The 57,671-nt window shown below is 37.4% G+C and carries 57 protein-coding genes, 1 tRNA gene and 1 rRNA gene (1 of these 59 running past the window's edge); 36 read left to right on the plus strand and 23 right to left on the minus strand.

From position 1 onward, the window contains the following. The 9 genes from ACFSTH_RS17595 to dnaA all read right to left on the minus strand — a co-directional run. Nucleotides 1-94: ribosomal RNA gene (locus ACFSTH_RS17595) — 16S ribosomal RNA — on the minus strand; the annotation flags it as partial. Nucleotides 95-429: 335 nt separating this feature from the next. After that, nucleotides 430-1,515, minus strand: a complete 1,086-nt coding sequence (locus tag ACFSTH_RS17600; RefSeq protein ID WP_377774517.1) for an HD-GYP domain-containing protein — start codon at nucleotides 1,513-1,515, stop codon at nucleotides 430-432. Between the two features lie 13 nt (nucleotides 1,516-1,528). After that, nucleotides 1,529-4,051, minus strand: coding sequence for a DNA gyrase subunit A (gene gyrA, locus ACFSTH_RS17605; protein ID WP_377774519.1), 2,523 nt, complete (start codon nucleotides 4,049-4,051; stop codon nucleotides 1,529-1,531). 33 nt (nucleotides 4,052-4,084) lie between these two features. Further along, the gene (gyrB, locus tag ACFSTH_RS17610; protein ID WP_377774521.1) at nucleotides 4,085-5,998 is read right to left on the minus strand and encodes a DNA topoisomerase (ATP-hydrolyzing) subunit B; all 1,914 of its coding nucleotides are present in this window, start codon (nucleotides 5,996-5,998) and stop codon (nucleotides 4,085-4,087) included. Between the two features lie 49 nt (nucleotides 5,999-6,047). Next, the gene (gene remB, locus ACFSTH_RS17615; protein ID WP_377774523.1) at nucleotides 6,048-6,299 is read right to left on the minus strand and encodes an extracellular matrix regulator RemB; all 252 of its coding nucleotides are present in this window, start codon (nucleotides 6,297-6,299) and stop codon (nucleotides 6,048-6,050) included. 28 nt (nucleotides 6,300-6,327) lie between these two features. Further along, on the minus strand, nucleotides 6,328-7,437 hold the full coding sequence (gene recF, locus ACFSTH_RS17620) for a DNA replication/repair protein RecF (protein WP_377774525.1): 1,110 nt from the start codon (nucleotides 7,435-7,437) through the stop codon (nucleotides 6,328-6,330). Between the two features lie 25 nt (nucleotides 7,438-7,462). Next, nucleotides 7,463-7,678 carry a S4 domain-containing protein YaaA gene (gene yaaA / locus ACFSTH_RS17625; RefSeq protein ID WP_377774527.1) on the minus strand — a complete coding sequence of 72 codons (216 nt, stop codon included), beginning with the start codon at nucleotides 7,676-7,678 and terminating at the stop codon, nucleotides 7,463-7,465. Nucleotides 7,679-7,733: 55 nt separating this feature from the next. Further along, nucleotides 7,734-8,876, minus strand: coding sequence for a DNA polymerase III subunit beta (gene dnaN, locus ACFSTH_RS17630; protein ID WP_377774529.1), 1,143 nt, complete (start codon nucleotides 8,874-8,876; stop codon nucleotides 7,734-7,736). A 225-nt stretch (nucleotides 8,877-9,101) separates the two neighbouring features. Next, nucleotides 9,102-10,454 (minus strand): chromosomal replication initiator protein DnaA, encoded by a 1,353-nt coding sequence (dnaA, locus tag ACFSTH_RS17635; RefSeq protein WP_377774531.1) that lies wholly within the window; start codon nucleotides 10,452-10,454, stop codon nucleotides 9,102-9,104. A gap of 639 nt (nucleotides 10,455-11,093) precedes the next feature. Here dnaA and rpmH point away from each other — a divergent pair. The 12 genes from rpmH (at nucleotide 11,094) to ACFSTH_RS17695 (ending at nucleotide 22,084) form a co-directional block, all read left to right on the plus strand. Further along, a complete protein-coding gene (gene rpmH / locus ACFSTH_RS17640) occupies nucleotides 11,094-11,228 on the plus strand; it encodes a 50S ribosomal protein L34 (protein ID WP_377774533.1) in 135 nt (44 codons plus the stop codon). 247 nt (nucleotides 11,229-11,475) lie between these two features. Further along, the gene (rnpA, locus tag ACFSTH_RS17645) at nucleotides 11,476-11,820 is read left to right on the plus strand and encodes a ribonuclease P protein component (protein WP_377774535.1); all 345 of its coding nucleotides are present in this window, start codon (nucleotides 11,476-11,478) and stop codon (nucleotides 11,818-11,820) included. Between the two features lie 109 nt (nucleotides 11,821-11,929). Then, the gene (locus ACFSTH_RS17650) at nucleotides 11,930-12,718 is read left to right on the plus strand and encodes a YidC/Oxa1 family membrane protein insertase (RefSeq protein WP_377774537.1); all 789 of its coding nucleotides are present in this window, start codon (nucleotides 11,930-11,932) and stop codon (nucleotides 12,716-12,718) included. Then, the gene (gene jag / locus ACFSTH_RS17655; RefSeq protein ID WP_377774539.1) at nucleotides 12,715-13,335 is read left to right on the plus strand and encodes an RNA-binding cell elongation regulator Jag/EloR; all 621 of its coding nucleotides are present in this window, start codon (nucleotides 12,715-12,717) and stop codon (nucleotides 13,333-13,335) included. The genes ACFSTH_RS17650 and jag overlap by 4 nt, the downstream gene beginning before the upstream one ends. Nucleotides 13,336-13,428: 93 nt before the next feature. Beyond that, nucleotides 13,429-14,820 carry a tRNA uridine-5-carboxymethylaminomethyl(34) synthesis GTPase MnmE gene (mnmE, locus tag ACFSTH_RS17660; protein ID WP_377774541.1) on the plus strand — a complete coding sequence of 464 codons (1,392 nt, stop codon included), beginning with the start codon at nucleotides 13,429-13,431 and terminating at the stop codon, nucleotides 14,818-14,820. An 11-nt stretch (nucleotides 14,821-14,831) separates the two neighbouring features. After that, entirely contained in the window at nucleotides 14,832-16,733 is a 1,902-nt protein-coding gene (gene mnmG / locus ACFSTH_RS17665; RefSeq protein WP_377774543.1) for a tRNA uridine-5-carboxymethylaminomethyl(34) synthesis enzyme MnmG, read from the plus strand. Next, complete coding sequence (rsmG, locus tag ACFSTH_RS17670) at nucleotides 16,723-17,457, plus strand: 16S rRNA (guanine(527)-N(7))-methyltransferase RsmG (RefSeq protein ID WP_377774545.1); 735 nt, start codon at nucleotides 16,723-16,725, stop codon at nucleotides 17,455-17,457. Before mnmG ends, rsmG begins: the two co-directional genes overlap by 11 nt. Nucleotides 17,458-17,637: 180 nt before the next feature. Beyond that, nucleotides 17,638-18,456 (plus strand): nucleoid occlusion protein, encoded by an 819-nt coding sequence (gene noc, locus ACFSTH_RS17675; protein WP_377774547.1) that lies wholly within the window; start codon nucleotides 17,638-17,640, stop codon nucleotides 18,454-18,456. 247 nt (nucleotides 18,457-18,703) lie between these two features. Continuing rightward, complete coding sequence (locus ACFSTH_RS17680) at nucleotides 18,704-19,477, plus strand: ParA family protein (RefSeq protein ID WP_377774549.1); 774 nt, start codon at nucleotides 18,704-18,706, stop codon at nucleotides 19,475-19,477. Then, a complete protein-coding gene (locus ACFSTH_RS17685) occupies nucleotides 19,458-20,312 on the plus strand; it encodes a ParB/RepB/Spo0J family partition protein (protein ID WP_377774551.1) in 855 nt (284 codons plus the stop codon). The genes ACFSTH_RS17680 and ACFSTH_RS17685 overlap by 20 nt, the downstream gene beginning before the upstream one ends. Before the next feature lie 105 nt (nucleotides 20,313-20,417). After that, nucleotides 20,418-21,578, plus strand: a complete 1,161-nt coding sequence (locus ACFSTH_RS17690; protein ID WP_377774553.1) for an aminotransferase class V-fold PLP-dependent enzyme — start codon at nucleotides 20,418-20,420, stop codon at nucleotides 21,576-21,578. A gap of 20 nt (nucleotides 21,579-21,598) precedes the next feature. Next, the gene (locus ACFSTH_RS17695) at nucleotides 21,599-22,084 is read left to right on the plus strand and encodes a DUF4446 family protein (RefSeq protein ID WP_377774555.1); all 486 of its coding nucleotides are present in this window, start codon (nucleotides 21,599-21,601) and stop codon (nucleotides 22,082-22,084) included. 16 nt (nucleotides 22,085-22,100) lie between these two features. Here the strand turns inward: ACFSTH_RS17695 and yyaC are convergent, their stop codons facing one another. Continuing rightward, entirely contained in the window at nucleotides 22,101-22,697 is a 597-nt protein-coding gene (yyaC, locus tag ACFSTH_RS17700) for a spore protease YyaC (RefSeq protein ID WP_377774557.1), read from the minus strand. 128 nt (nucleotides 22,698-22,825) lie between these two features. On the opposite strand from yyaC, the gene ACFSTH_RS17705 reads away from it, so the two are divergent. The 4 genes from ACFSTH_RS17705 (at nucleotide 22,826) to ACFSTH_RS17720 (ending at nucleotide 26,791) form a co-directional block, all read left to right on the plus strand. Continuing rightward, entirely contained in the window at nucleotides 22,826-23,074 is a 249-nt protein-coding gene (locus ACFSTH_RS17705; protein WP_377774559.1) for a DUF3343 domain-containing protein, read from the plus strand. A 252-nt stretch (nucleotides 23,075-23,326) separates the two neighbouring features. Beyond that, the gene (locus ACFSTH_RS17710) at nucleotides 23,327-24,259 is read left to right on the plus strand and encodes an ABC transporter permease (protein ID WP_377774561.1); all 933 of its coding nucleotides are present in this window, start codon (nucleotides 23,327-23,329) and stop codon (nucleotides 24,257-24,259) included. A 15-nt stretch (nucleotides 24,260-24,274) separates the two neighbouring features. Then, nucleotides 24,275-25,207, plus strand: a complete 933-nt coding sequence (locus ACFSTH_RS17715) for a carbohydrate ABC transporter permease (protein WP_377774563.1) — start codon at nucleotides 24,275-24,277, stop codon at nucleotides 25,205-25,207. A 93-nt stretch (nucleotides 25,208-25,300) separates the two neighbouring features. Further along, nucleotides 25,301-26,791, plus strand: a complete 1,491-nt coding sequence (locus tag ACFSTH_RS17720) for an ABC transporter substrate-binding protein (protein WP_377774787.1) — start codon at nucleotides 25,301-25,303, stop codon at nucleotides 26,789-26,791. Nucleotides 26,792-26,820: 29 nt separating this feature from the next. Here the strand turns inward: ACFSTH_RS17720 and ACFSTH_RS17725 are convergent, their stop codons facing one another. From ACFSTH_RS17725 to ACFSTH_RS17750, 6 genes are all read right to left on the minus strand, one after another. Then, complete coding sequence (locus ACFSTH_RS17725; protein ID WP_377774565.1) at nucleotides 26,821-28,341, minus strand: ABC transporter substrate-binding protein; 1,521 nt, start codon at nucleotides 28,339-28,341, stop codon at nucleotides 26,821-26,823. Nucleotides 28,342-28,371: 30 nt separating this feature from the next. Continuing rightward, complete coding sequence (locus ACFSTH_RS17730) at nucleotides 28,372-29,130, minus strand: response regulator transcription factor (protein ID WP_377774567.1); 759 nt, start codon at nucleotides 29,128-29,130, stop codon at nucleotides 28,372-28,374. Continuing rightward, a complete protein-coding gene (locus ACFSTH_RS17735) occupies nucleotides 29,105-30,865 on the minus strand; it encodes a sensor histidine kinase (protein WP_377774569.1) in 1,761 nt (586 codons plus the stop codon). The genes ACFSTH_RS17730 and ACFSTH_RS17735 overlap by 26 nt, the downstream gene beginning before the upstream one ends. Nucleotides 30,866-31,180: 315 nt before the next feature. Next, nucleotides 31,181-31,271: transfer RNA gene (locus ACFSTH_RS17740), tRNA-Ser, on the minus strand. 80 nt (nucleotides 31,272-31,351) lie between these two features. After that, nucleotides 31,352-31,555 carry a DUF951 domain-containing protein gene (locus tag ACFSTH_RS17745; protein WP_377774571.1) on the minus strand — a complete coding sequence of 68 codons (204 nt, stop codon included), beginning with the start codon at nucleotides 31,553-31,555 and terminating at the stop codon, nucleotides 31,352-31,354. 514 nt (nucleotides 31,556-32,069) lie between these two features. Continuing rightward, complete coding sequence (locus ACFSTH_RS17750) at nucleotides 32,070-32,249, minus strand: YjzC family protein (protein WP_377774573.1); 180 nt, start codon at nucleotides 32,247-32,249, stop codon at nucleotides 32,070-32,072. A 227-nt stretch (nucleotides 32,250-32,476) separates the two neighbouring features. Here ACFSTH_RS17750 and rpsF point away from each other — a divergent pair, with 227 nt between their 5' ends. The 4 genes from rpsF to ACFSTH_RS17770 all read left to right on the plus strand — a co-directional run bounded on the left by rpsF (nucleotide 32,477) and on the right by ACFSTH_RS17770 (nucleotide 34,294). Beyond that, nucleotides 32,477-32,761, plus strand: coding sequence for a 30S ribosomal protein S6 (gene rpsF / locus ACFSTH_RS17755; protein ID WP_377774575.1), 285 nt, complete (start codon nucleotides 32,477-32,479; stop codon nucleotides 32,759-32,761). Between the two features lie 43 nt (nucleotides 32,762-32,804). Next, nucleotides 32,805-33,338: a single-stranded DNA-binding protein gene (gene ssb / locus ACFSTH_RS17760; RefSeq protein ID WP_377774577.1), complete on the plus strand. Its 534-nt coding sequence runs from the start codon at nucleotides 32,805-32,807 to the stop codon at nucleotides 33,336-33,338. A gap of 21 nt (nucleotides 33,339-33,359) precedes the next feature. Then, nucleotides 33,360-33,641 carry a 30S ribosomal protein S18 gene (gene rpsR / locus ACFSTH_RS17765; RefSeq protein WP_377774579.1) on the plus strand — a complete coding sequence of 94 codons (282 nt, stop codon included), beginning with the start codon at nucleotides 33,360-33,362 and terminating at the stop codon, nucleotides 33,639-33,641. Between the two features lie 173 nt (nucleotides 33,642-33,814). Then, nucleotides 33,815-34,294 carry a hypothetical protein gene (locus ACFSTH_RS17770; protein ID WP_377774581.1) on the plus strand — a complete coding sequence of 160 codons (480 nt, stop codon included), beginning with the start codon at nucleotides 33,815-33,817 and terminating at the stop codon, nucleotides 34,292-34,294. 52 nt (nucleotides 34,295-34,346) lie between these two features. On the opposite strand, the gene ACFSTH_RS17775 is transcribed toward ACFSTH_RS17770, so the two are convergent. From ACFSTH_RS17775 to ACFSTH_RS17785, 3 genes are all read right to left on the minus strand, one after another. Continuing rightward, entirely contained in the window at nucleotides 34,347-35,699 is a 1,353-nt protein-coding gene (locus ACFSTH_RS17775) for a TrkH family potassium uptake protein (protein ID WP_449295467.1), read from the minus strand. 28 nt (nucleotides 35,700-35,727) lie between these two features. Next, on the minus strand, nucleotides 35,728-36,384 hold the full coding sequence (locus tag ACFSTH_RS17780; protein ID WP_377774585.1) for a potassium channel family protein: 657 nt from the start codon (nucleotides 36,382-36,384) through the stop codon (nucleotides 35,728-35,730). A 336-nt stretch (nucleotides 36,385-36,720) separates the two neighbouring features. Continuing rightward, complete coding sequence (locus ACFSTH_RS17785; protein WP_377774587.1) at nucleotides 36,721-37,074, minus strand: DUF4870 domain-containing protein; 354 nt, start codon at nucleotides 37,072-37,074, stop codon at nucleotides 36,721-36,723. Between the two features lie 241 nt (nucleotides 37,075-37,315). Here ACFSTH_RS17785 and ACFSTH_RS17790 point away from each other — a divergent pair, with 241 nt between their 5' ends. The 13 genes from ACFSTH_RS17790 (at nucleotide 37,316) to ACFSTH_RS17850 (ending at nucleotide 52,173) form a co-directional block, all read left to right on the plus strand. Beyond that, on the plus strand, nucleotides 37,316-38,365 hold the full coding sequence (locus ACFSTH_RS17790; RefSeq protein WP_377774589.1) for an LCP family protein: 1,050 nt from the start codon (nucleotides 37,316-37,318) through the stop codon (nucleotides 38,363-38,365). Between the two features lie 8 nt (nucleotides 38,366-38,373). Continuing rightward, on the plus strand, nucleotides 38,374-38,784 hold the full coding sequence (locus tag ACFSTH_RS17795; RefSeq protein WP_377774591.1) for a CBS domain-containing protein: 411 nt from the start codon (nucleotides 38,374-38,376) through the stop codon (nucleotides 38,782-38,784). 266 nt (nucleotides 38,785-39,050) lie between these two features. Further along, on the plus strand, nucleotides 39,051-39,953 hold the full coding sequence (locus ACFSTH_RS17800; protein WP_377774593.1) for a DUF2232 domain-containing protein: 903 nt from the start codon (nucleotides 39,051-39,053) through the stop codon (nucleotides 39,951-39,953). 18 nt (nucleotides 39,954-39,971) lie between these two features. Continuing rightward, nucleotides 39,972-41,933 carry a DHH family phosphoesterase gene (locus ACFSTH_RS17805; protein WP_377774595.1) on the plus strand — a complete coding sequence of 654 codons (1,962 nt, stop codon included), beginning with the start codon at nucleotides 39,972-39,974 and terminating at the stop codon, nucleotides 41,931-41,933. Beyond that, nucleotides 41,930-42,373 (plus strand): 50S ribosomal protein L9, encoded by a 444-nt coding sequence (gene rplI, locus ACFSTH_RS17810; RefSeq protein WP_377774597.1) that lies wholly within the window; start codon nucleotides 41,930-41,932, stop codon nucleotides 42,371-42,373. The genes ACFSTH_RS17805 and rplI overlap by 4 nt, the downstream gene beginning before the upstream one ends. 22 nt (nucleotides 42,374-42,395) lie before the next feature. Then, nucleotides 42,396-43,766, plus strand: a complete 1,371-nt coding sequence (gene dnaB, locus ACFSTH_RS17815) for a replicative DNA helicase (RefSeq protein WP_377774599.1) — start codon at nucleotides 42,396-42,398, stop codon at nucleotides 43,764-43,766. 184 nt (nucleotides 43,767-43,950) lie between these two features. Next, entirely contained in the window at nucleotides 43,951-44,595 is a 645-nt protein-coding gene (locus ACFSTH_RS17820; protein ID WP_377774601.1) for a hypothetical protein, read from the plus strand. Between the two features lie 227 nt (nucleotides 44,596-44,822). Then, on the plus strand, nucleotides 44,823-46,409 hold the full coding sequence (locus ACFSTH_RS17825) for a peptidoglycan DD-metalloendopeptidase family protein (RefSeq protein ID WP_377774603.1): 1,587 nt from the start codon (nucleotides 44,823-44,825) through the stop codon (nucleotides 46,407-46,409). Between the two features lie 192 nt (nucleotides 46,410-46,601). Next, entirely contained in the window at nucleotides 46,602-47,333 is a 732-nt protein-coding gene (gene yycF, locus ACFSTH_RS17830; RefSeq protein ID WP_377774605.1) for a response regulator YycF, read from the plus strand. 3 nt (nucleotides 47,334-47,336) lie between these two features. Then, nucleotides 47,337-49,184, plus strand: coding sequence for a cell wall metabolism sensor histidine kinase WalK (gene walK, locus ACFSTH_RS17835; RefSeq protein WP_377774788.1), 1,848 nt, complete (start codon nucleotides 47,337-47,339; stop codon nucleotides 49,182-49,184). Beyond that, nucleotides 49,181-50,524 (plus strand): YycH family regulatory protein, encoded by a 1,344-nt coding sequence (locus tag ACFSTH_RS17840; protein ID WP_377774607.1) that lies wholly within the window; start codon nucleotides 49,181-49,183, stop codon nucleotides 50,522-50,524. The genes walK and ACFSTH_RS17840 overlap by 4 nt, the downstream gene beginning before the upstream one ends. A gap of 31 nt (nucleotides 50,525-50,555) precedes the next feature. Then, nucleotides 50,556-51,314, plus strand: coding sequence for a two-component system regulatory protein YycI (yycI, locus tag ACFSTH_RS17845; RefSeq protein ID WP_377774609.1), 759 nt, complete (start codon nucleotides 50,556-50,558; stop codon nucleotides 51,312-51,314). Nucleotides 51,315-51,366: 52 nt separating this feature from the next. Beyond that, nucleotides 51,367-52,173, plus strand: coding sequence for an MBL fold metallo-hydrolase (locus ACFSTH_RS17850; RefSeq protein ID WP_377774611.1), 807 nt, complete (start codon nucleotides 51,367-51,369; stop codon nucleotides 52,171-52,173). Nucleotides 52,174-52,210: 37 nt separating this feature from the next. Here the strand turns inward: ACFSTH_RS17850 and ACFSTH_RS17855 are convergent, their stop codons facing one another. Then, entirely contained in the window at nucleotides 52,211-52,441 is a 231-nt protein-coding gene (locus ACFSTH_RS17855; RefSeq protein ID WP_377774613.1) for a hypothetical protein, read from the minus strand. 159 nt (nucleotides 52,442-52,600) lie between these two features. On the opposite strand from ACFSTH_RS17855, the gene ACFSTH_RS17860 reads away from it, so the two are divergent. Genes ACFSTH_RS17860 through rlmH form a run of 3 tightly spaced genes read left to right on the plus strand, consistent with a single transcriptional unit; the run spans nucleotide 52,601 to nucleotide 54,583 of the window. Beyond that, on the plus strand, nucleotides 52,601-53,854 hold the full coding sequence (locus ACFSTH_RS17860) for a S1C family serine protease (RefSeq protein ID WP_377774615.1): 1,254 nt from the start codon (nucleotides 52,601-52,603) through the stop codon (nucleotides 53,852-53,854). Between the two features lie 48 nt (nucleotides 53,855-53,902). Further along, nucleotides 53,903-54,070 carry a CxxH/CxxC protein gene (locus ACFSTH_RS17865; protein ID WP_377774617.1) on the plus strand — a complete coding sequence of 56 codons (168 nt, stop codon included), beginning with the start codon at nucleotides 53,903-53,905 and terminating at the stop codon, nucleotides 54,068-54,070. Nucleotides 54,071-54,103: 33 nt separating this feature from the next. After that, entirely contained in the window at nucleotides 54,104-54,583 is a 480-nt protein-coding gene (gene rlmH, locus ACFSTH_RS17870; RefSeq protein WP_377774619.1) for a 23S rRNA (pseudouridine(1915)-N(3))-methyltransferase RlmH, read from the plus strand. Between the two features lie 182 nt (nucleotides 54,584-54,765). On the opposite strand, the gene ACFSTH_RS17875 is transcribed toward rlmH, so the two are convergent. The 3 genes from ACFSTH_RS17875 to ACFSTH_RS17885 form a co-directional block, all read right to left on the minus strand. After that, nucleotides 54,766-55,422, minus strand: coding sequence for a GntR family transcriptional regulator (locus ACFSTH_RS17875; protein ID WP_377774621.1), 657 nt, complete (start codon nucleotides 55,420-55,422; stop codon nucleotides 54,766-54,768). A gap of 165 nt (nucleotides 55,423-55,587) precedes the next feature. Then, complete coding sequence (gene pdxA, locus ACFSTH_RS17880; protein ID WP_377774623.1) at nucleotides 55,588-56,583, minus strand: 4-hydroxythreonine-4-phosphate dehydrogenase PdxA; 996 nt, start codon at nucleotides 56,581-56,583, stop codon at nucleotides 55,588-55,590. Continuing rightward, nucleotides 56,580-57,671, minus strand: the 3' portion of a protein-coding gene (locus tag ACFSTH_RS17885; RefSeq protein WP_377774625.1) for a four-carbon acid sugar kinase family protein. It continues 207 nt past the right edge of the window; the window shows 1,092 of its 1,299 coding nt (coding positions 208-1,299); its start codon lies off the right edge, out of view; the stop codon is at nucleotides 56,580-56,582. Before ACFSTH_RS17885 ends, pdxA begins: the two co-directional genes overlap by 4 nt.

Genomic DNA, 57,671 nt, shown 5'->3' on the forward strand with positions numbered 1-57,671 from the left:
AAGAAAGCAAGCTTTCTTCTAAACCCCGCTCGACTTGCATGTATTAGGCACGCCGCCAGCGTTCGTCCTGAGCCAGGATCAAACTCTCCAATAAAAGTTTGTAGCTCATTTCTTGCTGACTTGCTTTTGTATTACTTCACTCGTTGTTCAGTTTTCAAAGAACAAATACTTTGTATTTTAGCTTGTTGCAAAAACGAATTATTTTTTTCGCAACGTTTATTACTATACCATGTTGCTAAACTAAAAGCAACTGTTTTTTAAAATTCTTTTTTTCGTTTCCAGCTCATTACTGGGCCGGAAATATAATATACCATATACAAATATATAGGTCAAGCTATTTGTTTGAATTCTTTTTATTAAAAAAACGTACATACTTTCACTAGTATAAGTAAGGATACTCTTATCTAGCTACTCATATATACGTTTAAACTACTTTACATCTATTATTTCTTTTATATAGAGATTTCGTTCATTAATTAAGTTAATGATCTGCCCATCTACGTTTACCCAAGGTCTAGTCGGTTGTTGGCGATCAGAAAATATAATCATGCCAACCCGATTATCACTGAGCCTTACTACTTTGCCACTATGAAATTGTGTAGCTTTTTCAATAAACAATGTTACAAGGTAAGGATCTAGTTTACCAAATGCTTCACGGTGCAATTTTTCTAGTACCAAATATGGTGAAATGGCATGACGGTAAGTATTTCTTAAAGTCATAGCGTGATACGTATCTACTATACTTATAATTTTTGCATACTGGTGAATGTTTTTATCATGAATTCCTAACGGATAGCCAGTTCCATCTGCTCGCTCATGATGTTGTAAGCTAGCTAACTTAGCACCTTCATTAAGTGCAGCTATGTTTTTTAGAAGTTGATATCCTTTAACCGTATGCTGATGTACTTCTTCTAACTCTTCGTCCGTTAGTGTTTCCGGCTTTACTAATATATTTCGATCAACTTTCACATAGCCAATATCTTTTAATAACCCGGCAAGAGCAATTTGCATCCATTCTTGTTGTTTCATATCAGACCACTGTGCAAGTTTATATGCTGTAAGTGCTGAACAAACATTATTATGAATATAGTAATCTTGCTCGGTATAGTGATCCGGTACAAATGTGAGTACATTATAGGTTGTAATATGTTGTAGCAATTGATTTAGTTGTACTCGGACATCCAGCAATGGAAATGGCTGGTCAACAGTATAGGATTGATACAGCTTTTTCAGTAATTGAAACATCTGTTTATAGGCAACTTGTAATTGTTGCTTAGGTTGCTGTTCCATACTAGCTCTTGGTGTATCACTAAGCCCAATAAAGTTTTTGTTTTCCTCTATCGGCTCCGTACCATCTTCAATCGCTACACTAGCAATGAGAAATGCTTGCAATATTTCCACAGTTCGTTCTGTTATAGTATCTCCTCTGCGCATTAAAATGCCGCCTAATGGAGTTACAACATCTTCCTGTATTTTGTCTCCCAACTGTAGTTGAGTTAGTAAGACATTACCCACATTAGTCCTCCCCTTATTCCTCCGTTGGCTGACTGTTGTCTTGCTCGTTGCTAGGATCTACTCCAGTTACTTCTACTTCTTGATCGTCATCATATTCTTCATCATCTGTCTCGGCACTCTTTGCTACTCGTGTTACCGTTGCGACTGTATCATCTTCACGTGTATGAATTAATCTAACTCCTTGCGTATTACGCCCCATCGTAGAGATGCCATCCATACTTGTTCGGATCATTGTACCAAGAGCAGTCATGATCATTAAATCCTCATCATTTTCCACTACTTTAAGTGCAACGATACAGCCATTTTTATCCGTCACATTCAACGTTTTAATTCCTTTACCGCCACGATTTTGCAAGCGATACTCGCTCATTGGCGTACGTTTTCCATATCCATTCGATGTAACGATAAGCACTTCTTTATCTTCTACTACTATATCCATATCAATAACACGATCTTCTTGATCGAGATTGATACCTTTTACACCAGTAGCGTTTCGTCCCATTGACCTTACGTCATGTTCAGAGAATCGAATAGACATACCATTCGCTGTTCCCATAATGATTTCTTGATTGCCATCTGTAAGCTTGACGCTAATCAAGTCATCATCTTCACGTAGCGTAATGGCGATTAAGCCTACTTTACGAATATTAATATAGTCATCCAGAGGTGTTTTCTTTACGACTCCTTGCTGAGTTGCAAAAAATAAATATTGATCAGCAGCAAATTCTGTTACCGGAATAACTGCATTTACCATCTCACCTTGTTCGATCTGTATCAAGTTAATGATCGGCGTACCTCTTGCTGTACGGCTCAAATCTGGAATCTCATAAGCTTTTAGTCGATACACTTTTCCTTTATTCGTAAAGAATAATAAGAAATGATGCGTATTCGTTACAAATAAATGTTCTACGAAGTCATCCTGCCGCGTATCCATACCAACTACACCACGACCGCCTCTTTTTTGACTACGATAAGTAGTAACTGGCAATCGTTTAATGTAACCAGAATGGGTAATTGAAATGATAACATCTTCTCGCGGAATTAAGTCTTCGTCCAAAATTTCTTCATCGCTAGCAGTAATTTCAGTACGACGCTCATCACCAAAACGGCTTCTTAATTCTTCTAGCTCTGTACTAATAATTTCTAGTACCAATGCTTCGTTGGCCAAAATTTCAGTGTACTCTGCGATCTTTTGTAATAATTCATTATATTCAGCCTCAATCTTGTCACGTTCCAAACCAGTTAATCGTTGTAGACGCATATCAAGGATAGCTTGGGCTTGCTCTTCACTTAACTCAAATCTCGTTATTAATTGTTGTCTCGCAATGTCTGCTGTCGCAGAACTACGAATCAATGCAATAACTTCATCCAAGTGATCTAGTGCAATTCGCAAACCTTCCAAAATATGAGCACGAGCTTGGGCTTTTTTCAAGTCAAACTCTGTACGTCTACGAATAACTTCTACCTGGTGCTCCAAATAATAGTACAACATGTCACGAAGGTTTAGTGTTCTTGGTTCCCCGTTTACGAGTGCCAACATATTAATACCAAAATTAGATTGAAGCTGTGTTTGCTTGTACAAATTATTCAATATAACGCTAGGATTAACATCACGGCGTAACTCAATGACGATTCGCATACCATTACGGTCGGACTCATCACGCAAATCCGTAATGCCTTCGATTTTCTTCTCACGAACAAGTTCAGCAATTTTTTCAATAAGACGAGCTTTATTTACTTGGTAAGGAAGTTCTGTGACAATAATCTTCGCTTTTCCTTGTTCATCTTCAATATTTGCTTTTGCGCGCATTGTAACCGATCCGCGACCAGTCAAATACGCTTGCCTGATACCATTTCGTCCCATTACATATCCAGCTGTAGGGAAGTCTGGCCCATGGATATAATCCATTAATTCAACTGGTGTTATTTCCGGATAACGAATCAGAGCCTGTACTCCATCAATAACTTCATTCAAATTATGAGGTGGAATATTAGTAGCCATACCAACAGCAATACCCGTAACACCATTTACAAGTAAGTTGGGATATCTAGCTGGAAGCACAACTGGCTCATGTTCTTCCCCGTCATAGTTTGGTATATAATCTATCGTTTCTTTATTGATATCACGCAACAATTCCATTGCAATTTTGGACAACTTAGCTTCCGTATAACGCATTGCTGCCGCCATATCACCATCGATTGAACCAAAGTTTCCATGCCCATCTACAAGCATATAGCGCATAGAAAAATCTTGCGCCATTCTTACCATAGATTCATAAACAGCAGAGTCACCATGCGGATGATACTTACCGATAACTTCTCCAACAATTCTCGCTGATTTTTTATGCGGTTTGTCAGGAGACATTCCTAGCTCTGACATTGCAAATAAAATCCGGCGATGCACTGGTTTTAGTCCATCTCTAACATCAGGTAGCGCACGACTTACTATAATACTCATGGCGTAGTCTAAAAATGATGTGCGCATCTCTGTTCCAATATCACGATCTTTTACTGAAATACGTCGTTCCTCTTCCATGCTTTACCTCCTAGCTACCTATGCTTGCGTAATTTAAACATCCAAGTTTGTGACATATTTCGCAAACTTTTGGATAAAATCACGACGTGGCTCTACATTATCACCCATCAGCGTATCAAAAATTACGTCTGCTTCCATTGCATCTTCAATCGTCACTTGTAGCATCGTTCTTGAATCTGGATTCATCGTTGTATCCCAAAGTTGAATAGCATCCATTTCTCCAAGACCTTTATAACGTTGAATTTTCACCTTTGTTCCTTCACCGAATTCATTTTTTATAATTTCATCACGTTCTTTTTCGGTTTGAGCATAACGAGCTACTTTATTTCGTTCAATCAAAAACAGTGGCGGCTGCGCAATATAGATATAGCCTGCTTCCACAATTTCTCGCATATAACGATAAAAGAATGTTAACAGTAACGTTCGAATATGCGCTCCATCAACATCGGCATCCGTCATAATAATGACTTTATGATATCTTGCTTTTGTAATATCAAAATCTTCGCTAATCCCAGTTCCTAACGCGGTAATAATAGCTCTAATTTCTGCACTGTTAAGAATTCGATCCAAACGAGCTTTTTCTACGTTCAAAATTTTTCCACGTAGTGGCAATATCGCTTGAAAGTGACGATCTCGTCCTTGCTTTGCCGATCCACCTGCGGAATCCCCTTCGACGATATACAATTCACTAATCGTTGCATCGCGCGAAGAACAGTCTGCCAATTTTCCTGGCAATGAACCTACTTCAAGTGCAGTTTTTCTTCTTGTAAGCTCACGTGCTTTGCGGGCAGCTTCTCTTGCTCTAGCAGCCTGTAAACCTTTTTCTACAATTTTTCTTGATACAGCAGGGTGCTCTTCTAAAAATTGCATCAATTTTTCACCAAAGAAAGACTCTACTATACCGCGCACTTCACTGTTACCAAGCTTAGTTTTCGTTTGACCTTCAAATTGCGGATTTGGTATTTTTACAGAGATGATAGCAGACAAGCCTTCACGAACATCATCCCCTGAAAAATTAGTATCATTTTCTTTCAGTAAATTATTTTTACGTGCGTAATCATTCACAATTCTAGTGAGCGCACTTTTAAATCCAGATTCATGCGTTCCGCCTTCATGTGTATTAATATTATTGGCGAAAGAATAAATATTTTCTGTATAGCTATCGTTATACTGTAGTGCCACTTCCACTTGAACAGTATCTTTCATACCTTCTACATAAACTGGTTCTTCATGAAGTGCTTCACGATTACGATTCAAATATGCAACAAACTCTTTAATTCCACCCTCATATTTAAAAGTATTACTTACACCATCTCGTTCATCTGTTAGCACTAATTCGATACCTTTATTCAAAAAGGCTAATTCTCGAATACGAGATTGCAAAAGTTCATACTCAAATTCTCTTGTTTCTGTAAAAATTTCTTCATCAGGAGTAAATGTTACTTTTGTTCCGGTTTCCTCTGTTTGTCCAACAATTTTTATTGGATATTGTGGTGCACCGCGTCGATACTCTTGTTGGTATACATTTCCATCACGCTTCACTTCAACGACTACCAACTCTGACAAAGCATTAACTACTGATACCCCTACTCCGTGCAAACCACCCGAAACTTTGTACCCATCTCCGCCAAACTTTCCTCCTGCATGAAGAACAGTCATGACGACTTCTAGCGTGGATATTTTCAACTTCGTATTTTCACCAACAGGGATGCCTCGTCCATTATCTATAACCGTAACACTATAATTGTCATGAATAATGATCTCGATTTTGTCACAATATCCGGCAAGTGCTTCGTCTATACTGTTATCGACAACCTCCCATACTAGATGATGAAGGCCCTTTACGCTAGTCGATCCAATATACATACCCGGTCGTTTACGGACTGCCTCAAGACCTTCTAGTACTTGTATCTGACTCTCGTCATACATTTGCTGTTCTAAAGACATGCAAGTTCACTACTCCTCTCAACTGCTTTTCCTAATTACTAGCTTACGGTTAGTTGCTTGTTCCAAACTGGTGTGCTCTTTTTTTGAGAGTTGTAGAAGATATAGGAGAATAATATATTACATTTTCTGTAACAACGATCGATTTAGCTTCGTCATCTCCAATTATTTCTACATCTTTTCGTTTTTTCGCACTAGTAATAAATTGTTTGGTCAATTTCGATGATTGTTCAATAGATATATCAAATATAGCAACAAGCTCTCTAACACGTACAATTTTTTCTCCGCCTAAATGAATGTACATCGCTTTTTCCGCCTTTCATTTAGCACACTTAAGAACTTACTTTACCATCCATTACATGATATACACCTAAATCTTTTAAACTACCTAGTTGTACACTTTCCAAACTTGTAGTTGTAATGAATGTTTGTACTTTATCTTGAAAAGTTTCTATAAGTTGTGTTTGGCGATTGTGATCCAGCTCAGATAATACATCATCTAATAATAAAATTGGATATTCACCAATCTCTTCGCGAATCAATTCAATTTCGGCTAATTTAATAGATAATGCAGTCGTCCGCTGCTGACCTTGTGATCCGAATATTTGTGCTTCTTTGTCATTAATAAAGAAACTCAAATCATCTCGATGTGGACCAACAAGAGTAACGCCTCTCCGAAATTCCCCATCTTTCACCTGTGATAACTTTATCATAAAATGCTGAAATAAAACAGTTTCTTCTACATCTAGCTCCACATCGAAGGATGGACGATAGTAAATATCTAACTGTTCTGCATGATTTGTTATACCTGCATGTATCTCTTTGGCATAGTTTTTTAGTTTTTTTATAAAGTGTTGCCTTTTTAACATAATTTTAACACCATAAGTAGCTAACTGTTCATTCCACACCATTAACATCGCTTGATCAACTGACGAATGAGCAGCACTTTTCAGAAAATTATTTCGTTGTATGAGCACTTTAGCATATTGTTGCAGAGTATAAAGATATCCCGGTTGCACTTGTCCAATCTCCATATCTAGAAAGCGACGGCGAATACCAGGCGTACCTTTAACAATTTCCAAATCTTCTGGAGCAAACATAACAACGTTCAGAGCACCGACAAAATTACTTAATTTGCGCTGCTCTAAACTATTTATTTTCGCTTTTTTTCCTTGTGAAGATAGTAAAAGTTCTAATTTTACTGTGCCATACTTTTTTTGCACCGTTCCATGAATAGTTGCATGATCACCTGACCAGCCAATCAACTCTTTGTCTTTATTCGTTCGATGTGATTTAGATAGCGCTAAAGTAAATATCGATTCTAATAAATTGGTTTTCCCTTGCGCATTCGGTCCAAGAAATACATTTACTTGATGTTTGATCGGCAGTTCCAGTTGATTATAGTTTCGATAATTTTGCAATTGTATATGATTTAAAAACACATTGGAACCTCCCGGCACCTAGTCACTATCCTTTAACAACGGTAAATTTCCCGTTATTTTCAATATCTAGTTGATCACCCACATACAATTTACGACCTCGTCGCTGATCTTGTTCACCATTGATAGAAATCGAATATTCACTCAAAAATGGTTTCGCTTGACCACCAGTTGAAATACAATCCGCTAACTTTAAAAACTGACCTAACGTAATATATTCGGTGTGAATGGCTACTTGTTTCACTCGTTATGACACCTTCTTTTAAAAAAATTTTACTGTTTTATACGTATAATAGCAATTAATTAACCGTTCGATACGGCAATATAATATAGGTGTTGTAGTCGTGATCTAACGGCTTAATAATGATTGGGCGCATCGTACCTGAAAAACCAATAAAAATTTGTTCACTATCGACTACTTTTAATACATCGATCATATATTTAGAGTTGAAAGCAATTTTTAGTGGTTCTCCTTTGTAAGATTGAACCTTTTGTTGCTCTGTTACTTTGCCTAATTCTGTCGAACTAGAGCTAATTTCAACTGTATGTTCATCGATCGTCATAAATCGAACGATATTCGTTTTTTCTTCACGAGACATTAAATAAGCCCGATCAATAGCTTCCAGTAAGCTTTTTGTATCTATAACCATCTCTGTTTCATACGTTTGTGGAATAATTTTTGACGTATCAGGATAAGTTCCATCTAAAATACGCGTATAAAATAATATATTATCTACTTTAAACAAAACTTGGTTTTCTGCTACAACTATGTCGATCATTGTATTTTGATCGGGAATTAATCGAGACAGTTCTGATAATGTTTTTGCTGCAATAACGATGTGATTAAATTGATATTGATCTGGAGCAGTTATAGCAGCTGTTCGACTAGCTAATCGATGTCGGTCCGTAGATACAAATTTTAATACATTATCTTTTAAATTCCATAATACTCCTGTTAGTACAGGTGTTTGTTCACTAGTAGATGCCGAGAATATAGTTTGACGGATCATTGTTTTTAACAAATCTCCAGGTATTTGGATAATTTCATTTTGATCGATAGCTGGTAATAATGGAAATTCTTCTGGATCAAAACCAACCATTTGAATTTCTGTTGATCCTGAACGAATAGTTGTTCGAAAATGATCTTCCACTTCTATACTAACTTGATCTGCTGGTAATTTCTTAATCATTTCTACAAATACTTTGGCAGGTAAAATAATGTTACCTGGTTCATGAATAGTAGCAACAATCATTTGATCTTGTTCTATTGGGATAAAGCTTTGAATAGATATATCTGTATCACTAGCGGTAAGTACGATTACTTGATGCGTAACGTCAATTTTAATTCCTCCAAGTATAGGCATTGCTGGTCTGGAAGATACAGCTTTACTCACTTGTTGAATAGCATCATTTAAATAATTGCGATTGATCGTTAATTTCATTATTTCACCTGTTTCATTAATATTTGGTTCTTTGTATGGAATATATCTGATAGTTTCTATTATACCGATAAATGAGTAATTTCTGCGAATTATTTATGTAGATATTTATTAAATATTTTTAGTAGTAGTAGTAGGGGCTGTGATTATGTGGATAAGTGGATAAAGGTTATATATGACAAGCCTATCCACATGTGTATAGTGTGTGCATAGGCTTGTACGGTTTGTTTATAGATTGTTTTTAATTTTTTCTATTAAATTTTGCATAATTTTATATAGTTCAGCATCATCTTTCAATTGTGTACTTATTTTTTCATGCGCATGAATAACAGTCGTATGATCTCGTCCACCAAAAGCCTCGCCTATTTTCGGCAAAGAAAAATCAGTTAGTTCTCGAGAAAGATACATAGCTATTTGTCTAGGATAGGCAATCGCTTTGGTTCGCTTCCTTGCTTTAAAATCTTCTAACTTTAACCCGTAAAATTCTCCGACTTTTGCTTGAATATCTGGAATGGTTATCATTTTAGGTCGACTTGATGGAATAATGTCTTTTAACGCTTCTGCAGCAAGGTGGGAAGTGATATCTGCATTAATAAGCGATGAATAAGCTACTACTCTAATAAGAGCTCCCTCTAATTCACGAATATTCGTATCAATCTGACTGGCGATATAGTTCATCGCTTCATTAGGAATGTCCAAGTTTTCAGCTTTTGCTTTTTTACGTAAAATAGCTATTCGAGTTTCTAAATCTGGTGGTTGTATATCGGTAATCAGTCCCCATTCAAAGCGTGAACGGAGTCTATCTTCTAGTGTGGGTATTTCTTTAGGTGGTCGATCGCTAGAAATAACAATTTGTTTACGTTCCTCATGCAAAGCGTTAAATGTATGGAAAAACTCCTCTTGCGTTTGTTCTTTTCCAGCTAAAAACTGAATATCATCAATAAGAAGTACATCTATATTGCGGTATTTTGTACGAAAGCTTTCCCCTTGACTATCGCGAATGGCGTTAATAAATTCATTGGTAAATTTCTCGGATGAAATATAGAGTACTTTCGTATTTGGATTATGTTCCATAATATAATGTCCTATTGCGTGCATTAAGTGTGTTTTTCCTAGTCCAACGCCTCCATACAAAAATAATGGATTGTACGCTTTAGCGGGTGCTTCCGCAACAGCTAGTGAAGCGGCATGTGCAAACCGATTATTGGCGCCGATAACAAATGTGTCAAAGGTATACTTTGGATTCAACATATGAACGGCAGGTTCATCTAGTGCTATTTTTGCCATTGGTTGTTTTGGTGGGGCAACAAAATTTTGATCATGCGGCATCGGCTCTTCAATTGTAAACCGGATATCAATTTGTTCACCGATATATTCATAAAGTGTATTGCGAATTAATTTTGTATAGCGTCCTTCTAGCCACTCTGCTGCAAACGCTGTGGGAGCGATAATTTCTAGTAAAGATTCATTGACAAAAGCAGCTCTAGTAGCTTTAAACCATGTATCAAAACTCGGTTTGCTTAATTTTGTTTGAATAATGGAAAGTATTTGCTGCCATAAATCAGATGTACGACTGTCCAAAAAATGTCACTCCTTTAAAATGATAACCATCGTTTGCTGAGGACAAGAAGAAACGTCTTGCGCAATTGTTGGCAAAAGACGTAGATAATTGTAGGGTAATTGAAATATTTTATATGTTTATCCGGTTAATATTTAAAATGATATTGTCGAATACACGAATAAAGAGTAGTATTATCCACATTATAAAGAATTACAAGCATAGAAGTTATAAACGGTGGACAAGGTTGTTCACAATATTATCCACAGGTTGTTAATAACTTTACACGAAGATTTAGTCATCCACAAGGAAAACATAATAATCATAGCAAAAATTCCTTGATAATTCAACGGTATTTAGATATTTATCCACAATCTCAATAACTTGTGTATAAAAGTTATCTACAACACAAGATATTGTTTATAAATTGTTAAAAGTTCGACATTTTTTTTGCGACCTATAAAATACTATCCACATGTTATTATCTGTTTTTGTAGAAATTTAGATATTTATAGTGGATAATGATAAATGAGCGAAGAAAGTTATGAACAGTGATAAACTGGAGTAGTAATAAAACTGCGGTAGATTGAGACATTGACTTTTTGCGTTGTAAATGGTTTAATTATAAAAGCATTTTTGTGTAAAACGGGAGGTGCAGCGAAGTGGGTCCAACATTTAAGCCTAATTTGAATAAAAGAGCTAAAAATCATGGTTTTCGTAAACGTATGAGTACGAAAAACGGTCGTAAGATATTAGCGGCTCGTCGTCAAAGAGGAAGAAAAGTAATCAGCGCTTAATTAAAGAAGCAGTAGTTGCTTTTTTAGAAGCAGATGGTTTCTTGAAAAAATATAAGCTTTTGTAGGAGTATCAATTTATAAAATCCTTATATTTTAGAGGAAGGACCACTGATAGTGGTCTTTTTTTGTTAAAACGATGAAGACATATACTTTGCAGTAGTAAAAAGTGAAGATATGTATTATATAAAGAACGTTTATTTTGGCGATACTATTTTTTATTAAGCAAAGGATCGGGTGAACCAAGGTCGTGCAAAGAAAACTTCGTCTTCGTAATAGAGCCGATTTTAGTCGTATATATCGAAATGGCAAAAGCTTTGCAAATGGCCAGTTTGTTGTTTATTGGTCACATCAAAAAGTTGCTGATCCGTTTCGTGTGGGAGTATCGGCAAGTAAAAAGATTGGTAATGCAGTAGTCCGTAATAGAATGCGGAGAATAGTAAAAGAGATTATGCGTCGGTATGAAGGGAAGTTGCAGCCTAATATCGATATTATTATTATTGTTCGAAAACCAGCAATTACGATGCATTATCAAGAACTTGAGAAAAGTATCGCACATGTATTGCGTAGAGCAGCGTTAATAAAGAAAAAATGATTCCACCCACTAGTGTGAGTAGTTTCCTTGAGGGCTAAATTATGTTATAGTCAATCTTGAAATATAAACTGCGATATCACTTTGCAAGGGCTCTCAGAGAGGAGATTTAATGTTGTCTCGGAAAAGTAAAAGAAAATTACTGCTAGTAGCAGGTTTAGTCATGCTAATGGGATTATTGGCAGGCTGTGGTGTGGATGTTAATGGCACGAAAGAAACCAGTGATTTAATCAACGGTAACTTCTGGGAGAAAAATGTTGTCTATTATTTTGCAGTGACACTGGATACATTTGCGGGTTGGTTCGGTAATTCATATGGACTAGCCGTATTAATGTTAACGATTATAGTAAGAACGGCGATATTACCACTTACGTTGAAGCAATATCGAAGTTCAAAAGCTATGCAGGCTATTCAGCCAAAAATGCAAGAGATACAAAAGAAGTATAAAGATAATCCAGAAAAACTGCAAATGGAAATGATGAAACTATATCAAGCTAACGGAGTTAATCCACTTGCAGGTTGTTTACCGATGTTTGTGCAAATGCCTGTTTTTATTGCGCTTTATAACGCGATATATTGGAACCAAGACTTACGGTTACATGAATTTCTTGGACTACAACTTGGAGAACCAAGTCCGTGGTATTTCTTGCCGTTGTTAGCTGCTGCTACATCATTCATCCAAACGAAAATGATGCAAAAAAGTCAGCCTCAGCAACAACAAATGGCTGCTATGTCAATGATAATGAACATTTTCCCAATTATGATTTTTGTAATGTCATTGTCATTCCCAGCAGCATTACCGTTGTACTGGGTTTATAGTAACTTATACACGATTGTACAAAATTACTTTATGTACTATCGACCTGCGTCTCGCAAAGGTAAGGAGGTTGCTGCTAAATGACGAAAATCATCGCATCAGGCAAGACGATTGAAGAAGCTATTCGTACTGGATTAACGCAACTACAAGTAACTGAAGACCGTGTTAAAGTAGCTGTTTTAGAACAGCCATCCAAAGGTTTGTTTGGTTTGATAGGTGTGAAGGAAGCTAAAGTAGAGTTAGAATTGATCCCCGATCCAATGGAGGAAGCGGAACGATTTATTTGCGAAGTAGCAGAAGCGATGGGCTTGAATATTACTGTTGAACGGAAAGAAACCAGAGATGGGATGTACATGGCGATATCAGGCAGTGGAGATTTGGGGATGTTGATAGGGCGACGTGGACAAACGTTAGATGCACTGCAATACCTTACTGTTATAGTGGCCAATCGATTCTCAGACAGTCATATTCGAATCGTACTTGATGCTGAGGATTTTCGTGAACGTCGCCGTAAGACGTTAGAAGATTTAGCAGAACGACTGGCGGGACAAGCACTTCGTACAAAAAAAGAAGTTGTTTTGGAGCCAATGACACCGTTAGAAAGAAAAGTTATTCATTCTAAATTACAAGGTCATCCAAAAGTTAAAACGTATAGTAAAGGTGAAGAACCAAATCGTCGCATTGTTATTGTGCAGAAGTAGCATAATACGTAATTACAGCAATGGCTCTATGCAGTCATTGCTGTTTTTCCGTTAATAGAATAGATATTAGTGAAGCAGGAGGGTGCACGCCACATGGATTTTGATACGATTGCAGCTATTTCAACTGCGTTAGGTGAAGGAGGAATTGCTATTATACGTATTAGTGGACCGAAAGCTATTCGCGCCGCTGATCACCTCTTTAAAGCGAAAAACAAGTCACTACAAAGTTTGGAAGAAGCTCCATCACATACGATTCATTATGGTCATATAGTGGAACCGAAAACAGATAGAATTATTGATGAAGTACTAGTTTCTGTTATGCGAGGTCCTAAATCATTTACCGCAGAAGATGTAGTGGAAATAAATACACATGGCGGTATTATTGCTGTAAAGCAAGTGATGGATGTTATACTGGAAATGGATGATGTACGGATTGCGGAACCGGGTGAGTTTACGAAGCGAGCTTTTTTGAATGGTAGAATAGATTTGATGCAGGCAGAAGCTGTCATCGACGTTATTCGTTCACGTTCTGATCGTGCGTTTTCTATCGCCCAAAAGCAATCGGAAGGAGTACTTTCTCGTAAAATAGCTGCATTAAGACAAACTGTAATTGAACTGCTTGCGCATATTGAAGTGAATATTGATTATCCAGAGCATGATGTAGAAGAGTTAACTGCTCAGTTTATCAAAGATCAATGTCAATCTGCGATAGTGGAGATAGAGAAGTTATTAAAAACAGCGAATGAAGGAAAAATATTAAGAGAAGGTATTGTTACAGCAATTGTTGGTCGACCTAATGTTGGCAAATCTTCGATGTTGAATACACTGGCACAGGATGAGAAAGCAATTGTTACCGACATTCCTGGTACAACGAGAGATGTCATTGAGCAAGTTGTAACTATTAATGGTATTCCGTTGCGCTTGCTGGATACAGCTGGGATTAGAGAAACTAGCGATTTAGTAGAAAAAATTGGTGTGGAACGTTCGAAAGATGCGCTTAAAGATGCCGATTTAATATTGTATGTCATTAATTATAATGAATCGTTGCATGACGAAGATAAAATATTACTCCAAGAGTTAATTGATCGACCTCTAATTGTTATTGTGAATAAAACAGATTTGCAACAACAATTGGATATGGCAGAATTACAGTCATTGGTTGATAAAAATATGGTTGTACAAACTTCCATGATTGCAGATGAAGGAATAGATCAGCTGGAACAAAAAATAAGTGAGTTATTTTTCGATGGACAGTTAGAAAGTGACGATCTTACCTATATTAGCAATGTGCGTCACATTAGTTTGCTTAAGAAGGCCCGTCAAGCGCTGTATGACGCTATAGAAGCGACTGACGTGGGGATTCCAATTGATATTATACAAATAGACGCTAGAATGGCCTGGGAAGCGTTAGGAGAGATTCTGGGCGATCAGGCCGGCGATTCGTTAATAGATCAAATATTTACTCAATTTTGTTTAGGAAAATAGGGGTGTGAAAGATGGGATATGATGCTGGACATTATGATGTTATTGTCGTAGGAGCGGGACATGCAGGATGTGAAGCAGCACTGGCTGCCGCTAGAATGGGATGTCGCACGCTGCTGCTGACGATGAATTTGGATATGATTGCTTACATGCCATGTAATCCATCGATTGGTGGTCCTGCTAAAGGACATACTGTTCGAGAAGTAGATGCACTTGGCGGCGAAATGGGTAGAAATATCGACAAAACATTTATCCAAATGAGAATGTTAAATACAGGAAAAGGACCCGCGGTCCATGCACTTCGTGCACAAGCGGACAAAGTACTTTACCAACAACAAATGAAATTAACAGTAGAATCGACACCAAATCTGACATTACGTCAAGGATTGGTGGAGGATTTAATTGTTGAAAATGGACAGTGTTTAGGAGTAGTTACAAAGTCTGAAGCGAGATATTATGCTACATCTACAATTATTACAACAGGCACATATTTACGTGGAAAGATTATTATGGGTGAAATAGCTTATGAAAGCGGTCCGAACAATCAGCAACCATCTGTGAAGCTAGCCGAAAGTTTGAAAAAACATGGTTTGGAGCTAGTCCGTTTTAAAACGGGAACACCGATGCGAATTAGTAAGCATTCGATTGATTTTTCGAAAACAGAAATTCAACCTGGTGATGATCAGCCGAAATTTTTCTCATACGAAACTAATTCATCTGAGAACGAACAATTACCGTGCTGGTTAACATATACGTCTCCGGATACACATCAAATCATTCAAGATAACTTGCATCGTGCACCGATGTATACAGGAGCAATAGAAGGTGTAGGTACGAGCTACTGCCCTTCTATTGAAGACAAAATAGTTAGATTTACTGACAAATCGAAACACCAAATCTTTTTGGAACCAGAAGGTAAGCATACAGAGGAATATTATGTGCAAGGTTTATCGACAAGTATGCCAGAAGAAGTTCAGCTGGAAATGTTACGTTCTGTTCCGGGATTGGAAAAAGCTGAAATACTGCGAGCAGGGTATGCAATAGAATATGATTCTATTATACCAACGCAATTATGGCCTTCATTGGAGACGAAAGTATTGCCAGGCTTATTTACTGCTGGTCAGTTGAACGGCACATCGGGGTATGAAGAAGCGGCAGCTCAAGGAATTATGGCGGGCATTAATGCAGCGAGAAAAGTGCAACAGCAAGAACCTGTAGTGATAGGAAGATCGCAAGGGTATATCGGTGTTTTGATCGATGATTTAGTTACAAAAGGGACGAACGACCCGTACCGGTTACTTACTTCAAGAGCGGAATATCGCTTGTTGTTGCGGCATGATAATGCCGATTTACGTTTAACGGAATTAGGATATTCCATTGGCTTGATTTCAGAAGAACGTCATCAGATGTTTGTGGATAAAAAGAAAAAAGTAGAAGCGGAAATTGAGCGTTTAAAAGTGACGAAAATCAAAGTAGTCGATGCTAATCCTTATTTGGAAGAGATTAATTCCACGCCATTGGAATTTGGAGTTGACGCACTATCTTTGTTAAAACGTCCAGAAATAAATTATAGTTTTATTGAACGGTTAGCACCTTCCATGGAACAGTTAACAGAAGAGATGAAAGAGCAAGTAGAAATTCAAATTAAGTACGCTGGTTATATTGACAAACAAATGCTACAAGTAGAAAAAATGAACAAAATGGAAAAAAAGAAAATTCCTAGTGATATTGATTTTGAAGATGTACAAGGCTTAGCCAAAGAAGCTCGACATAAGTTAAATTTAGTTCGGCCGCTTTCTATTGGACAAGCATCACGGATTGGAGGGGTAAACCCGGCAGATATTGCTATTTTGATTGTTTATTTGGAACACTATAATAGAGTAACTGCTGCACGGGGAGCAAATAATGACAAATAACGACAATACTAGCAATATAAACTGGTTTGTGCCTTTATTGTTAGAAAAAGGAATTTCTTTAACTGCACAACAATTACAACAATTTGAAGATTACTACAGTATGTTAGTTGAGTGGAATGAAGTAATGAACTTAACTGGAATAACAGAACATGCTGCTGTATATGAAAAACATTTTTATGATTCTATTTCACTTGCTTTTTTTGTTGATATGAACAATGTAAACTCGTTAGCTGATATTGGATCGGGTGCTGGATTTCCTAGTCTACCATTGAAAATTTGTTTTCCTCATTTGAAAATTGTAATTGTGGATTCATTGAACAAAAGAATTCAGTTTCTAAAAGAATTAGTAGAAAAATTACAATTAGATAATGTGACCTGTATTCATGGGAGGGCAGAAGATATAGCTCGATTGCCAGAACATCGTGATCAATATGATTTGGTTACTGCACGTGCAGTTGCCCGTTTAAATGTGTTAAACGAATTTTGTCTCCCATTTGTAAAAAAAGAAGGTATGTTCGTAGCTATGAAAGGTGCGCAACTAAAAGATGAGCTAAGGGAAGCTTCTAATAGTATGAAAGAGTTAAAAGCTCGTTTAATGGATGAAGCTCAATTTCAGCTGCCAATTGAAAAATCGGAACGTTATATAGTATCTATCAAAAAATTACAGTCAACTCCTAAAAAATATCCACGAAAACCAGGATTACCATTGAAACAACCGTTATAAGGGTTCAAATAGTGTTCCACGTGGAACATACTCAACTAAATGAGTTAGAATAATACTATTTATTTGTCAAGCAGGAGTCGAAGATGATAAACTAGAATAGATATTAAAGATAGAACGCAATGTTGATATAGTTACTATAATATAATCTTCATATATCAAATAATCGGGTGGTATTATAAAATGAAAGAACAGCTATCTCGTTTGTTTGGAATTACAGAGCAACGAACATCTGCTGAAGAAGTCAAACAAATTCCAATTGATGAAATTGATACTAGTCCATTTCAACCAAGAACAATTTTTGATGATGATCGTATTGAAGAATTATGCCAAACGATTCGTACTCATGGTGTAATTCAACCTATCGTTGTTCGGTTGCGAAACAGTCGCTATGAAATTATTGCTGGTGAACGCAGATGGCGTGCCGTTACTAAACTGGGGCTTGCTACAATACCTGCAATAGTGCGCGAATTCAATGATTCTCAGACAGCATCAATAGCATTAATAGAAAACTTACAACGAGAGAATTTAACTGCTGTTGAAGAAGCGGTTGCATATCAAAAACTTATTGAATTGCATCAGCTAACGCAAGAAAGTTTGGCACAGCGCCTTGGAAAAAGTCAATCAACCATTGCTAATAAACTTCGTTTATTGGCATTACCTGAAGTTGTTAAAAATGCATTGATTGAGCGGAAAATAACGGAGAGGCATGCACGTGCTTTACTATCGTTAGATCAAGAAGAACAACAACTGAAAATGTTGGAAGAGGTTATTACTAAAGAGTTGAACGTGAAGCAAACGGAAGCAAGAATAGCATTGTTAAAAGAAGTGAATAAGTCAAAAAAAATGAAACGAGTATCATTTAGCAAAGATGTAAGGCTGGCACTAAATACAATTAGGCAATCTATAAGTATGGTGTCAGATTCAGGTTTACCTATTAAAACAGATGAAACAGATCATGATGATCATTATGAAATTGTAATTCGAATTCCTAAACGCTAACTTATCCTACTATGCTACTATGCGTAATAATTGAAAAGTTATTATTGGATCAATCGTAAAAGTCTGTTCTGTCCAGTTGTGCTTAAACTTGTATATTACTTCTTTGTATATATTAACAAAATTAAATTAAGTTACTTAGACTCTAGAAGTCTAAGTAGGAAGCACAAAATAATTCTATTTATCGTATGATTATACTTTTTATTTTATACTGTACTATCAATAGATCCAAGCATGAGGTGAGTTAGAATTGTCAAAAATAATTGCAATTTCCAATCAGAAAGGCGGTGTAGGTAAAACTACAACCTCTGTTAATTTAGCTGCTTGTCTGGCAACATTGGGTAGAAAAGTGTTGTTAGTGGATATTGATCCACAAGGTAATACGACAAGTGGATTGGGAATAAATAAAGCTGATGTAGCTAATTGTATATATGATGTGTTAATAAACGAGATACACCCTCAAGAAGCAATCGTAGCTACGGATATAGAAAACTTGCACTTGTTACCAGCAACGATTCAGTTAGCTGGAGCAGAAATAGAGCTAGTTCAAACAATATCTCGTGAGCAAAGATTAAAGCGTGCATTACAACAAATCAAAAATAATTATGATTATATTTTAATTGATTGCCCTCCTTCACTCGGTATCTTAACAATCAATTCATTGACTGCGTCTAATTCAGTTTTAATTCCCATTCAATGTGAATATTATGCGTTAGAAGGTCTAAGTCAGTTGTTAAACACAATTAGGCTAGTTCAAAAGCATTTAAATACAACTTTGCAAATTGAAGGTGTACTATTAACGATGTTAGATGCTAGAACTAATTTGGGTATTCAAGTAATAGAAGAAGTGAAAAAATATTTTCAAGAAAAAGTATATCAAACGATCATTCCAAGAAATGTACGTTTGAGTGAAGCTCCTTCTCATGGTCAAGCTATTATATCTTATGATCCTAGATCAAAAGGGGCAGAAGTTTATCTTGAACTTGCGAGGGAAGTGATTATGTATGAGCAAGCGGCTAGGTAAAGGTTTAGATGCTTTAATAATACCATCATTAGAAGTTAGTGATGATGATAAAATTATCGAAATACCTCTGAATCAATTACGTCCTAACCCTTATCAGCCTCGTAAAAATTTTGATGAGGAATCTATTAAAGAATTAGCGGAATCGATTCGTCAGCATGGTGTTATTCAACCAATTATCGTTAGAACAGTTTTAAGAGGATACGAAATAATCGCTGGTGAGCGTAGATTTAGAGCTTCTAAATATTGTGGTAAAGAAACGATACATGCTGTTGTTAGAACTTTTACAGATCAACAAGTCATGGAAATTGCTTTAATTGAAAATTTACAGCGTGAAGACTTAAATGCAATTGAAATTGCAGTAGCTTATCAATCTTTACTAGATGAATTTAAAATTACGCAAGAAGAATTATCGTTAAAGGTTGGTAAGTCAAGATCGCATATTGCTAACTTCATTAGGTTACTGAGCTTACCGGATGAAATAAAGGAAAATGTTTCACGTGGAACATTAACAATGGGTCATGCAAGAGCATTAGTTGCTATAAAAGATGAAAAAGTTCAAAACGAATTAGCTGAGCAGGCGATTGAGCATACATGGAGTGTGCGACAATTAGAAGATGTGATTCAAAATCTAGATAAGCCTAATCCAATAAAAAAAGAAGTAGAAGTAAAGAGCAAAAATCAAGATCCGTATATAGCACACATAGAAGAAACATTGCGTGATCGTTTTCAAACAACGGTGAATATAAAACAGCAACGAGATAAAGGTAAAATTGAATTGCAATATTATAGTCAGCAAGATTTGGAAAGATTGCTAGAATTATTACAAACGATATAGAAAAATTATAAACAAGGTAAGTCTAAGTTGCGATCTTACGATGAAAAGATTAAACTAGAATTTGCCTTGTTTTTTTGTAATGATAAGAAAGGTAAGGTATGCGAAATGAATGATAAATCGTATATATATTTAGATAACGCAGCAACCTCTTGGCCGAAGCCACCAGAAGTGTTAACAGCAGTAACAGATGCGATACGAGATGATGGAGCTAATCCTGGTCGAGGCAGTCATGCGATGGCAGTTCGAGCAAGCCGGATTTTATTTGATGGAAGAAAGCAGCTTGGAAAGTTGTTCAATGTAAAGGACGTTAATGACATTGTATTTACTAGTAATACAACAATGGCGCTGAATATGGCGATCAAAGGATTTATAAAATCTGGGGATCATGTTATTGCAACGTCAATTGAACATAACTCCGTAAGAAGACCGCTATATGAATTGGAACAAACTCAGCAAGTATCGGTTACTTTTGTAAACACGAGTTATACGGGCGAACTGGATGTAACCGAAATCCAAAGAAGTATTCAAAGTAATACAAAACTTATTATAGTCAGTCATAGTTCCAATTTACTAGGATCGATAATGCCGATTGAACAAATTGCTGAACTAGCAAAGCGTCATAATATAAAACTGTTAGTTGATGGTGCGCAAAGTGTAGGAATACTACCGGTAGATGTAACAGCGTTAGGGATAGATATGTTGGCTTTTCCAGGGCATAAAGGACTGTTAGGTCCACAGGGGACTGGAGGGCTGTATATAAGCCCGCAAATCGATCTAGCCCCATTAATGCAAGGTGGGACGGGGAGTCAGTCAGAGACACCATTTCAACCGCTTGTGCGCCCGGATCGTTATGAAGCAGGTACGCCGAATACGCCAGGGATTGCTGGGCTTGCAGCAGGGGTTAAAATAGTATTAGCAAATACAGTAGAAAAGATAGCAGAGCAACAATGGCAATTAACGCAGCGGATGATGGAAGGGTTAATACGTCAAAATAAAGTAAGCTTATTAGGTCCTACATTCGGAAAACCTAGAACAGGAATTGTTTCGTTAGTAATGGATCATATTGATAGCTCAGAGTTATCTTTTATTTTGGATCAACATTATAAAATTGCTGTTCGCGCTGGTTTTCATTGCACGCCACTTGCTCATCAAATAGCAGGTACTGGTCAGACAGGAGCTGTACGAGCTAGTATAGGCTTATATACGACAGAAGCAGAAGTGGACGCTTTTATCGATGCCATACACGACATTGCGAAGCAATATTAAAGAGAATAGGAAGAGAGCGGATGGAAACAACGATAGATATGAGTACAGAAATGATAGCAATAAGTATTCTATCCATACTGTGGATTATATTGTTTGTGTGGTTAATTGTTATTAGCGTTAAATTTAAAAAAGTAAAAACAAAATACAATTCATTTATTGCGGGACAAGGCGTTCATGATTTAGAAAATGTTGTGATTGCTATACAAGAGAAAATACAATTGAACGGAACGCAACTACAGCAAATAGAGGAGCAACTCCAAACCGTTCAACAAAGAATGCCATTGCAGAAAAGCAAAGTCGGAATCGTCCGCTTTAATCCGTTCGGTGAAACAGGACACAATTTAAGTTTTGCAATAGCTATTATTAATGAACAGCAAGATGGCATCGTTTTATCCGCTATCCATAATAGAGAAAATTCCATTGTTTATGCGAAACCGATTAGTCAAGGACAATCTACTTATAAATTAACTCCTGAAGAATTAGAAGCAGTGGAACAAGCTAATTAGAAAAGTTAATATGTTATTAGCGAATCGTTATATTTACCGCTGGATGTTGGTAAGTCATAGTAGTAAGCGAGCGATATAAGCAAGCGCTAATAATATGAGCCATTTCTTGTACTAGAAATAGACGAGTGTTTTGTAAAACAATGTATTCCATAAATCCGCCAACGTTAACAATACCGGTAATATGCACATCTCCAATGGGGGGAAGTTTTTTATTGACTCCAGCTCCAGGATATATAGGCCCAGCGTTAGCTTGTATGTTACCGACACTCGTCGTTTTACCAAGACAAGCATCTATAGCGATAATAAATGGATGACGATAGGAATCATTAATTTCATTTATAGTATCGGCTAAGTTTAAAGCGTGTACGGGATCTTTTAAAGTACCATATATTTTGAAATTGGAGCTTTTGTATTGTTGGAGAGCGGTACCAGTTAATGGACCTAATGCATCTCCAGTTGAACGATCAGAACCGATACAAACGACAACAAGAGATTGGGAGTTTTTGCGAGTACCATTGATTAAGTGAGTAATTTGATTCGTTAAAGACGAGTGAATATCAGCTGCTTGATAAGCTTTTTGAAATAACTGATTTTTAGAAAAAGGTAGATTCATAGTTTACCTCCAACGTCGTATATAATATACAGTATATGGAGTTTCACGAAATATATACATTGCCATGCACAGGTAGTCTAGTAAATATGTGAGCACTTCTAGGAAGAAAGTGGGGATAAACCAATCCTATGTTAATAGCATTTGATTCCACACAACAGGCACTAAGAGCGGAGATGCTTTTGGAATACAGCGATATCGAGATCGATATCTGCCCAACACCGAAACAAATTACGGCTGGTTGCGCATTATCTATAGAATTCCCAGCAGAAGATTTAGCACTAGTACAAACGATTATTCATGATGAAAAAGTTGTAGTTCGAGGAATATTTGAGTGGAATACAGAAATTAATGATTACGATTTAATCGTTGCAAATTAAACCAAAGTAGAACGTGTTTAGATTTCGGCTATGCGAAGCCCAAGTCTAGGCACGTTTTTTGTGTTGAAAAAGTAGAACGGGAGGAGATGGAACGGAAGGTAATAAATTGATTTTTGAAAACCTATAGTTTTTAGACTGTAATGTCATGTTTATAGTCTAGAAATATAAGCCGATGTTTTTTAATATGTAAGTAATAAGTCTAACCATCACTTATAAAATGATAGCGTTTACAGTGTGGAAGGGGTAATTGTTATGAAGACGAGAAGCAGACGAGCACGGTGGCGCAAACAGGATACCGAACTGACGATATTAACATTGCCTACTACTATTTGGTACATCTTATTTAGTTTTTTACCTATGTTTGGAACGATAATTGCCTTCAAAGATTTTAAAATTATAGGGGGATTTTTGGATAATGTTTTGAATAGCCCGTGGGCTGGTCTTAAAAATTTTGAATTTTTATTTAAGTCGAATGATGCTTGGATCGTTATTCGAAATACGATAGGCTACAATGCGGTATTTATTATTTTAAATATTGTAGTACCAGTAGCTTTGGCATTGATGATCGGTCAATTGCACAGTCGCAAAGCAGGAAAAGTGTATCAAACGATAATGTTTTTGCCATATTTCTTGTCATGGGTAGTCGTATCTGCTGTAGCTTGGGCGTTTTTGAGCTTTGACAAAGGGATTGCTAATCAGTTTCTCGCTGGAATCGGTACAGATCCAATTAATTGGTATATGGAGCCGAAATATTGGCCAGTATTCCTTATATTTATGAATATGTGGAAGGGTCTTGGTTACGGTATGGTTATCTATTTGGCAACGATAACTGGTATGGATGAGACGTACTACGAGGCTGCTGTAATTGATGGTGCTACCGTGTGGCAGCAAATGCGTTACATTACACTACCTCTGATGAAACTTGTTATAGTGATGATGTTTATCTTATCTGTAGGACGTATCTTTTATACTGATTTTGGGTTATTCTTCCAAGTTCCGAGGGATTCTAACTCCTTATTCAATGTAACAACTACTGTTGATGTACTTGTGTATAAACAGTTGAAAACAGCAACCGTAGGCATGGCTTCTGCATCTGCATTTTTGCAATCTGTACTCGGCTGTGCGACTATTTTAACCGCTAATTGGATTGTTCGTAAAATAGATCCGGATAGTGCGATGATGTAGGCAGGGGGCGAGAATATGAAGGATATTAAAGTTAAACATCAGTCTGGTCTTGAAAGATTTAATCGTATTAAAAAACCTACAAATATCTTCTTTCATCTTAATTTTATATTGTTGGCTTTGGTTTGCTTAGTACCAGTACTAGTTGTTCTTTCTATTTCTTTCTCTAGTGAAGATTCTATTCGCAACTCTGGTTATCATGTTTTTCCTTCTGATTTCTCTGGTGATGCTTATCGTTATATCGCACAGCAGGGAGCGATGATTTTGAAAGCACTAGGCATATCGTTATTTGTTACGGTAATTGGCACGGTGTTAGGCGTATTACTTACTACTACGATGGGATATGCGCTATCAAGATCGAATTACAAGCTTAAAGGGTTGCTTACTTGGGTAGTGTTTATTCCGATGGTTTTTAACGGAGGTTTAGTATCTAGCTATTATATTAATTCCAATTTATTGGGACTGAAAGATAGTGTATGGGCACTTATTTTACCTTTGGCGGTTTCGTCTTTCAACGTTATTATATGTAAAACTTTTTTTAGAAGTACGATTCCAGATGGGTTGATTGAATCGGCCGAAATTGATGGAGCAAGTCAATTACGGATTTTCTTTTCTATCGTTTTGCCTATCTCATTACCCGTATTAGCAACAATTGGATTGTTTCTATGCTTTGCTTACTGGAATGATTGGTTTCAATCTATGTTATATATAGACAACCAAAATTTGTATTCCTTGCAGGCTTTGCTCAATAGCTTGATGAGTAACGTGGATGCGTTGGCAAAAAATGCTTCAAGCATGGGAATAAGCTATGCAGAGCTAGTAGCTACTATGCCTAAGGAGTCTGCTCGTATGGCTGTCGCTATTGTTATTGTACTTCCGGTAGCTTTTGCCTATCCATTTTTTCAAAAGTACTTTATAACTGGTTTGACAGTAGGTGCTGTAAAAGGTTGAGCTGAAATAAGCCTAAATTTTAGGTTTATTATAAATCACCATAAAAGTTGAGTGGTGAAAGTAAATTAAAAAGGGGAGATTTTTGTGATAAAAATGAAACGATCATTACTAGTCATTGCGATTGCAGTACTGATGTTAAATGTGCTCGCAGCATGTGGTTCCTCTAATTCTAAACCTTCACCAGAGGCAACAAATACTACTAACACCAATGGAAACTCCAAAGAAACAGAAAATCCAGGAGAAGTTCCTACACTAGTTTGGTGGACGATAGGTGGACAAATACCTGCCAACTTTGATAAAGCAATCGCGGAAATGAATGAATATACAGCTGAAAAAATTGGTGTGAAAATCGATATAAAGGTAGCGAGCTGGGGAGAATGGGATACTAAAATTAATACGATTATAAATACAGGTGAACCATTCGATATTATGTTTACAAATAATAGCAAATATAACCAGCAAGTTTCTATGGGAGCCTTTGCAGACATTACTGACTTAGTACAAAGCGAAGCACCAGAATTATTCGAATTTATTCCCGATAAAGTATGGGACGGTACGAAAATCAACGGAAAAATCTATTCCGTACCGACTTATAAAGATTCATCACTTACGCAATACTGGGTATTCGATGATAAGTACGTACAAAAGTACGGTTTCGATATTAATAGTGTGAAAGAATTGAAGGATCTTGATCCGTATTTACGAGATATAAAGGCGGGAGAAGGAAAAAGCTTCTATCCATTGCCAATGACGCAAAGTGAAGGTTTGAATGGATTTTTTAACAGATATGATGACATGACTCTCGGTCTTGGACCTGTAGGAGTAAGGACGGATGATAGTTCACGTAAAGTTATTTCTGTTCTGGAGCAACCAGATATTATGGAGGAATTAAAGCTTTTGCATGAATGGTATAAGGCAGGTATTATTAACCCAGATGCTCCAACTAAACCAGAGCCGGACAAAGCTCGTCCATTCTTTACTGCTCAAGCCTTCCCAGGAGCAGAAGCTACTTGGCAAATAACAGAAGCAGTAGAAAAGTACAGTATGGTTCAAAGCTTCGGACCTATCTATACTACGAGTACTATTCAAGGTTCTTTGAATGCGATCTCTGCTAATTCCAAGTATAAGGCAGAAGCATTAAAATATTTGCAATTGGTTAATACGGACGCGAAATTGCGCAATATGTTAGCCTTTGGTGAACTAGGGGTGGATTATAGTCAAGTAAAAGAAGATAAAGTTGTGAAGCGAATGACGGATACATGGCCACTAGCGGCGTATACGCAAGGAACTTTTTTCGTATTAGCTGTTACAGAAGGAGCACCTGAAGATCAATGGGAGCAAGTTCGTAAATTGAATGATCAAGCATATTCTTCTTCTATTCTCGGTTTTGCTTTGGATATTAGTGAGTTAAGCACAGAAGTTGCCAATACGAAAGCGGTATGGGATAAGTATCGTTATGAGCTGTTAACCGGTGCATCTAATCCAGAAACGATGATACCAAAAATTGTTGCAGAAATGAAAGCGGCCGGCATGGAAAAAATTATAAGTACTGCACAAGAGCAAGTCGATGCCTATTTCCAATAAAGAAAAAATAGCTGGCGCATTAGCGCCAGCTATTTTTGTGCGTTTCGCCAAGCATCCAGTTGCTTTTGTACTTCGACAAGTACTTCGTCGATGCCTGCTTCGCGCAATTCCCGATTGAACTTTGGTAACTCCTTGTCTACATCTACACTGCCAGTCATTAAGCTAGGATAATATTTTATCCAAACCGCTTTAATGGCTTGTACCTGGTGTTGAAAGTCAGATAGATTTGGCGAAAAACCAAGTAAAGCAGACGGGCTGCTTTTTTTGTTAGCACGATGAAAGTATTCCCACTTATTATAAGGATCTGGAAAATCCCCGCCTATCGTTTTTAAAATAAACCAGTTGCCTTGTGTATACTGTACTCCTCTATAACTAGGAGGTGCATCAGCAATTTGTTCCCTGTTTTTGTTTAGTGGGGGTTTCGGTACTACTTGACCATTGGTATCGAGTGTATAATGGATACCTTCTATGCCATAATTAAATAAATTGCGTAATTCAGGATCGGTATTGAGCAGATTTAGAAACTGTATACTTTCTACAGGATGTTTCGTTTCCGCACTAATGACCATCATTCCGCCATGCAAAGATTCTGTTGTAATGAGTGGAGGGGTTACAGGATGAGCTACGACCTTATAGCCGCGATCTTTACTCCAACTATTTTCTGATAGAGGACCGCCTTCCGCAGCTTTCCAAAATGTTTTTTCTCCCCATGTCAGTGCCTGATTTTGCCGTACTGCAGCGTCTTCATTGATGTAACCTAGTACATAGTAGTTCCTTAGTGTGTCTAGTACTTTTCGTGCGGTTTCTGTTTCAAATATTTTTTCCACTGGCGCTTGCGGATCAAAGGAATTTATCATAAGTGGAAGTGACTTGTTTTTGAAATATTCGTACCCATCTAAAGCAAAAAAGTTATGGGAGTCTCTATCCAATTCCATCGGGATATAGTTAGGTTCTTGTTGTTTAATCGTCTCTAGCAACGGTTCAAGTGAAGCTAATGTCGTATAGTTGGATATATCTATTTTATACTTGTTCACTAGTACTTCTGGATACATCCAATGTTGCCGTACCGCTAACTCTTTGTTAGTAGGTATACCGTAAATACCACTGTCATTTATACGTGCTCCTTGCCAAAATGCAGGGTCAATTGCTTTATACATCTCTTTGCCAATCGTCGAAAGATATTCGTCTAGTCGCAGCCAAGCATGACGCTGGGTATCGCTAGCATAGTCGTCAGTAAAAGCAATATCGAACGGAGTACCCGCTGCTAACAAAGTGTTCAATCGATCGTCATATTCTTGCCACCCAACTTTGATATAAGTAATGGTAATACCGAGCTTCTCCATTAGTAGTTCATTGATTTTATCGTTTACAAGTTTAAGATCTTTGTCCGGTTCTCCAATAGTATAATAAATTAAATTTACGACATTGTCAGGGACGGAAGTATGCTGTTTATTATATAGTTTCATAAATGGTGAAAGAAGAGCTACTATTAAAATAATTACTATCACAAATAAGAAGTTAATTTGACCTTTATACAAACGTTGCCGCATCGTTATTCCCCTTTCGCTCATAATAGCCAGTTAATTTTGGCGAAGATCCGAAGGAGATTTTTTAAAATAAGCTTGGAAATGAGTGTAAAAATAGTTGAGATTAGAGTAGCCTACAGCTATTGCAATCGATGAAATTTTATCATTTGTTGTTTGAATTAGATCTCTTGCTTGCAGCATCCGATAGGACATCAAGTACTCTGAAAATTTCATTTTTGTATCCTTTAGAAATATTTGTCCAAGGTAGGTGCCATTCATCCGAAAACGTTCTGCCAGCACTTTTAAAGTTAAATTTTGCGAAAATTCCACTTTCACCATTAATATAACGCGGTTAGTCAGTTTGGATAAGCTGTCATAGCTGACTCCTAATATAGGGTCTGAATTGCTATCTTCTAATTCCATTCGTGCTAGCGTGCCATGTAGATCCTTTATAATAATTTTTTCAACTACTTTTTGTAGTTTTGTACGTTCCACAGGTTTGAGTAAATAGTCTTTGGCTCCGCAGCGAATCGCTTCTTGCGCATACTGAAATTCGGCATAACCACTCATCATAATATATTTTGTAGGGAGATGAAGTTCATTGAGCTGTGCGATAGCATCGTAACCACGATCTTTGCCGATACAGACATCAAAAATAGCTAAATGAGGTATAAATTGTACAGCGTTGGAAATAGCGTTTTCATAAGTTTTGCTTGTTTTGATCTCATGGAAACCATAACTCTCCCAATCTATAATCCTTTTCATTCCTTCCAAAATTTGAGGCTCATCATCCACGATAAGTAGTTTGTACATCTTTTATCGCCTCCTTTGATATGGTTATGGAAACTTTCACTCCTGCTTGTTCGTTATTGCTGATTGTCATAGTAAAATTGTTCCCATAGAAAAAAAGTAGTCTTGTATACACATTTCGTAATCCAATGCTTGTAGAGGAGTTATCTTGTTTTATTACAAGGGTACGTTGAATTTCTGCTAAATGATCATTAGCAATATGTTTGCCGTTGTCTACTATTTCTAGTTGAATATGATGCTCCTTTTCGAATCCATTAACTATTAGTAAGTTAAAGTGATGATCGGCCTGGAAGCCATGTATGAAAAAATTTTCAGCTAGCGGTTGCATCCAAAATTTAACGGTAGGCAAAGATAGAAGAGTTTCGTCTACATTAAACTGATAATAAAATTGATCAGGGTATTTGAATTCCATAATTTCTAAATATTTTTGCAATAAATCCAACTCACTCTTTATCGTAATAATATTTTCGTTTTTCACAATACCACGATATAGACCACCTAAAGCAGCTATAGCATCAGCAGTATCATTAGCCCGGTTCATAAGTGAAAAGGAGCGAATGATTTCTAGTGTATTATAAAGAAAGTGAGGATTGATTTGGTTCTGAAGCGCTTTCATCTCGGTTTGTTGTTGTTCTAGTTTCAATAAATATTCAATTCGGATATGTTTATCTAGCTGGTGTCTCATTTCATCTAATTCTTTAGCGATCATACCATATTCATATCTGCGATAGCGAGGAGAGGCAATTGGTATGAAATCGGCGTTTTTTACGCGAGCAATAGTATGAATGATTTGTTGTAGAAAGTGAGCATCTTCACGCAGATTGTAAATGATGAGCAGCATTACACTAATCATTGCAGCTAACACGATAAGTAGAACTAATATAATCGTGTTCTTTTTTTGCTGAACTAATAAAGTAAGATCAACAATACTGACTAATTGATAATCAAACATGGTGGACGGTTGGGTCACGAAAAAAGCATGGTTTAGATAACCATTAGAGAGCAATCCATGACTACGATTGTCAGCGGCTGCTCGATGGACTAATTGTTCTAGGTCATTGTTTCTTCCAGTGGCTAGGTATAGATCATTGGAGTTTTTTACAGCTGCCACGGCATATAATTGATCATTTGGAATGAAACTAAAGATTTTTTCACTGCCAATTAAGAAACGAAATTCACCTAATTGATTAGATATTTGATTTGGATTCGATAACTTTTTGCGATACACGAATCCTTTTTGGATCGTTTCATAAAATGCTTCGTGCTCGTTTGGAAGTCGAAACTGGAAGCTGGTATTTCCATTTTTATCAAATCGTACAACATTTCCTTCCTGCACAGTATGCAGACTCACTTGAACTATGTCACCAAGCCCTCCGTCGCTTAGAAAAGATTTAATATCTTCGGGAAAAGAAATTAATGGTTGGTTATAACGGCTGTCTTGTAGTCTACTTGTAAGATAACCTTCCGCACTATTACCCAAAAAATAACGAACATCTGCCATCAAACCGCTGTTGGAGTAAATTCTTTGCATGAAAGCTTCAATACGATCTACGTCATACTGTAAGTTATTATTAACTTGAGCAAATACGTTTGACACTTCGTTACGAACATTTTCCACCCATTGCTGCAACAATACAGCGCAAGTCATTACAGCAAGTATGATACCTATCAATAGTACAAATAAGCTATAAGCAATGAACTTACCGCGATAAATTTTAATTTGCAGAAATGAAAGCAAGCTGTGCCTCCTTTATAATATTTATTTTCTACCTGTAACTTAACCATATAATAAGGTTATATTAAAGATCAAACATTTATTCAATAACGTTGCTAATTTACCATTGAAAATATTGGAAATAAATTTTATCTGTAATTAGCAGTGTGGAGTAGGATTATTGCTTGGGAAATTGCAAAAAACCTCCTACGAAAATTTTCGTAGGAGGGTATCTGTCGGGTATGGTCGAATCAGCTAAGTATCATATTCGAAGTTATCGATATAGTCAACTAACGCATGATGTATTCATGATGCAGTGGTTACGGGCTTTATCGATAATGGCGGAGAAGGTGGGATTCGAACCCACGCACGCTGTGACACGCCTAACTGATTTCGAGTCAGCCCCCTTGGACCTCTTGGGTACTTCTCCATTGATAGTGTAACGAAATATATGCTATCATATTTTCCAGACTGTAGCAAGCAGAAATTAGTTGCTTTAAATGTGAGAAATTATTGTTCCTGATTGGCAGAACTAATTACTTTTTTCATGTTCTTTTCAAACTTGGCTCGAGGAAGCAATATACTATGCTCACATCCAACGCATTTCATTCGTATGTCCATACCCATCCGGATAATTTCCATTTGGTTTGATCCGCATGGGTGTGTCTTTTTCATTTGTACGATATCGCCTAGGTCGAATTGTTTTCTTTCCACATTGATCGCCCCCCTCACTTATATAAGTGCATTAATTTATTGTTTCATAATAATGTTATAACAATATTATACAATAAATTGTTAACAGAAAGTATCAAATTGAAGAAAGATGCTTTGTTGAGAAGCAGGAGAGAGGGTTGTACCGGGTAAGTAACATTCTCGGCGACTAAATAGGTATTGTTATGTTATAACAACAAAAAGAGCATCTCTATGTGATTTACTTTCGTAAATCAAGAGATGCTCTTTTGTCGACGGTGTTAATTTAGGTTAGTCTATTGTGGAGTTACAAATCATTGTGAAAAATAGTGAAGTTAAACTTACTACTTGTAATGCTTTTGTACCAATTATTATTTGCTAATTTATTTTGCAATAAACTGCTCATAATTGATCTCCGCTTTTCATTAGAACATTTTAAGCTCTAATGTATTGCACCATCTGGTACAATGCAACCACACCTCTCTTGCACCGTCACTATTATATTGCTCACTGTGGCTTACATTTATACATTGATTATTTATTTTAAATATTTCCATTTGCGATTATGATTGCTGTTTTTCGGAAACCTTTGTCCTTGTGCAAGTTCAACTTTAAGTGGATTTTTGACACCGTCATGATTTCCATTTTCGCCATCCTCGATATAAACACCGCCTTTAGGTACTTTGTCGCCTTCTGAAAACATCGAATATTCACCCATCGTTATTCATTCCTTTCATATTGTTAGATATTTGTTATCATTGCCGTATTTATTTAAAAACGCAGATTGGCAATCATAGCGTTAGTATGTTACATAACGATGGAGGTTATTAATATATTGGGACAGCTGTTGAATATGCAATAAAAATTTGGTATAATGAAGAAATGCGGGTTAATACCTGCTCCTTGCCCGTAGAGGGCCGTTTAGTCCAAAAGGAGGTGAAAGATATGCGCAAATATGAAGTAATGTACATTATCCATCCAGAAGTAGAACAAGAAAACGTTCAAGCTTTAGTTGATAAATTTAATGGCATTATCTCCAATGGTGGAGAGGTTACAAAGACTGACGTAACTGGAAAACGCCGTCTTGCGTATGAAATCAATAAGCTTCGCGATGGTTATTTTGTTCTTGTTAACTTTACTGCTACTTCAGACATTGTTAATGAGCTAGACCGTCAAATGAAGATTTCGGATAACGTTATCCGTTCGTTGATTGTCAGAGATGTAGCTTAACAGTTACATTACATGCAAGAGATTTATTGGGGAGGTCTGAACAATGTTGAACCGTGTCATACTGATTGGCAGATTGACGAGAGATCCTGAATTACGTTATACTCCTGCGGGCGTAGCTGTAACACAATTTACTTTAGCGGTTGACCGCTCTTATACAACAGGACAAGGAGAACGCGAAGCGGATTTCATTCCAGTTGTAACGTGGCGCCAGCTAGCAGAAAATTGTGCCAACTACTTACGAAAAGGACGTTTAGCTGCTGTTGAAGGTAGAATCCAAGTAAGAAATTATGAGAATAACGAAGGTAAACGTGTATACGTTACGGAAGTTATCGCTGATAATGTTCGGTTTTTGGAATCTAATCGGGATACAAATGCAGCTCGTGATGAAGGAAACAGCGGCAATTATCAAAGCAATCCTGGCGGCGACGGTGGTGGATATTATGGTGGTAATGCTGCCAATACATCCCAAGGTGGCGGTGCAGGACGCAGCAGCAATCAGCCACGACAGAACAACAATGATCCATTCCAGGATGACGGACGTCCAATCGATATTTCGGAAGATGATTTGCCATTTTAATTTAGAGAGGATGGGTATTGAATGAGCTTTAAGCAAAGAGATAGTGGCGAAGACCGTTCAGAGCGTAAATTTAGTGGACGTAAAGGCGGACGTAATAAACGTCGTAAAGTATGTTTCTTTACAGTAAACAAAATTACGCATATTGATTATAAAGATATCGAGCTATTGAAAAAGTTTATTAGCGAGCGTGGTAAAATTTTACCTCGTCGTGTAACTGGAACAAGTGCTAAATATCAACGTATGCTAACTATTGCAATTAAACGTTCACGTCAAATTGCATTGTTGCCATATACGACTGAATAGTATTACATGTCATAAATCAAAAGCTTGCCGAGCAGTTTGCGGTGAGCTTTTTTGTTGACTGAACATTTATATTAAATATTGGTAAATACAAAAATAATGAAACAAAACAATTGCTAATACGTCTATTATAATAAGAATGTAAGATGAGTGTTATTTAGCTAATGAATGTGGAGGTGAGCATAATTCGTCAAATCGTCTGGCTTCGGCTATCCGCTACTGTAGCGATCGTAGTAGGTGCGTTTTATTTGTTATTTTGCCTAGGCACCGCCAAACCAATTGTTGGTATAAACACAGGTTCTGGTATTGGAATTGGACAAACAAAAGCAAGTTTGTGGGGGATTCATGCGTTATGTAGCGGTATATTAATGCTTATTTGTTCCATATTTTTGTATCGAATTACGTCTAAAGTAGTGCAAAAAGTAGTAATTACAACGATTACTATTACAGGAATATTGTTAGTATTTTCACAGATTACACCGTTATTATGGTGGACTTTTGTTAACGGAAATGCACATTCTCCATTAGGGATCTTATTTTTGGGATTACATTTATTATTACTTATTGTTTCTTTGTGGCAAGCGTTAAGCTTTGTTTTTTCATTTGAACCTAATTACCAAAAAACTTCGATTGTAGTAAAAAGAGACGGGATTTAGTTGAGGATATACGGCAATAAAGCTGTAATCATCAACAACCGTCTCTCTTTTGTTAACCTACCATAATATTTTCTTCCGGGTAACCAATTTTACTATTTGTTTTACGTTGGGATAATGCAAACGCCAAAGTTAACGGACCAAGTCGTCCAATAAACATCGTAATCGTGACAATAATTTTTCCAAGAGGTGTTAAATTACCTGTTAAACCAGTTGATAATCCAGTTGTACTGAAAGCCGATGTTGTTTCGAATAAAACGTCAAAAAATTGATCTTCTAATTTATTTTCTGTAATGGTTAATATTAAAGAGATAATAACAATAAAAAGTAAGGAACTTACTAAAACGGCTAAAGCACGTAAAACGATGTCTTGTGAAATTTTCCGTCCAAAGGCGTGAATTTGTCCGCCACCACGAAAGGTGTTCCAAGTTGCTAATAATATAACAACAATGGTATTTGTTTTTACTCCTCCTCCGGTACCACCAGAAGAAGCTCCTATAAACATCAAAATAATAAGTACAAATTGTGATGCAGCAAGCATGCTGCCAATATCTATCGTATTATATCCTGCGCTTCGTGGAGTAATACCTTGAAAAAATGAGGCTAATAGCCTATCTCCTATAGATAATCCGCCGAAGGTAGCTGGATTTGAGCTTTCTAATATAAAAATAAATAACATTCCACCGACTGATAGTACAGCAGATGAAATTAAAACTACTTTTGTGTGTAGGGAAAGTTTGTGCCAAGATCGCTTGCGAAAAATATCTACAATAACAATATAACCGATTCCACCGAGTACAAATAACGTTACAATAGTAATATTTACAATAGGGTCGCCAACAAAGGAAGATAAACTGTCGGACCATAAGGAAAATCCGGCATTGTTGAAAGCAGAAACGGTATGAAATAAGCCGTAGTACAAAGCTTGTCCGAATCCCATTTCGCCACTCCAGCGTAAGGTCAATATAATGGTACCTATAGCTTCTAGTGTTAATGATATGGCGATCATGTATAAGGATAATTTTACGAGTCCTTTAGCAGAAGATGATTGCGTAGTCTGTTGTAAAATAAGTCGTTGTTTTAAACTAATTTTTTTACCTAAAATAATGGCTACCATTACGCTAAAGGTCATAAATCCTAATCCGCCTATTTGCATCAAGATAAGAATGATAACTTGTCCGATGATGGAGAAGGATGTTCCAGTATCAAGTACGACAAGACCATTCACACAAATAGCGGAAACGGTAGTGAATAATGCATCCAAAAATCCTATTGATACACCGTTACTTGAAGAAAAAGGCATAGTAAGTAATAACGTACCAATGGAAATTAATATAAAAAAAACAGTTAAAATTAATCTAGGAGGACTCAATGATTTTTTTGGTCTCGGTTGTAATTTTTTTTTCATCCGCATATGAAGTGTTATGCTATCGTCATCATTCATATTCATTCTCCAAGTTTAAAATTTCTTGATTGCTTCCAATCATCAACAATATATCTCCTGTGTGAATAATATCTTCCGCACGTGGAGAAACGTTAATTTTATGCCCTGTTTTGATAGCCATTATTGTACAGCCAAAGTTAGCACGAATATCAAGTTGCTTTAGGGACTTTCCGTTCATTGTAGGTGGAGCTAATATTTCAACTAAGTTATAATCTGGGGAAAGTTCGATATAGTCGATCAAATTGTCCGAGCTTAACTGACGAGCTAACCTAATGCCCATATCTCGTTCAGGATAGACGACTTGATCTGCTCCAATTTTTTGTAATACTTTTCCATGCATTTCATTTTTCGCTTTGGCTGTCACCTTCGGAACTTTTAGTTCTTTTAGAAGCAGAGTAGTTAAAATACTCGATTGTATGTCATCACCGATGGCGACAATTGCATGTGAAAAGTTGCTTACACCGAGTTCGTTTAATACCGATTCATCACTACAATCCGCTTGCAAAGCATGCGTGGCGATATTTGCTAACTCTTGCACTAGATGTTCATCTTTATCTACAGCCAATACTTCATGTCCATTTTCGACTAACTTTTTTGTAACACTTGTTCCAAAACGACCTAATCCAATGACAATAAATTGTTTTTTCAAACCAACACATCCCAATCAGAAAATATATAAAAATGAACTAAATCAACGATAACATAAAAAACGAAAAGTTGTAATGTGATACATCATAGGAGACCTGTTATCTTTTGTCAAAGGTTAATTTTCTTATTCTAAAATTGGGTACTGGATGAACCGATATTTCAGTAGTATAGTGTATATTGTGGTATTTATTGATTTTAATATGCTGAGAATTATAAGCAAATATGATTTCATAGAAAAAAAGCGCCAATAATTGCTACTAGCGCTTAAATAATGCTGTGAAATTTTAAAAATAATGGCAGTAATCAAGCATCTTATAATTAGCAGCTACACGATGGATTAAAAACGATCTAACTGGTCATAAATAAATTTGCTTATGTAGGGAATTGTTATAGTTCGACCTTGTAATGCTAACAGCATAAATGCAAGCCATAAAACAAAAATAATTGGCGAAAGTAAGAAACTGAACAAAAATCCAATGATAGGTATAATAGGAAGGATAATGTTCAGCAAAGTTAATGCTCCAAAAATAATAATGGATTGCAGAGCATGGAACTTCACAAATCGGCTCTTTTTCTCTACAATTAAAAATATAAAACCAGTGACAAAAATAAGGGCATAGCAAAGTAAGCCAGCAACTTTAGGTTCCAAATGAGTAGAGGATGGATCTGGATCAAGATTCACTATATTCATTACAAACATCCTTCCTTGGACATGTATGTATAATCATTGTATTCTATTATATAGGGTGATTAGAACCTTTTGCTTTGAATTTGGTAAAAATGAGAAAAATGAAAATTATTAGTATTTTGTAACTTGTTGTCGAGCTAGATCGTTTAAAGGTTAAGAGACTTTATATTGACTAACGGATGAACAGAACAGAGTAGGTAGGTAATTGAGGATAGGATAGATAGGATCGGAGAGGAAATCAACGATGAATAAGAAGAAATGGATCATTAGTATAAGTGCAGCGATAATCGTATTAGGTGCAATTATGTATGTTAATCGTGGCGCATTAGCAACGCTTGGTTTTGATTGGCTAGTCGCTGGGCAAATTGAAAAAGGATTGGAAAAAACATATCAACCTATAGAAGGACGAAAGCCACCAGTTACTACACAAGTAACTAGTAAGAAGCAAGATCCTTTATCGGTATTGTTATTAGGGATTGATCAGCGGAAGCAAGAAGTAGGACGAGCAGATACGATGCTTTATGCGGTCGTTCGACCATCAGAAGGCAATGTGTTGCTTATATCTATACCGCGCGATGCGTATGTCGATATTGTCGGCTACCGCCACAAGGATAAAATTAATCATTCCTTTGCCTTTGGTGGAGCAGGGATGACAATGGATACAATAGAGGAATTATTTGGTCAATCGGTTCATCATTATGCATCAATTAACTTTGAAGGATTTAAACAAGTGATTGATGAACTGGGTGGAATAGCATTACCGATCGACAAAGATATTGTTAATAAAGCCCCTGGACATGATTACTTTTTTATTAAAGGTGGTCAGAGCCAATATAATGGTACAGACGCACTTAATTTTGTAAGATACCGTGAAGATGCTGGTGGTGATATGAATCGTACAGAGCGCAATCAGCAGTTTCTAAAATCGATGATGGATCGTGCTAGCGAAATGAACCAATGGGTTAAAATACCAGAAATGATAAAAATAATGGGCGACAATTTCCAAACAGATATGCGACCAGAAAAACTTGTCGATTTAGCGCAAATTATGCTACAGTCAAAGCAAAGAAATATTTATAATTATACGGTAGTTGGTGAAGGAAGGAGATTAACGAACGGCGGTCCGTGGTATTTCTTTTTGGATGATCAAGATGTTGATAATGTATCCAAGATGATCGAGAATTGGCTTGATCCGAATACAACAGAAGCAGACCTTATTTTACCTGAAAATTATACGAAGGACAAACAGCCTGATGTCCAGTCATTTACTAGTGCAGCTAATGAAACGGAGTGATTGGAAGGATGAATATAGCTTTTTTTTTGCTGCCTAAGCTTGAGGTTGCAAGTGTAGCTCATGATGCTACACTTAGGCAGACGCTGGAACGAATGGAATTCCATCGTTATTCAGCCGTTCCTATATTGAATGACGAAGGTGAGTACGTAGGAACAGTTACAGAAGGTGACTTACTGTGGTTCATGAAGAATAGACCAGATTTAACGTTTGATACAACGAACAAAGTTAAGTTAAGTGAAGTACCATTAAGAATGAATATACGCGCTGTAGCGATAGACTCAAATATGGATGACTTAATTTCATTGGCAAAACAACAAAACTTTGTGCCAGTAATAGATGACCGCAATCATTTTATAGGAATAGTACGCAGGAGCGAAATTATAGATTACTGTCAAAAGCGAAAAGAGTATTGGGTTTAAATCAATATATCCCATGTTACCAAATTATAGAAACAAGGTGTGATTCTTCGACTGTCGGAGGACGCACCTTGTTTTTGCAAGAAATGACTATATGTAGATTTTTTCTGCTTCTTCTTCTTTTTTAAGTCTATTTGTAACAGTGTAACAATAAATTTATAAGGGATCTCTGACAGGGCAGTGTTGCTGTATTATAGCGTAAATGTGTTATAATATAGAAACGGTAAATTGAGCTAAAAAGACGAGTATATGAGTAAGAGGTGAATTGTTTGAAAACTGGCTTAAAACCAGTGTTGTGGAGTGTATTAGCTCTAGTAACATTGTTGATGCTTATTATTCCCGGTTTGAATCTACCGGCACTTTGGTTCGTTATGGTACCATTTGTTGTACTGTACGCTACATTATCACCACTATCCTTTGCAATACATGTTATACCGGTAGTTGCAATTGCTGGTTTAATCGGTGATTTTTCAATGGTGTTTATAGCTCTGTTTTTTATAGTCCCAGCCATAGTAATTGGTCATTTGTACCAAAAGGGAGCTAGTGCAGGCAAAGTAATAAGATTAGCCGCAGTGACTTTACTAGCGGTTATTATGCTCGAGCTGTTGTTATTCAAAGTGATACTTAATTTCTCCTTGCTAGACGAAATCGGAATGTACATTAGAACGATGTTTGATGATTTGATGTCACAAAACTTGTTAGTACCGCAGTGGAATAGCGACATGACAGATTCTTTTATTAGTATTCTGATGAATTTACTGCCGCTTTCTTTTATTATGATTTCGTATATGTATGCTGTAATTACACATTTTATTGCTAGACGTATTTTGAATAAACAAGGAATGGAAATTGCTGCATTTCCAAAAGCGAAAGAGTGGCGATTACCTAGAGTTCTTGTGTTTTACTTTTTAATTGTCTACATTGCAGAAATATTTATAGACCCTACGAGTAGTTCGTTTATCGTTGTAGCGCTAATGAATTTAGTTCCACTACTTTCTTATGTCTTTACTATTCAAGCCATCGGATTGTTCTTTTTTATTGCAGATCAGCGGGGATGGCACAGAGCAGTACCTTTGTTGCTGACGATTCCACTTTTGATGTTTCCGCCGCTTAGCTTCATCGGTGTATTGGATACTGCATTTCCAATCCGAAAAGCGTTTACTAAATCATAGCACGGGAGCGAGTAAGTAATGCCAAAGTTTTTGGTAGCGAAATGGATTAGAGCACATCAATTAATACTATTTGCCATCATGCTAGTGTTAACGATAATAGTGGCTTGGTATAACGTAATTGTTGCTATTGTTAGTTTTATAGCTGTGCTAGGTGCTGTTATTTACTACATGGTTATAGATCGACGACAACAAAAGGAATTGAAGAAACATATTGCCACGTTATCTTATCGATTGCACAAAGCAGGAATTGCAATTAGTAGTGAACTGCCGATTGGGATTATACTGTACAGCGAGAATCGGACAGTAGAGTGGAATAACGATTACATCGCTGGTTTGTTGGGACAGCGTACACTAACCGGGAAATCATTGTCTGAATTATTTCCGGCTTTGCAGCATGCTAAAGAACGAGATAATGTGATAGAGGCAGCGTTAGGAAATCATATTTATCGATTACAGTTCAAACCGAATGATCGTATCCTTTTTGTGAGCGATATTACGGAATTGAGACAGCTTCGTTATAAATATGAAGATGGGCAGCTATCCATAGGAATTGTGATGATCGATAATTTAGACGAAGTAACGCAAGGTTTAGATGATTTGCAGCGTAGTACATTACTCGCTAACGTCACTTCGACCATTACGGAATGGGCGCAAAAGTATGCATTATATTTAAAGCGATTAAATTCTGATCGTTTCTTGCTCATTACAGAATACGCTACACTTCGTAAGTTAGAGCAAACACGATTTGTTATTTTGGATGAAGTGAGGGAAATGACGGCAGATCAAAAAATTCCAGTGACGCTTAGTATTGGGTTCGCAGCGCTGGCAGAAGACACGATTCAACTCGGAGAATGGGCACATCGTAGTTTAGATATTGCACTTGGGCGAGGTGGAGACCAGGCAGCTGTTAAAGTAGGTACGCGGCAAACTTTTTATGGCGGAAAAACAAATGCGGTGGAGAAAAGAACGCGAGTTCGTGCACGTGTAGTAGCACATGCTCTTCGTGATCTAATAAAAGAAAGTCATAATGTCGTTATTATGGGGCACAAAATGCCCGATATGGACTCTGTTGGAGCAGCAGTTGGTGTGCTGAAAGCAGCGCAAACGTTTGGCAAGGAAGCTTATATCGTGCTTGAAGGAGTTAACCCAGCCATTCAAAAAATGATGGAACTGTTGCGCGAAGATGAGCGGATATCTCGCCGATTTATTTCGCCTCAGCAAGCACTTGATTTGATTACAGCCGAATCTCTAACCGTCGTAGTGGATACGCACAAAGCTTCTATGGTAGCTAATCCGGCATTATTACAATTGAGTGAACGCATTGTCGTTATCGATCATCATAGACGTGGTGAGGAGTTTATTGCTAATCCGATGTTAGTGTATATGGAGCCGTATGCATCTTCGACATGTGAACTAGTAACAGAGCTGCTGCAATATATACATGATCGCATTAGTCTAGACGTTCGAGAATCAACAGCGTTATTAGCTGGTATAACAGTAGATACAAAAAGCTTTATGTTACGGACTGGAGCCCGAACGTTCGAAGCAGCTTCATTTTTGCGACGACATGGAGCAGACTCCATTATGATCCAGCGTATGTTGAAAGAAAACTTGCAGGAATATATTATTAAGGCAGAGATTATTAAACATGCAAAAGTGCATTATGAACACATTGCTATTGCTGTTGTAGAGGATGGACAACAATATTCACAACTGTTGATTGCTCAATCTGCGGATACATTGCTTAATATGACAGGCATTAGAGCATCGTTTGTTATTGCTGAGCGCTCCGATGGTTTAATAGGAATTAGTGCTCGTTCTTTGGGGCAAATGAATGTGCAAGTCGTTATGGAGAGAATGGGTGGCGGAGGGCATTTGTCTAATGCAGCTTCTCAACTGCAAGGCACTGTTGATGAAGTGTATAAACAATTACTACAAGTGCTTGTAGAAATAGAACAGGAAGAGGGGTTATTTGAATGAAGGTTATCTTTTTGAAAGATGTGAAGGGGCAAGGGAAAAAGGGAGAAGTCAAAGAGTTGTCTGAAGGGTACGTACGAAATTTTTTACTACCACGAGGGCTAGTAGAAATAGCATCTGAAGGTAATTTGAAAACGTTAGAAGTGCAACATGCTTCTGCTGAAAAACGGAAATTAGCGGAAAAAGAAGCGGCAGAACAATTAGCTAAAAAGTTAGCGGAAATGAAAATAGAAGTAAAGGCAAAAGCCGGTGAAGGCGGACGATTATTCGGCGCTATTACTAATAAACAAATTGCAGATGTACTTGCCAAAAATCAAGTGAAAATAGATAGACGAAAAATTGAACTAGAGGAGCCTATTCGTGCTCTTGGAGTAACACAAGTTACTATTAAAATACATCCTGATGTGAAAGCTACCATTAACGTGCATACTGTTGAAGAATAAGCAAAAGAGTGTACAAGAGAGGATGGAAAAGCAATTGAATAATGAGCTAATGTTTGATCGCGTACCTCCTCAAAGCGTTGAAGCTGAACAGGCTGTAATCGGTGCGATATTACTTGTTCCAGAATCGCTAATTACAGCTATGGAACGGTTGCAGAGCGAAGACTTTTATCAAGCATCTCACAGAGTTATATTTGAAGCGATGATTGAGCTTGCGGAGAGTAATCAGCCCATAGATTTGGTAACGATCACTTCTTATTTGTTGGATAGACAATTACTTGAAGAGGTTGGTGGTGTTAGTTACTTATCTAAATTAGCTAATGCGGTACCTACTGCGGCAAACGTTGATTATTATGCGCAATTAGTGGAAGAAAAATCGATGTTACGTCGTTTGATTAACGCAGCTACTAATATCGTTACCGAAGGTTATGCTAGTGCAGATGACGTAGGTTTATTACTAAGTGATGCGGAGCGTCAAATATTAGAAATATCGAATAGACGATCAACTAGCGGATTTATTTCTATACGTGATGTGTTGATGGAAGTTTTTGAAAAAGTTGAATTGCTATATTCTAACCAAGGAAGAGCTTCGGGAATTCCTTCTGGTTTTGTTGATTTGGATCGGATGACGGCTGGTTTCCAGCCAAGTGACTTGATTATTGTTGCTGCACGTCCATCTGTAGGTAAAACAGCATTTGCACTTAATGTTGCACAAAATGTTGGGGTGCGGGCACGTGAAACGGTCGCTATCTTTAGTTTAGAGATGTCAGCAGCTCAGCTAGTCCAGCGGATCATTTGTGCAGAAGCGAATGTGGATGCTACAAGAATGCGAACCGGTATGCTGGAGGGTGATGACTGGGAGAAGCTGACGATGGCAATCGGGGCGTTATCCGAGGCAGAAATCTATATTGACGACACTCCTGGTATTACAGTAGCCGAAATTAGAGCAAAATGTCGACGCTTAAAAAAAGAACGTGGGCTAGGTATGGTACTTATTGACTACTTGCAGTTGATTCAAGGACGAGGCAAATCAGGGGAAAATAGACAACAAGAGGTTTCAGAAATATCGCGTACACTGAAAATGATTGCGAGAGAGCTAGAATTACCTGTTATCGCCTTGTCGCAGCTTAGCCGTGGAGTGGAGCAGCGCCAAGACAAACGTCCGATGATGTCTGACTTGCGTGAATCGGGATCGATCGAGCAGGATGCGGATATTGTTGCCTTTTTGTACCGTGATGATTACTATGATAAAGAATCTGAAAAGAAAAATATCATCGAAATTATTATTGCCAAACAACGTAATGGTCCAGTAGGTACGGTAGAATTGGCATTTTTGAAAAACTTTAATAAGTTTGTGAACTTAGATCGTGCACATCAAGACCCGCAAGTATCATAATAGTAATTATAAATAGTAAACTGACTACTAGTGAGAACTGGTCGTCAGTTTTTTTATTTAGAAATAACAATCCTTATTTGTTGTGTTGTATGCGTTGGAATTATCTTGACCATAATAGTTAGTAGTATGATAGGCAACGGGCGTTGATTTGCAGACGAATGCCTGGCTGGGTGGGAGTGAGATAATGATCAAACGAGCAATAACGGCAATAAAATTAGTTATAGTGGTAGTTTTAATTAGTGTGTTATCTGTAGGAACAACGGGATATATAGTGACGCAATATTTGGATGCGCTATTAGAGCAATTTAATATACCATTGGCGGTTAAACCAGCACCACTGTCCAACTTTTTCGGGAGTACTCGAAGAGATAACCGCTCAACAGAGGAAGAAACAGTAGATAGTTCCAAAACACTATCAGAAACGTCAGAAGAAGCGAATAAACCACCACACGCATTAGAGGTGTTTGGAGAAGTAGGTACGAGCGAGGAGCAGCTAGACACTGATATAGATGCAGATACAGGCAGCGACATGGACGCTTTGATCGGACAAGAACCGAGTAAGCCAGTAGATGAATCGGAACTTGCATTTTCTGTTGAAGATATCAATGGAGCAAAGGATGCGATTCAGGCCGAGGATAAAGAAGAGTTATTTCTTGTACTAGCCAGTAAAATACCACAAGAATCGTGGCAATCGATATCAGAAATGATGGAAAGTGGCATAACAGAGCAAGAACTGACGGAAATTCAACAGACGCTTGCTATCCATTTAAGCAAAGAAGAATACGAACAAATGATAAAGCTTTTACAAAAATACGACATTGAACAATAAATAGAAACAGATCAGTATAATGGCTATTTTTCTAAATAGTTAGCGTTAAAAATGTCACAGTACTGCAAATTCTAAAAAAATATTAATATTATGTTTGTTTAGTAAAGGTTGCCCAGTCAAATAGACGTATGTTACAGTATAAGACGAGTAATCCAACAGGAGAATTCGTCTTTTTCCCTGTTCAGATTGCATTAATCTACAAGCGGAAGTGCGAAAGGGAGACAATCATGACCGATTTTAAGGGCATGGGTCGTATGAAGAACATGTGGAATAAGCTGACGCATCGCTCTCAGCATACGGACTCGCAAGACTTAAATGGCAAGGCTGATCAACAAGAAGCAGTTGTACCGCTATGGCGTAAAAAAAGAACGCAATTAATAGTTGGCGCAGCTGTATTAACGTTAGTTGCCGGGCTCATTTTCTATCAACAATATACGAAATATATTAAAGCTAATACGTTTGAATTTTTTCATGTTTTTGTAGACGGTGAAGAAATTGGTACGGTGAATAGTCCGGATCAAGTAGTAGACTTAGTAGATAAGAAGAAAGAAGCGTTACAGACCAAAAATCCTGGTTTGCGTATGCAGTTGAACACTGGTTTAATTACGTATGAAAGTGATAGTGCGTTTAAACCAGCAGTAGATGCGGAACAGACAATAGCCAAACTATCGTCTAGTTTCACTGCTCATGCCCAAGGTGTAGAGGTAAAAGTGAATGATAAAGTTATCGGCGTTGTGAAGGATCAAGAAACCGCTGATAACATTTTGTCGCGTATTCAAGGGAAATATGCGCCTGAATTTGTAGCCGAAAGTAAAAATACTCGTAATGTTAGAGCTCTTTCCTATAATAAAAATGAGGCAAATAATGAAAGTGCAAATGCGGCTGAAATAAGTAAAAAGGCGGATTTGCAGCCAGGCAGAACGATTGATAAAGTTGAGTTTGTGGAAGATGTTGCACTTGCAGATACGAACACACAACCAGATGCCATTGAAGATGAAGAGAAAGTGTACAAACGATTAATTGAAGGTAGTGCTAAACCGATTAAGTATGTGGTTAAAGAAGGAGATTGCGTAGGCTGTATCGCTAATCAATTTGATATTTCACCACAAGTTATTTATGAGAATAATCCTTGGATTAAAGATGATATGATTCGCGTAGGCGATGAATTAGATTTAACAGCTATTCAACCAGAAGTAACAGTAAGAACATCAGAGAAATTGGTAGAGTTAGAATCAATTGCTGCACCTGTTGAAGTACAGAAAAATGATGAATTGCCTGTTGGACAACGTAAAGTTATTCAACATGGGGTGGAAGGAAAGCAACGATTAGTTTATCAAATCTTTAAAGAAAATGGTTACGTTACATCGGAAGAACTTGTTGAAAAAGAGATTATTCAAGAACCAGTTCCGGAAATAGTAGAAAAAGGAACGATGGTTGTTATTGGAGAGGGTAGCGGCAAGTTTGCTTATCCGCTATCTAGTTATAAAATTACCAGTAAGTTTGGACCACGTTGGGGCAGACAGCACAAAGGAATTGATTTTACAGGTAGCAAATCAATTCTATCTTCTGATGCGGGTGTTGTAGAGTTTGCAGGAAGAAAAGGATCGTTAGGTAATTTGGTCATTATCGATCATAAAAATGGCTATAAAACATATTATGGACATATGAGTTCATTCAAAGTAAGTAAAGGTGATAAAGTAAGTAAAGGCGAAGGGTTAGGAACGATGGGGAATACAGGTAACTCTACTGGTACACATCTTCATTTCGAAATCCATAAAGATGGAGTCGCCCAAAATCCGATGAAGTATTTGTAATTATAATTTTATAGTTTTTAGAGACAAACACTGTCTATTCATTGTATAAGCATTGCTCGTACATCGGATAGACAGTGTTTTAGATTTGACTACAAAAAAATCGGTTAACCAACGGTGGAATGGTTATGATTCGTGCGGATGGGTATGGTAGAATGGATATATAAATAAGCATTAGTGACAGGTGGTGTGTCAATGCACGGAAAAATATTGGTCGTTGATGATGAGCAGCCAATTGCGGACATATTGAAGTTTAATTTGGAAAAAGAGGGTCACCAAGTCATTTGTGCTTTTGATGGTGAAGAAGCGGTGCGCCTAGCCTTTGAGGAAAAGCCAGACTTAATGTTACTTGATTTGATGTTGCCACTTAAAGATGGTATGGATGTGTGCCGTGAAGTGCGGACGAAGTTACAAATGCCAATCATTATGTTAACTGCAAAAGATACGGAAATTGATAAAGTACTCGGATTAGAGCTTGGAGCAGATGATTATGTAACGAAGCCATTTAGTACACGGGAATTGTTAGCTAGAGTAAAAGCACATTTGCGCCGGCAACAAAAGTCACAAGAAAAAGCATCTCATGACGCAGGTGACGCTGAGGAACAACAAGGATTAAAGCTATTTAATTTGTTCATAGATACGGATATGTACGTTGTCTACAAAGATGGTGAGCCATTGGATTTAACACATCGTGAATTCGAACTTGTTTATTATATGGCACGGCATAGTGGGAAAGTAATGACGAGAGAGCATTTATTACAAGCGGTTTGGGGTTTTGAGTATTTTGGTGATGTGAGAACGGTCGATGTAACAATTAGACGGTTGCGTGAAAAAATTGAAGATGATCCAAGCAGACCAGAATATATTATGACTCGCCGGGGGCTTGGCTATATGATGCGCAACGCCAAAAGCGGGGGTTTTAATTAAGTGATGAAGTTATCTAGCTTTTTCCGTACGATTCAAGTTAAGCTAGTTATTATTTATTTGTTACTTATTTTGGTTGCGATGCAAGTGATCGGAGTTTATTTTATTAGTACGGTTAAACAATCATTGATTACTAACTTCACAAGCAATTTAAAAGAACAATCGGATATATTGGCTAAGTTTGCCGCACCCAGCCTCTCTCCGCATGTAGAGGCTGAAGCCGATTCTACAGATAGTACAACGGAAGACTTGAACTTGGTTGTAAGGAACTTGTTTAGTATAAGTGGGACGGAAGTACAAGTGCTTGATTTTAACGGTAGAATCATCGCTACGTCGTTGCAGGTGCATCAGTCTAATATTGGGAAGAAAAATCGTTCCCTAGCTGTTAGTAGGGCATTGCAAAATATATCCGATAATGAGCAAGAAATTATGGATGATGATCATATTCGCAAGAAAGTGATTGCTCAGCCTGTTGTTTATAATGACAAAGTGGTGGGAGCCGTCTATGTTGTTGCTTCTATGACAGAATTATATGAAACAGTAAGTCGCGTAAATCAAATATTTATTTCCGGTATTTTCATTGCGTTAACGATGACAGGCTTACTTGGTGTCGTACTTGCTCATACGATTACAAGTCCGATTAAAGGGCTCACGAAGCAGGCGGAAGCAGTTGCAGAAGGGAACTTTGATTTGCAAGCTCCAGTGCTTGGAGACGACGAAATTGGCAGGTTGAGTATGGCCTTTAATGATATGACTGTTCGTTTGAAGGAAGCATTGTCTATTAATGAAGAAGAAAAAGAAAAGCTGGTTTCTATTCTGTCTAATATGAGTGATGGTGTGCTTGCAGCTGATGAACAAGGAGAAATTATCGTTTGGAATCAGCGAGCGCTAGAATTACTGCAAATAAAGAAGTGTGAAGGTATGCAGTTGTCTGAGCTACTATCCATTACACCTCATAAGTTGAATGAACTTATGCAGGCAAGAGGGCAAACCTATATAGTAACAGGTGACGACGAAGCGGATGGTGACGATGTAAAAGAACCAGGTATGCTACGTTTGACGTTTAATCCTATTCATCGTCGAGAAACAGGAATAGTTGGTATGATTGCAGTTATTCAAGATGTTACCGAGCAAGAAAAGCTGGAACAGTCAAGGAAGCAGTTTGTTGCTAACGTGTCACATGAACTTCGCACGCCGTTAACAACGATTAAAAGTTATGCTGAAGCATTGCAGGATGGAGCACTAGAAGAAGAACAATTAGCGGAGCGATTTGTCGGTGTCATTAGCAATGAAACGGAAAGAATGATTCGCTTAGTAACGGATTTACTTCATCTTTCGCGTTTAGACTCCAATACAAGCTCTTTGCGTAAACAACGTATCAATCTTCACGATATGCTCGATGAAGTAGCAGATCGTTTTTCCTTTCAGCTACACCAAAAATCGATTCAAACCTACGTATCTGTAGAACGAGGGTTAAAAACGGCTTGGTTGGATCGTGATCAGATTGATCAGGTGCTAGATAATTTAATGTCCAATGCGATCAAGTATACGCTTGATGGAGGAGCCATTTATTTGTCAGCAAAACGTTCCGCTCTAATATCAGATCTGCAAATTAGTGTGCAAGATACAGGCATTGGTATTCCACGTAAAGATTTGAGCAAAATTTTCGAACGTTTTTATCGCGTGGACAAAGCAAGATCACGGAATATGGGTGGTACGGGGCTAGGATTGTCCATTGCCCGGGAAATTGTAAAGGCTCATGGTGGTTCGATTTCGTTAGATTCAGTGTTAAATGAAGGAACTACCGTCACGATGAATCTCCCATTGTTGCAAGAAGGAGGAGATCGGGCATGATCGAAAAACTGAAAACAGGTGCGTTAATATTTTTGGTTGCACTTAGTTTGTTACAAAGTTATTTTCTCGTATATCGCATGCCAGGTATTGGTACGACGGTACGAAGTGATTTGGACTATGTTAATGCAGAGCTTATTGGAGAGCCGGCTAGTATAGAAAATATGATCTTCCCTGAAAATATTATTATTCATTTGGGTAATAACAAACATACAGTTTTGGACCCTAGTACACAGTTTTACGAGATGATATTGAAACAACGAATTATGGGACGTGAATTTAAAGGATTTCAACGTACTCCGGTGTCAACTGTTGATTGGAATGAAGTACGCAAAAATGATATCGGTTTGGAATTACGGTTTGCGAATGGAATTGCGGTGGAACTGCTACAAAAGATACTGAAGCTTGAAGGCGATTTGTTATTTTTGAATGAAAAAATTGATCGGATTTGGATATACAAAGTAGCAGATACAGAAGAAGTACGTACATTTTTCTTTAGTAGTGATGGTAAGACGATGTACGAATCTGTTCGTGCGGATTTAACTGTTCGTGATGTGCAAGACTATGTTGGTTTTGGGCAGTATTTGCCGCATTACGAAATGATAGCTGGGGAGTTATATATTCCTATCGATCCTATTCAAGCAAATGAATTGACGTTTGGATATGAATTGTATTCTCCAGAGCAGATGCAACGTAGTTTGTTCTTTGATCCAAGTACTATTTTGGCTGTAGAAGATCGAAGTGGCTCTCTATTGTTTACGGATGGTAAACGAGGATTACAAATTGAACAAAACGGTATGTGGATTAACTTTACCAATTCTGCAGCTACTCCTAGTACGCAAAATAGTGCAAATGAAAATGTGTATGCTTCTGTTGAGTTTGTGAATCAGTATGGTGGCTGGGATGGCACTTATCAATTGTTACATGCCAGTACAGAGGCTGAAGCTAAGTATGTACGTTTTCGCAAATATATTGAGCAATATCCTGTGGTCGACTTATCTCCTTTTCGTTATGGACATATGCGTTTATTGTTACAGCAAGGTGTTGTGACAGAATATGTACGGTCGTTAATTACTCTTGACGCTAATGCGGAACAAAGGGTTGCCAAATGGTTACCAGCCGGAGAAACGTTAAAAAAATATTTGAAAAATTACGCTCGACGTTCAGAGGTTATTGCTCTTTATCCAGCGTTAAAAGCAGTTCCTATTGAAAACAATCGACTACAATTTAATCCGGTATGGGCTGTTAAATTAAAAGATGGATCGGAAGATGTTTTTGCGGAAGCTTATCCTGAAGGATATGTTCCACAAAAGCAAACGGCTGAATCAGAGACAACGGATTAACAAACAGTAAGAGTGATAAGGGGGTGGGAGCGTGGATTGGGGTCGAGCGAAAAGTGTGTTAATATTTGCGTTTTTATTGTTAAATGTATTGCTAGGCTATAATATTTGGACGGATGTGCGAGAGGGACTGTATGAAAGTGTAGATTCGGCAGAATTGCCACCTGACAAATTACAGTTGATGCAGCAAAAGCGAATTTCACTAGCTGCCAATTTACCAATTCACACTCCTGAACTAGCAGATTTGACTTATATATTGCGTGGTCATCATGACGGGGGCATAAAAAAAGTAAAGCTAGCTCATCCGGTTAATAGTGCGCTTGTCTTTTCAAAAACGGAGTTAGTGAAAGAACTCAGTGATCAAATTGACGATTTAAATAAGTACGTATACGATTTGCCGAGTAGTCGCGATGGGGTGTTCGTCTTATATCGGACAGTAGATGGTTACCCGATGTTTAACGTGAAGTTAGAACTATTTAATAGTAATTTGAAAATTACAGGATTTCAACAAGAAAGAATGGAATTGGTTAGTACTGGTGAAGCGAAACAAGTGATACCAGCATCCAAAATTATTGCAAGTCTTATCGAAACGTACTTGGAAGATGGAACGACGATATCAGATATTCAACTCGGTTATCATGGTCAAGTATTTGATTCAGATAAGCAAGTGTCAGCACCAACATGGCGAGTAATGTTAGAAGATGGGAAAGTATTTTATGTAAATGCTATAAGTGGTGAGGTTACAACCGATGCTGTTGAACAGTCTGTCGGTTTCGATGAAGTAAAGCAATGATAGAATGATGATAAGCAGCAATTAGGCGGGGAAAGGGTAGGAAACAAAAATTATGGGATTGCGATTTACAGTACTCGGCAGCGGGTCTACGGGGAATGCCACAGTTGTGCAAGGTGCAAGTCATACGATTTTAATCGACGCGGGGTTAAGTGCCAAAAGATTAGATAGCTTATTACAGGAACAAGGGATAGCTGGGCATCAGATTGATGCATTATTAGTAACACACGAACATTCGGATCATATCAAAGGATTGGGGGCATTTGCTAGAAAGCATGAGTTACCAATTTTCGCTAATGATGCTACTTGGGGTGCAATGGAAAAACATCTAGGAAAAATTACTCCACAGCAGCGTAATATTATGGAAACGGGAGAGCAGATTACGTTTGGAAATATGCAGGTGAACTCTTACCCAATTTCACATGATGCTGTGGAGCCCGTTGGTTATTGTTTTGTAGAAGAAGGGGTTAAATTAAGTTTAGCCACAGATCTTGGTTATATAAGTGAACGAGTGAGAAAACAAATATATGATTCTGATGTGCTAGTGCTAGAGTCTAACCACGATACAGAAATGTTGCGAGTGGGAAGATACCCTTGGAGTATTAAACAACGGATACTAAGTGATGTAGGCCATTTATCTAACGTAGCAGCGGGGGAAGCACTGCCCCAATTAATGACGGATCGAACAAAACGAGTATACTTAGCTCATTTGAGCTTGGATCATAACCAGATGGATCTGGCTATGTTGACGGTCAATAATATATTAGAGAATCATGGCATGTTTTATAAACAGGAAGAATTTCCACTGCGAGCTACTTATCATGATCGCCCAACAGCATGGGATGTTGTTAGTCAAAAATAAATGGTCGTTTTTCGGGCAATGTTCGTGTACAATCATGCTAGTATTGCAGTTTACCATCATCAATTATCGTAAATAAATTGTCCAATTGCTGATCTACATGAATGATTCTTTCATTAAGTTCAGAGTTTAATATAATTCCTTTTTCATGAAGTAATTCAATCATAGTACTTAGCGTTAATAGTAACTGATAGTTTTCATTTTTTAAATCTGCCAGTTGTGCAACTAGTTCTACGTACTGCCAAGCGGTTGGTGCAGAAGGTATTTGCATAAGTTTGAGCTCCTTATCGATATAGTAAATTAAAATAAATAAGTTGGAGAAAGAAAGTCTAGTCATAGTGTAGTCATATCCATAGTATAATATTCCCCATGGGAATGATTATATGAGCGTTAGATCACATTTATGCGGACCTGGGAGAGAGGCGATTGGATGAGCTTTTTCGATGATGATTTCTATTCGACCAAAGTTTCCAAAAAAAATGCTACGGAGAGAACGACTAAAAAGCGTATAAGATGGATACGCTCAAGTCATTATTCGACTAATCGAAAGACATTACGTTTAGTTATATTAACTTCTTTATCTAGCGCAATAATAGTAACTGCTATATTTTTAACTATAGGAGCTAATATATGGAGCAACCAAAGTCAACCGGTTACGACTTCAACAGATGTTTCAGGTGCTGCTATAGCGGCGACCAGTAAGGTCCGTCCAGCAGTTGTCAGTATTATTAATGAGCAAATGTTTAGTGCTGGTGTTGATCCCCAAAAAATTGATCCAGAACTAGAAAGTGGTGTACTGCGTGAAGCGGGAGTAGGTTCAGGAGTCATTATTGAGAAACAAGCCGACAAAGCATATATTGTAACCAATCATCACGTAACAGCGGATGCTGATAATGTGAAGGTTGTATTAACGACTGGTGAAGTAAAACAAGCTCGGATGGTTGGAACAGATATTATTACGGATTTAGCGGTTTTAGAAATAGATGGAAGCAACATTGAGTTTGTCGCTGAGCTAGGAGATTCCTCCGCTGTGCAAGCTGCACAATTTGTTATGGCGATGGGTAACCCACTCGGTATGGGAGAAGCAATTACGTTTGGTGTAGTTAGCGTTACCCGTGAAATAATACCAGTATCGTTAAGTCAAAATGATATGTATGATTGGGAACAAGAAGTGATTAGAGTAGATGCTGCGATTAACGAAGGCAATAGCGGTGGTCCGCTTATAGATTTTTCAGGAAAAGTTATTGGAATTAATACGATGAAAATTGCTGATTTTGGAGTAGAAAGTATCGGTTATGCTATTCCAATTAATAATGCTAAACCGATAATAGCGAGTATTATTAAACAAGGCTATGTGTCTCGACCGTACTTAGGAGTAAGCACTATCGATCTGGAACATTATTGGAGAGATGAGTTTAAGCTGCAGGATCAACAAGTGCCGGAAGAAATATTACATGGTGTGATTGTGTTAGAAGCGGTAGGACCTGCTATGAAAGCTGGTTTGAAAAATGATGATATAATTGTGAAGCTAGATCAACTTGCGATTAAAAGCACACGTGAATTGCGCAAATATTTGTATAATAAGAAGAAAATCGGTGAGATGGTTGACGTTAGTTTTTATCGGGCGGGGAAGTTAAAAACGATGTCTATTCAATTAGAAGATAAAACAGCAGATGATCAATAATGGTTGACTTCTTCAAAAATTATAAAATGAAGGAAAGCGAGTGTACGTATGTATTGTGTTTGTAAACCTTGTATAGAATTTGCTTTGGAACGATTTGTCGATGAATATGAAGATGCACCGGATGTAGTTGATTTGAAAGAAACAAGTTTTTCGGATTGGGACCCACCTCTGCAATGTCACTTTTGTGAGCAGTTAGCACAATATTTGGTTGTGTAATAAGAAACAATATGGAAGCGAGAGTTATAATCTATGCATATTCAAATGATAGCGGTAGGAAAAATTAAAGAAAAATTTTTGGCGCTTGGTATTGCAGAATATACGAAGCGCCTTGCTCCGTATATTAAATTTGCCATTACCGAAGTTGCCGATGAGAAAGCACCAGATTCTTTGAGTGAGAAAGAAGAAATACAAGTAAGGGAGAAAGAAGGAGAACGAATACTTGCACAATTGAAACCAGATGCTTATGTTATTGCGTTAACGTTGGATGGAGAATTGTGGTCGAGTGAACAACTGGCAGATCAGCTAGCAGACCTTGCTACTTATGGTCGAAGTCATATTGTATTTGTCATTGGTGGAAGTACAGGGTTATCTCCTTCTGTATTGGCGCGTGTCCAGCAAAAACTTAGTTTTGGTCGGATGACCTTGCCACATCAACTGATGCGGCTTGTACTAGCTGAACAAGTGTATCGGGCTGTTACGATTAATCAAGGAATGAAGTATCATAAATAAGTTGTAACGATCTTGTGAAGATGATTAATTAATTACTATCCAAAGAAGCTAGTTATGTTATTAGTGCTGTATTAAGTTTACGTTAAAAATAGTATTTTATAATTTGTATTACGAATTGAATACGATAAAAAGAAGAACAGTTATCCCACAAAGGGGTTACTGTTCTTCTTGTTCGCAGCTGTTTATTTTACTTGCTCTATTTTCTGCCAGACTTCTTTAATATGACTAATAAAGAGTTCTACTACCGCATCTTCTTGACTAGGTTCATAATGGCGTAAACTGTTAATTAAAGCTTGATGGGTACGGACAACGGACTCTAAGTCAGGAAAAAAACGTTTGTTGGTTGTGACGACGAATCTGGTCATAATAAACTTTATATTTTCCCAAACTTTTAGTAACTGGCCGTTATTACACTGTTCAAAGAAAAATTGATGAAACTGCATATCGAGATCGATAAGTTCGAGCATATCGTTATTTGTAGCGGCAGCCTGCATATCCGTATAAATGCGTTCTAGCTGCTCTAGATTACTTTTTGGTTTATGCTTCAAATAATATCGAAGAGCGTATTCCTCTAATATTTCCCGTAACTGATAACTATCTTTTACTTCTTGTAAGTTGATTTTGGAGACGACAGACCCTTTATTTTTAACACTAACCGTTAAGCCTTCTTGTTTTAGCCGTTCTAGCGCTTCACGGACTGGTGATTGACTGACTTCAAATTCTTTGGCAATATCCAAAACGAGCAATCGCTCTCCAGGAGAATAATCACCGTTCAAAATGCGTTCACGAATGACTTGGTATATACTTTCACTTCGTAATAGTTTATTATCATTTGCCATTTGCTTTTACAGCTCCAGTGTACATTATTATCATGCTAGCTACCTATTCTATTATAAAGTATATTATGTTTGGCTGCTATCATCTTTACAGTTATGTACACTGATATATGTTAGTAAACTTACGTAGTGAAGTTTAATAACTATTATAAGTTCCACAGAGGTATGTTATTTTGGCGCGAGTTCAATTGCAGCTTGTATAGCTGCTAACATACTTTTTTCATCAGCTATATTTTTACCTGCTATATCGAAGGCCGTTCCATGGTCTACAGAAGTACGAATAATGCCACCTTTTAATCCAACAGTTATATTGACGCCATCTTCAATGCCCATCACTTTGATTGGCACATGCCCTTGATCGTGGTAACAAGCAACAACGATGTCAAAATCGCCTCTTCCTGCTCGGAAGAATAAAGTATCCGCCGGCCAAGGTCCTGATACTTCGATACCTTCTAATTGCGCTTGTTTGATACCAGGAAGCAACTTCTCTTCTTCTTCCCCATAGCCGAACAACCCATTTTCACCAGCATGAGGATTGATACCACAAACCGCGATTTTAGGATGAGTAAAGCCTGCGTTAACGAGTGTGTCATGAGCGAGACGGATAACTTTATAGGTTCTTTCTGGATTAATACTAGCTATAGCATCTATTAAACCTAAGTGAGTCGTCAAATGAATAACTCGTAAGCTGGGCGTTGTTAACATCATAGAGAAATCTTCTGTGTGAGTTAGATGAGCTAATATTTCTGTATGTCCAGGAAACAAATGCCCGCCAAGATGAAGCGCTTCTTTATTAAGTGGAGCTGTACAAATAGCATCGACCCATTTCTTTTGAGCAAATGAAACAGCAGTCGCTAAGTAATGATAGGCTGCATTTCCAGCTTGTCCCGATACTTGTCCAAAAGGTATGTCTGCGGGTAGCAGGTTTAAATCTATAACGTCGATAGTGCCATGCTTAAAGGTAGCCTGTGTAACGTCTGTAATGGGATGTACATCTACATCTACATTTACAATTGGCAATATTCGCTTTAATATGTTGGCATCACCGAACACGAGAGGACGGCATTTTTCAAAAACATCTTTGTAATACAATGCTTTTACTATAATTTCGGGACCTATTCCTGCGGCGTCTCCCATCGTAATGGCGATAATTGGTTTTTTCAATATCGTTCACCTCTCAACGTTTTAATGGCTTGTACTAATATTTGATTTGATCCGAAACCACCAGATTTTGTAATGACGTATTCCTGACTACTACTATTTATAAATCGACCGATAGGCACGCCACTTTCTAGCTCATCGATCAGCTCAAATCCATCAATTTGCGCATACTTGCACAGTTGTTTTGCTGTGTCACCACCGCTAAGTATAAAGCTTCCAAATAGTTTCGTTTGTAATAGTTTTGCACCGACGTTCCCGAGAGCTTCTACTATTTTATTACTCGTTTCTGTAAAGGATAAATTACTTTGCTCTCCAACTTGGCGAGCAAGGGTGACATCCGCTGGTGTACCAGTAGAATAGATAACGATATCATGTCCTTTTAGCGCTTGCTCGTAGACCTGATCATAAACGTTTGCTATTTCTTGTTGCGCAGTGTGCTGATCAGCAACAACTTTGTAAGAGGTCAAAGGAATGGTGATAATATTCGGTTGTTTTATTAATTGCTCCAATTGATCTCTCGTTTGTTGATGAATACTCCCAATGATAGTAAGGCTAGGACGGGATTGATGCTGTATATTTGGGACGATAGATTTCGCTGGAATATTATAAAAATCAGGTAAATGATTAGCTATTCCGGCAGATCCAGCCCAAACAAAGCGATAGGGTAGTTTTTTGCAAATCGTTAATATCGATTGCAAGTGACTATCATTGGTTGCGTCAATGATAATGTAAGGAGTATTTTGTTTATTATATTGATTTAAAATTGTAGCTATATGTTGTGAGCCAAGATGGAGGTCATCTAGCGTAATTGTCCCTATACTTTTACTGGTCTGTTGTTGCAGCAGACTGGGCAAGTGGGAGCAAGTAACAGGTGTTTTAGGATCTTGTGCTGCGGCAGATTCCGCCAGTGGAATATTAGCAACATAATGAACGGATTGCTTCACAATACGCTCGTTTTGTGGATAGGATGGTGCAATCATCATAAAGTCGGGCTGTAAAACATCGTATAGCGCATCAAGCTCAGCACCAATATTTCCACGCATCGTAGAATCGATTTTTTTGAAAATGGTAGTAAATTGGGCGGATAGTAG

This window comes from Paenibacillus yanchengensis (genome assembly GCF_042684845.1).
Classification (GTDB): Bacteria; Bacillota; Bacilli; order Paenibacillales; family Paenibacillaceae; genus Pristimantibacillus; species Pristimantibacillus yanchengensis.

Excerpts from the sequence above, each read along its gene's own strand:
- ACFSTH_RS17650 (WP_377774537.1), top strand. The coding sequence starts at position 11,930 with ATGTTGTCTCGGAAAAGTAAAAGAAAATTACTGCTAGTAGCAGGTTTA.
- ACFSTH_RS17785 (WP_377774587.1), bottom strand. The coding sequence starts at position 37,074 with ATGAATATAGTGAATCTTGATCCAGATCCATCCTCTACTCATTTGGAA.
- ACFSTH_RS17705 (WP_377774559.1), top strand. The coding sequence starts at position 22,826 with ATGTTAATAGCATTTGATTCCACACAACAGGCACTAAGAGCGGAGATG.
- ACFSTH_RS17695 (WP_377774555.1), top strand. The coding sequence starts at position 21,599 with ATGGAAACAACGATAGATATGAGTACAGAAATGATAGCAATAAGTATT.
- ACFSTH_RS17725 (WP_377774565.1), bottom strand. The coding sequence starts at position 28,341 with ATGCGGCAACGTTTGTATAAAGGTCAAATTAACTTCTTATTTGTGATA.
- ACFSTH_RS17790 (WP_377774589.1), top strand. The coding sequence starts at position 37,316 with ATGAATAAGAAGAAATGGATCATTAGTATAAGTGCAGCGATAATCGTA.
- ACFSTH_RS17685 (WP_377774551.1), top strand. The coding sequence starts at position 19,458 with ATGAGCAAGCGGCTAGGTAAAGGTTTAGATGCTTTAATAATACCATCA.
- ACFSTH_RS17795 (WP_377774591.1), top strand. The coding sequence starts at position 38,374 with ATGAATATAGCTTTTTTTTTGCTGCCTAAGCTTGAGGTTGCAAGTGTA.
- ACFSTH_RS17820 (WP_377774601.1), top strand. The coding sequence starts at position 43,951 with ATGATCAAACGAGCAATAACGGCAATAAAATTAGTTATAGTGGTAGTT.
- yyaC (WP_377774557.1), bottom strand. The coding sequence starts at position 22,697 with ATGAATCTACCTTTTTCTAAAAATCAGTTATTTCAAAAAGCTTATCAA.
- gyrA (WP_377774519.1), bottom strand. The coding sequence starts at position 4,051 with ATGGAAGAGGAACGACGTATTTCAGTAAAAGATCGTGATATTGGAACA.
- ACFSTH_RS17805 (WP_377774595.1), top strand. The coding sequence starts at position 39,972 with ATGCCAAAGTTTTTGGTAGCGAAATGGATTAGAGCACATCAATTAATA.
- ACFSTH_RS17720 (WP_377774787.1), top strand. The coding sequence starts at position 25,301 with ATGAAACGATCATTACTAGTCATTGCGATTGCAGTACTGATGTTAAAT.
- rpsF (WP_377774575.1), top strand. The coding sequence starts at position 32,477 with ATGCGCAAATATGAAGTAATGTACATTATCCATCCAGAAGTAGAACAA.
- dnaN (WP_377774529.1), bottom strand. The coding sequence starts at position 8,876 with ATGAAATTAACGATCAATCGCAATTATTTAAATGATGCTATTCAACAA.
- walK (WP_377774788.1), top strand. The coding sequence starts at position 47,337 with ATGAAGTTATCTAGCTTTTTCCGTACGATTCAAGTTAAGCTAGTTATT.
- mnmG (WP_377774543.1), top strand. The coding sequence starts at position 14,832 with ATGGGATATGATGCTGGACATTATGATGTTATTGTCGTAGGAGCGGGA.
- ACFSTH_RS17840 (WP_377774607.1), top strand. The coding sequence starts at position 49,181 with ATGATCGAAAAACTGAAAACAGGTGCGTTAATATTTTTGGTTGCACTT.
- ACFSTH_RS17690 (WP_377774553.1), top strand. The coding sequence starts at position 20,418 with ATGAATGATAAATCGTATATATATTTAGATAACGCAGCAACCTCTTGG.
- remB (WP_377774523.1), bottom strand. The coding sequence starts at position 6,299 with ATGTACATTCATTTAGGCGGAGAAAAAATTGTACGTGTTAGAGAGCTT.
- rplI (WP_377774597.1), top strand. The coding sequence starts at position 41,930 with ATGAAGGTTATCTTTTTGAAAGATGTGAAGGGGCAAGGGAAAAAGGGA.
- ACFSTH_RS17865 (WP_377774617.1), top strand. The coding sequence starts at position 53,903 with ATGTATTGTGTTTGTAAACCTTGTATAGAATTTGCTTTGGAACGATTT.
- ACFSTH_RS17855 (WP_377774613.1), bottom strand. The coding sequence starts at position 52,441 with ATGCAAATACCTTCTGCACCAACCGCTTGGCAGTACGTAGAACTAGTT.
- dnaB (WP_377774599.1), top strand. The coding sequence starts at position 42,396 with ATGGAAAAGCAATTGAATAATGAGCTAATGTTTGATCGCGTACCTCCT.
- gyrB (WP_377774521.1), bottom strand. The coding sequence starts at position 5,998 with ATGTCTTTAGAACAGCAAATGTATGACGAGAGTCAGATACAAGTACTA.
- noc (WP_377774547.1), top strand. The coding sequence starts at position 17,638 with ATGAAAGAACAGCTATCTCGTTTGTTTGGAATTACAGAGCAACGAACA.
- ACFSTH_RS17750 (WP_377774573.1), bottom strand. The coding sequence starts at position 32,249 with ATGGGTGAATATTCGATGTTTTCAGAAGGCGACAAAGTACCTAAAGGC.
- rpsR (WP_377774579.1), top strand. The coding sequence starts at position 33,360 with ATGAGCTTTAAGCAAAGAGATAGTGGCGAAGACCGTTCAGAGCGTAAA.
- yycF (WP_377774605.1), top strand. The coding sequence starts at position 46,602 with ATGCACGGAAAAATATTGGTCGTTGATGATGAGCAGCCAATTGCGGAC.
- ACFSTH_RS17850 (WP_377774611.1), top strand. The coding sequence starts at position 51,367 with ATGGGATTGCGATTTACAGTACTCGGCAGCGGGTCTACGGGGAATGCC.
- ACFSTH_RS17875 (WP_377774621.1), bottom strand. The coding sequence starts at position 55,422 with ATGGCAAATGATAATAAACTATTACGAAGTGAAAGTATATACCAAGTC.
- ACFSTH_RS17710 (WP_377774561.1), top strand. The coding sequence starts at position 23,327 with ATGAAGACGAGAAGCAGACGAGCACGGTGGCGCAAACAGGATACCGAA.
- ssb (WP_377774577.1), top strand. The coding sequence starts at position 32,805 with ATGTTGAACCGTGTCATACTGATTGGCAGATTGACGAGAGATCCTGAA.
- ACFSTH_RS17715 (WP_377774563.1), top strand. The coding sequence starts at position 24,275 with ATGAAGGATATTAAAGTTAAACATCAGTCTGGTCTTGAAAGATTTAAT.
- ACFSTH_RS17825 (WP_377774603.1), top strand. The coding sequence starts at position 44,823 with ATGACCGATTTTAAGGGCATGGGTCGTATGAAGAACATGTGGAATAAG.
- rlmH (WP_377774619.1), top strand. The coding sequence starts at position 54,104 with ATGCATATTCAAATGATAGCGGTAGGAAAAATTAAAGAAAAATTTTTG.
- mnmE (WP_377774541.1), top strand. The coding sequence starts at position 13,429 with ATGGATTTTGATACGATTGCAGCTATTTCAACTGCGTTAGGTGAAGGA.
- ACFSTH_RS17860 (WP_377774615.1), top strand. The coding sequence starts at position 52,601 with ATGAGCTTTTTCGATGATGATTTCTATTCGACCAAAGTTTCCAAAAAA.
- ACFSTH_RS17730 (WP_377774567.1), bottom strand. The coding sequence starts at position 29,130 with ATGTACAAACTACTTATCGTGGATGATGAGCCTCAAATTTTGGAAGGA.
- rsmG (WP_377774545.1), top strand. The coding sequence starts at position 16,723 with ATGACAAATAACGACAATACTAGCAATATAAACTGGTTTGTGCCTTTA.
- jag (WP_377774539.1), top strand. The coding sequence starts at position 12,715 with ATGACGAAAATCATCGCATCAGGCAAGACGATTGAAGAAGCTATTCGT.
- ACFSTH_RS17775 (WP_449295467.1), bottom strand. The coding sequence starts at position 35,699 with ATGAAAAAAAAATTACAACCGAGACCAAAAAAATCATTGAGTCCTCCT.